The 57,671-nt window shown below is 39.4% G+C and carries 40 protein-coding genes and 1 riboswitch (1 of these 41 only partly in view); of the genes, 31 read left to right on the top strand and 9 right to left on the bottom strand.

The annotated features are described in order from the left end of the window. The 15 genes from MUN88_RS11085 to MUN88_RS11155 all read left to right on the top strand — a co-directional run. Positions 1-1,660 carry the 3' portion of a sensor histidine kinase gene (locus tag MUN88_RS11085; protein WP_244714982.1) on the top strand. It extends 62 nt beyond the left edge of the window, so 1,660 of the gene's 1,722 nt are visible here — the last part of the coding sequence; the start codon falls outside the window, past its left edge; the stop codon is at positions 1,658-1,660. Then, positions 1,657-3,066, top strand: coding sequence for a response regulator transcription factor (locus tag MUN88_RS11090; RefSeq protein WP_244714984.1), 1,410 nt, complete (start codon positions 1,657-1,659; stop codon positions 3,064-3,066). Before MUN88_RS11085 ends, MUN88_RS11090 begins: the two co-directional genes overlap by 4 nt. 276 nt (positions 3,067-3,342) lie before the next feature. Next, positions 3,343-5,037 (top strand): extracellular solute-binding protein, encoded by a 1,695-nt coding sequence (locus tag MUN88_RS11095; RefSeq protein ID WP_244724466.1) that lies wholly within the window; start codon positions 3,343-3,345, stop codon positions 5,035-5,037. A gap of 204 nt (positions 5,038-5,241) precedes the next feature. Then, positions 5,242-6,132 (top strand): ABC transporter permease, encoded by an 891-nt coding sequence (locus tag MUN88_RS11100; RefSeq protein ID WP_244714986.1) that lies wholly within the window; start codon positions 5,242-5,244, stop codon positions 6,130-6,132. Positions 6,133-6,147: 15 nt separating this feature from the next. Further along, positions 6,148-7,038 carry a carbohydrate ABC transporter permease gene (locus tag MUN88_RS11105; RefSeq protein ID WP_244714988.1) on the top strand — a complete coding sequence of 297 codons (891 nt, stop codon included), beginning with the start codon at positions 6,148-6,150 and terminating at the stop codon, positions 7,036-7,038. 13 nt (positions 7,039-7,051) lie between these two features. Then, the gene (locus tag MUN88_RS11110; protein WP_244714990.1) at positions 7,052-7,675 is read left to right on the top strand and encodes a YesL family protein; all 624 of its coding nucleotides are present in this window, start codon (positions 7,052-7,054) and stop codon (positions 7,673-7,675) included. A 331-nt stretch (positions 7,676-8,006) separates the two neighbouring features. After that, positions 8,007-9,335 carry an ABC transporter substrate-binding protein gene (locus MUN88_RS11115; protein ID WP_244714992.1) on the top strand — a complete coding sequence of 443 codons (1,329 nt, stop codon included), beginning with the start codon at positions 8,007-8,009 and terminating at the stop codon, positions 9,333-9,335. A gap of 97 nt (positions 9,336-9,432) precedes the next feature. Continuing rightward, positions 9,433-10,362: a carbohydrate ABC transporter permease gene (locus MUN88_RS11120; protein WP_369809990.1), complete on the top strand. Its 930-nt coding sequence runs from the start codon at positions 9,433-9,435 to the stop codon at positions 10,360-10,362. Then, positions 10,362-11,204 (top strand): carbohydrate ABC transporter permease, encoded by an 843-nt coding sequence (locus MUN88_RS11125; RefSeq protein WP_244714994.1) that lies wholly within the window; start codon positions 10,362-10,364, stop codon positions 11,202-11,204. Before MUN88_RS11120 ends, MUN88_RS11125 begins: the two co-directional genes overlap by 1 nt. Positions 11,205-11,235: 31 nt before the next feature. Beyond that, on the top strand, positions 11,236-13,029 hold the full coding sequence (locus MUN88_RS11130; RefSeq protein ID WP_244714996.1) for a cache domain-containing sensor histidine kinase: 1,794 nt from the start codon (positions 11,236-11,238) through the stop codon (positions 13,027-13,029). A gap of 1 nt (position 13,030) precedes the next feature. Beyond that, complete coding sequence (locus MUN88_RS11135) at positions 13,031-14,647, top strand: response regulator transcription factor (RefSeq protein WP_244714998.1); 1,617 nt, start codon at positions 13,031-13,033, stop codon at positions 14,645-14,647. 28 nt (positions 14,648-14,675) lie between these two features. Beyond that, entirely contained in the window at positions 14,676-15,569 is an 894-nt protein-coding gene (locus MUN88_RS11140) for a glycoside hydrolase family 43 protein (RefSeq protein WP_244715000.1), read from the top strand. Continuing rightward, entirely contained in the window at positions 15,562-15,903 is a 342-nt protein-coding gene (locus MUN88_RS11145) for a hypothetical protein (RefSeq protein ID WP_244715002.1), read from the top strand. The genes MUN88_RS11140 and MUN88_RS11145 overlap by 8 nt, the downstream gene beginning before the upstream one ends. After that, positions 15,890-17,560, top strand: a complete 1,671-nt coding sequence (locus MUN88_RS11150) for a glycoside hydrolase family 65 (RefSeq protein ID WP_244715004.1) — start codon at positions 15,890-15,892, stop codon at positions 17,558-17,560. Before MUN88_RS11145 ends, MUN88_RS11150 begins: the two co-directional genes overlap by 14 nt. Before the next feature lie 180 nt (positions 17,561-17,740). After that, positions 17,741-19,288, top strand: coding sequence for a Na+/H+ antiporter NhaC family protein (locus tag MUN88_RS11155; RefSeq protein ID WP_244715006.1), 1,548 nt, complete (start codon positions 17,741-17,743; stop codon positions 19,286-19,288). 763 nt (positions 19,289-20,051) lie between these two features. On the opposite strand, the gene MUN88_RS11160 is transcribed toward MUN88_RS11155, so the two are convergent. Both MUN88_RS11160 and MUN88_RS11165 read right to left on the bottom strand, forming a co-directional pair. Further along, positions 20,052-22,103: a cellulase family glycosylhydrolase gene (locus MUN88_RS11160; RefSeq protein WP_244715008.1), complete on the bottom strand. Its 2,052-nt coding sequence runs from the start codon at positions 22,101-22,103 to the stop codon at positions 20,052-20,054. A 258-nt stretch (positions 22,104-22,361) separates the two neighbouring features. Then, entirely contained in the window at positions 22,362-22,580 is a 219-nt protein-coding gene (locus MUN88_RS11165; protein ID WP_244715010.1) for a DUF2599 domain-containing protein, read from the bottom strand. Between the two features lie 333 nt (positions 22,581-22,913). Between MUN88_RS11165 and MUN88_RS11170 the strand changes: the two genes are divergently transcribed. From MUN88_RS11170 to MUN88_RS11190, 5 genes are all read left to right on the top strand, one after another. Then, positions 22,914-25,619, top strand: coding sequence for a choice-of-anchor I family protein (locus MUN88_RS11170; RefSeq protein WP_244715012.1), 2,706 nt, complete (start codon positions 22,914-22,916; stop codon positions 25,617-25,619). A gap of 427 nt (positions 25,620-26,046) precedes the next feature. Then, positions 26,047-26,910 (top strand): helix-turn-helix transcriptional regulator, encoded by an 864-nt coding sequence (locus MUN88_RS11175; RefSeq protein ID WP_244715014.1) that lies wholly within the window; start codon positions 26,047-26,049, stop codon positions 26,908-26,910. 57 nt (positions 26,911-26,967) lie between these two features. Then, on the top strand, positions 26,968-32,577 hold the full coding sequence (pelA, locus tag MUN88_RS11180; RefSeq protein WP_244715015.1) for a pectate lyase: 5,610 nt from the start codon (positions 26,968-26,970) through the stop codon (positions 32,575-32,577). Between the two features lie 16 nt (positions 32,578-32,593). Next, a riboswitch (guanidine-I (ykkC/yxkD leader) is annotated at positions 32,594-32,693 on the top strand. A 45-nt stretch (positions 32,694-32,738) separates the two neighbouring features. Then, a complete protein-coding gene (locus MUN88_RS11185) occupies positions 32,739-33,071 on the top strand; it encodes a DMT family transporter (RefSeq protein WP_244715017.1) in 333 nt (110 codons plus the stop codon). Beyond that, the gene (locus tag MUN88_RS11190; protein WP_244715019.1) at positions 33,071-33,385 is read left to right on the top strand and encodes a DMT family transporter; all 315 of its coding nucleotides are present in this window, start codon (positions 33,071-33,073) and stop codon (positions 33,383-33,385) included. The genes MUN88_RS11185 and MUN88_RS11190 overlap by 1 nt, the downstream gene beginning before the upstream one ends. A gap of 509 nt (positions 33,386-33,894) precedes the next feature. Here MUN88_RS11190 and trhA read toward each other — a convergent pair. After that, complete coding sequence (gene trhA / locus MUN88_RS11195; RefSeq protein WP_244715021.1) at positions 33,895-34,542, bottom strand: PAQR family membrane homeostasis protein TrhA; 648 nt, start codon at positions 34,540-34,542, stop codon at positions 33,895-33,897. A gap of 139 nt (positions 34,543-34,681) precedes the next feature. Between trhA and MUN88_RS11200 the strand changes: the two genes are divergently transcribed. The 4 genes from MUN88_RS11200 (at position 34,682) to MUN88_RS11215 (ending at position 38,622) form a co-directional block, all read left to right on the top strand. After that, complete coding sequence (locus MUN88_RS11200) at positions 34,682-35,332, top strand: ThuA domain-containing protein (protein ID WP_244715023.1); 651 nt, start codon at positions 34,682-34,684, stop codon at positions 35,330-35,332. 17 nt (positions 35,333-35,349) lie between these two features. Then, complete coding sequence (locus tag MUN88_RS11205; RefSeq protein ID WP_244715025.1) at positions 35,350-36,444, top strand: Gfo/Idh/MocA family protein; 1,095 nt, start codon at positions 35,350-35,352, stop codon at positions 36,442-36,444. Positions 36,445-36,505: 61 nt separating this feature from the next. Next, positions 36,506-37,474 (top strand): sugar phosphate isomerase/epimerase family protein, encoded by a 969-nt coding sequence (locus tag MUN88_RS11210; protein WP_244715027.1) that lies wholly within the window; start codon positions 36,506-36,508, stop codon positions 37,472-37,474. After that, a complete protein-coding gene (locus MUN88_RS11215) occupies positions 37,465-38,622 on the top strand; it encodes a Gfo/Idh/MocA family protein (RefSeq protein WP_244715029.1) in 1,158 nt (385 codons plus the stop codon). The genes MUN88_RS11210 and MUN88_RS11215 overlap by 10 nt, the downstream gene beginning before the upstream one ends. 122 nt (positions 38,623-38,744) lie before the next feature. On the opposite strand, the gene MUN88_RS11220 is transcribed toward MUN88_RS11215, so the two are convergent. Then, on the bottom strand, positions 38,745-39,086 hold the full coding sequence (locus tag MUN88_RS11220; protein WP_244715031.1) for a hypothetical protein: 342 nt from the start codon (positions 39,084-39,086) through the stop codon (positions 38,745-38,747). A 322-nt stretch (positions 39,087-39,408) separates the two neighbouring features. Between MUN88_RS11220 and MUN88_RS11225 the strand changes: the two genes are divergently transcribed. After that, complete coding sequence (locus MUN88_RS11225) at positions 39,409-40,338, top strand: LCP family glycopolymer transferase (protein ID WP_244715033.1); 930 nt, start codon at positions 39,409-39,411, stop codon at positions 40,336-40,338. Between the two features lie 338 nt (positions 40,339-40,676). Here MUN88_RS11225 and MUN88_RS11230 read toward each other — a convergent pair whose 3' ends face one another. The 4 genes from MUN88_RS11230 to MUN88_RS11245 all read right to left on the bottom strand — a co-directional run bounded on the left by MUN88_RS11230 (position 40,677) and on the right by MUN88_RS11245 (position 42,616). Beyond that, positions 40,677-41,216 (bottom strand): NUDIX hydrolase, encoded by a 540-nt coding sequence (locus MUN88_RS11230; protein WP_244715035.1) that lies wholly within the window; start codon positions 41,214-41,216, stop codon positions 40,677-40,679. A 10-nt stretch (positions 41,217-41,226) separates the two neighbouring features. Beyond that, on the bottom strand, positions 41,227-41,709 hold the full coding sequence (locus tag MUN88_RS11235; RefSeq protein ID WP_244715037.1) for a DUF1189 family protein: 483 nt from the start codon (positions 41,707-41,709) through the stop codon (positions 41,227-41,229). Between the two features lie 20 nt (positions 41,710-41,729). Next, positions 41,730-42,191 (bottom strand): flavin reductase family protein, encoded by a 462-nt coding sequence (locus MUN88_RS11240; protein ID WP_244715039.1) that lies wholly within the window; start codon positions 42,189-42,191, stop codon positions 41,730-41,732. Positions 42,192-42,316: 125 nt separating this feature from the next. Next, complete coding sequence (locus tag MUN88_RS11245) at positions 42,317-42,616, bottom strand: HesB/YadR/YfhF family protein (protein ID WP_244715041.1); 300 nt, start codon at positions 42,614-42,616, stop codon at positions 42,317-42,319. Positions 42,617-42,835: 219 nt separating this feature from the next. Here MUN88_RS11245 and MUN88_RS11250 point away from each other — a divergent pair, with 219 nt between their 5' ends. From MUN88_RS11250 to MUN88_RS11260, 3 genes are all read left to right on the top strand, one after another. Beyond that, positions 42,836-43,396, top strand: coding sequence for a hypothetical protein (locus tag MUN88_RS11250; RefSeq protein ID WP_244715043.1), 561 nt, complete (start codon positions 42,836-42,838; stop codon positions 43,394-43,396). A gap of 1,077 nt (positions 43,397-44,473) precedes the next feature. Further along, on the top strand, positions 44,474-50,449 hold the full coding sequence (locus MUN88_RS11255) for a lamin tail domain-containing protein (protein ID WP_244715045.1): 5,976 nt from the start codon (positions 44,474-44,476) through the stop codon (positions 50,447-50,449). A gap of 262 nt (positions 50,450-50,711) precedes the next feature. Beyond that, positions 50,712-51,395 carry a CPBP family intramembrane glutamic endopeptidase gene (locus MUN88_RS11260; RefSeq protein ID WP_244715047.1) on the top strand — a complete coding sequence of 228 codons (684 nt, stop codon included), beginning with the start codon at positions 50,712-50,714 and terminating at the stop codon, positions 51,393-51,395. Between the two features lie 44 nt (positions 51,396-51,439). Here the strand turns inward: MUN88_RS11260 and MUN88_RS11265 are convergent, their stop codons facing one another. Further along, positions 51,440-52,342, bottom strand: coding sequence for an ArsR/SmtB family transcription factor (locus MUN88_RS11265; RefSeq protein ID WP_244715049.1), 903 nt, complete (start codon positions 52,340-52,342; stop codon positions 51,440-51,442). A gap of 193 nt (positions 52,343-52,535) precedes the next feature. On the opposite strand from MUN88_RS11265, the gene MUN88_RS11270 reads away from it, so the two are divergent. The 3 genes from MUN88_RS11270 (at position 52,536) to MUN88_RS11280 (ending at position 57,305) form a co-directional block, all read left to right on the top strand. Then, positions 52,536-53,852, top strand: a complete 1,317-nt coding sequence (locus MUN88_RS11270) for a hemolysin family protein (protein ID WP_244715051.1) — start codon at positions 52,536-52,538, stop codon at positions 53,850-53,852. Next, a complete protein-coding gene (locus MUN88_RS11275; RefSeq protein WP_244715053.1) occupies positions 53,849-56,473 on the top strand; it encodes a cation-translocating P-type ATPase in 2,625 nt (874 codons plus the stop codon). Before MUN88_RS11270 ends, MUN88_RS11275 begins: the two co-directional genes overlap by 4 nt. A 112-nt stretch (positions 56,474-56,585) precedes the next feature. Beyond that, the gene (locus MUN88_RS11280; protein WP_244715055.1) at positions 56,586-57,305 is read left to right on the top strand and encodes an SDR family oxidoreductase; all 720 of its coding nucleotides are present in this window, start codon (positions 56,586-56,588) and stop codon (positions 57,303-57,305) included. Positions 57,306-57,671: the final 366 nt, after the last annotated feature.

A 57,671-nucleotide genomic window follows, 5' to 3' on the forward strand; every position in this document is an offset into this window, starting at 1 on the left:
GGTCAGTACCTTTCTGTTGCTCATGTGTACCATCATTATCTCTTATCAGTCTATGTCGAATATTTTGACCAATAAATTACATGATAGCTTCAGCAGTAATCTGAGACAAATCCGACTATCGATTGAGGACACGATCGATGATCTGAATTATGTAGCGCAGCAAATTGCCTTTTCGGAAAACATTGGCTATAAACTGGAAAACTATTTACGGTATCCTCCGTCCTACGATAGAGTCAAAGTGTATGAGGATATCAAAAACGAGATTAATGTTATTACCTTCAGTAACCCCGGGATTGGTTTGTCTTTACTTTATAACAAGCAGCAGGATCATTACCTTTTTTACAATTATGGGGTCAAGCCGGATTTCTCACTCAGTCATGACCCATTGCTGGCAGAAGGTTATAATATGCACACCTATGGCCCGCATATTAGTATGGAAAAATACAAAGATAATCATGTGTTATCGACTTCAAGGAAATTAGATGTGAATTTCTCGGACCAAATTTATATTTATTTGGAGTCGAATCTGGATTTCACCAATGATTTACTTGAAATAGGCAGTGTTATGAATAATGCTAACTACATGATGCTGGATGAAAACCAAAACATTATTTACAGTGAAAATGACTCCTTTCCTCGCAACAGTACATTTCCCAGTAACAGCAAAGGATATGGAAAACAGAATGGATTTTACTGGTTTGAGGAATCAACGAAAAAAGGCTGGAGCATTGTCGCTTTAATTCCGATCGCAGAATACAATCAGGAAATGAACCAGTGGGCGATTCTTATGCTGTATATTGCGATTCTTTTTGTACTTATCAGTTTGCTGGTGTCCTGGTTATTATGGAAGACGTTATATAAACCAATGAATCAATTCCGCCACGAAATAAAATTAATGGGAGATAATAATTTTCATTCAGAGGTAGTGAATACCAAAATACCAGAGTTCGTCGATTTAATCGATCATTTTCGGGATATGAGAGGACAAATTGTTGAATTGATCCATGAGATTGAGAAAAAAGAGCGGATGAGGGCTGATTTAGAAGTAGAAAAATTAAAACATCAGATCAATCCACATTTTTTGATGAACACATTGGACACGGCAAAATGGCTGGCGATTTCAGGCGATAAACAGGAGCTTACCAGTCTATTAACCTCCTTAAATAAATTGCTCCATTACAACATGGGGAAGCTGGGGATACTCTCCACCTTGGAAGACGAACTGGAATCAATGCAGCAATACTTAGTGTTACAGCAAATAAGATATGATTTTGAATTTGAGACGTTCCTTTTTGTAAAAGAAGAAGTATTACAAGCGCCTTTACCACGATTTATTTTGCAGCCCATTGTAGAAAATGCCTTGTATCATGGGTTAGTGGATGAAGGCACGATTTTGATTACGGTAAAAATGGAAGCATTACAGCTCGTTATTGACATTGCCGATAATGGCAAAGGAATGACATCGCAACAAGTGGAAGAGCTGTTGCATAAGCAAACCTTTAAGCAGACCAATCAAGGGATGGGAATTGGATTAAATTATGTAAAGCGTGTCCTGGCCAGGACGTATGGCCTTGATGCCAAGATCGAGATAGTAAGTCATATTGGTAAAGGGACGGTTGTGACATTACGAATACCATATTTAAAGGGGGAGAAGGCATGATTAACGTACTGATCGTCGAGGATGATAAGCTAGTGCGCAAAAGCTTTATTTCTGCTTTCAGGTGGAATAATTTTGATATGGAAGTGGTTGGGGATGCCAAGAACGGGAAAGTGGCTCTGGATTTCATTGAGCAACACGCGGTCGATTTAGTGATCACGGATTTAGCGATGCCGGTAATGTCCGGAATTGAGCTGATCCGCGTTTTGCGTCAACAGTATCCGGAAATATTTGTCGTGGTGCTTTCCTTGCATCAGGATTTTGAATATATTCAAGAAGCGATGCGATTAGGTGCGATTGATTATATAGCAAAAATTGAGCTCGATGGAACAGATATGGACAATATTCTAGTCCGAATTCAAGATAGAATTGAACAAGAATCAAACAATCGACATGGAATCAGCAAAGCGTCTACATCTCCTTTTCGCAACGGTTATCTAATCCTTTCTCATCATCTGCAGCTTGTATATGAGAGACTGGCAGATGATATTCAACAGGATCAAATGTATACCTTGCATGACGTTGCAATTGTCATCGATCAGCAGGCGATCTCACCAGAAGACATGTATCATCGTTTAGCCGCATCAATAGGAAATCTGCCACCTGTCGTGCTTATCTATCCAGAAAAATCCTCACACATACTTGATCTGACAGCAATTGATCTTCGACAGCTGCTGTTCTATGAAGTATCAGAGGAAAATCGGCTATCATTTATATCGTGTAAGCAACTGCCAGTATTCGAAGCGATAACAGATCAGGAAATGGATCAATGGAAAGAACAATTACTGTCATGGCAATGGCTGACAAATCAAGAAACGGTCCAGCAATTGCTGGATAAGTTATATCAAGCGGCCATGACAACCTCCCAATTGCAGGAGCTTTTTCATTGGTTTGTCAGTGAAAACAAGCGGCTGTACCAAGATATTTTTCCGAAAGACATTGCAGCTCCTAATTCCCTGCATGCTTGGAGTGATGTTGAAGCGTGGCTGCATCATGTTCAGCGTCAAATGTATACGACTGTATTTAGTCCGACTTATTCTGTTGAGACCAATCAATGTATTTTAAAGGCTGTTTCCATTATCGAGAAGGAACTGGCCACGCCATTAACTGCTCAAGATGTTGCATTACAGGTAAACATGAGCAGAAGTTATTTTTCCACCTGCTTTAAAGATATTGTCGGGGAGACGTTTCACGAGTATGTCCGGATTGCCAGGATTAATAAAGCGAAAGATTATTTGGTTTATACAAAAGAAAAGGTCGGCGTCATCTCCGAAAAAGTTGGATATGCAGACATTAAATATTTCAGTAAAATGTTTCGGAAATCGACGGGACAATTGCCAAGTGAATACCGCAAATGGCATAAAGTGAGACTTCAATCAGTGGGGGGGTTGCCCCCCACTGATTGCTAGCGAAACTTATCAGGAAGTTATCGCCCGTTTATCCCCCACTTAGCTTCTTATTTATCTCGCGAATCTTGATGTGGGGGTATTATGGACGGTTAGCGCCGTGATAAAAGGGAGAAGAATGTTTCTTTCTAGTGTGGGAAATGTTGTTTCTGAAGTATGGAAAGGAGATGGAACAGAACATTTCTCCCCTTTTATTCAAAACATCCCTCTCATTGAATGCGTTTTCATAAGTGATATGATGAAGCTATGATCAAAAATAAATAGAAAAGAGGGGAAATGATGTTAAAGAAGATCTTATTTTTACTATTATTTGTTATGCTGTTAGTCGCCTGTTCGAATGAAGATGCCAGTACGGATGAGACGGATGATAAGGATACGACCTCTGAAACGCCTTCTGAGCCTGCGGATCCGTTTGGAGCGTATGAAGAGACCGTTACGATCGCGATCGGTCAGGAAGTAGATCCGAGTGATACGAGTTTGCAGGATGGTGACACACCTCTAGATAATCAATACACACGACATGTAAAAGAAAATTTGAATATTGTAGTGCAGCACGCATTTACGGCATCTCCATCAAACTATGATCAGAAGGTAAGCTTAGCGATCGCCAGCAATGATTTGCCTGATGCAATGGTGGTTGGTCCCGTAGAATTAAGACAATTAGTCGAGGCTGATCAAATTGCTGATCTAACCGAAGTCTATGAAAATTATGCATCACCAGCTATCAAAGAGATTATTGACAGTTCCAGTGGCGTAGCATTAGAAAATGTTACATTTGATGGCAAGATTATGGCGATTCCTAATTCCCAGGCAAGTGCAGATGGTGTTCACAATCTTTGGATTAGAAAGGACTGGTTAGATAAGCTTGGCCTTGAGCCACCTAAAACGCTCGATGATTTGAAAGAGGTAGCAAGAGCGTTTGTGGAAGAAGATCCGGACGGCAACGGGCAAGATGACACAATTGGTTTGGCAGGTCCAGATACTTCAAATAAACTGTATGCGAACTTTTTGGAATCGACTAACAATTTATATGGCTTTGACGGCATATTTTCTGCCTTACATGCTTATCCGGGTTACTGGCTTGAAGGGGAGGACGGCAAGCCGGTTTATGGATCGACACTCCCGGAAACGAAAGAAGCATTGTCCTTTTTACGGAATATGTATAGCGAAGGTTTGATTGATCCGGAAATTGGTGTAAGAGAGGATTCCGGCGAGTCAGTGATTAGTGGAAATACGGGAATGTTTTTCGGTCCGTTCTGGATGCCATATGGTCCGCTTACCGATGCAGTGAAGAATAACCCTGATGCGAACTGGCAATCTTATGCGTTGCCGCTGGATGCGAATGGAGAATATACACCGCATTTAAGTACAACGACGACGCAATTTGTAGTCGTTCGAAAAGATTATGAGCATCCTGAAGCTGCCATGAAGATTTTAAATAACCTGTTAGCTAACGAATCTGAATTTGATCCAAGTATTGGTGGTCCTGGATTCTATCCGTTGCGTCTCGTGTATGCACCGGCAGATGAGATGGAAGTCACGACGGTTGCGCTACGAGAAGTGTTGGCAGGCACGAAGGAACCGGAAGATTTCTATGATATGCCAGCCTACAAACTGTTGAAGTCAGATGTCGATCATATTCATGAAGTTAAACTGGAGCCATACGATAACACGGATATTGAGTATTGGGATCCACAGGCGAATTTAGGACAATGGACGAGAGCATATTCTGCACTGGTTGGGACAGCACCTCTAGTGGATACAGAAATTAATGGTGTCAAAAGCTTGATCTATTCCCAGACGAAAACGATGGAGGATCGCTGGGTCAACTTGAAAAAAATTGAAGATGAAACCTTCCTGAAAATAATAATGGGTACTGAATCCTTAGATGCTTTTGATCAGTTTGTCGAAGACTGGAACAGCCAAGGTGGCGAGCAAATTACGGAAGAAGTAGCAGACGTAGTAGCTAAATAAAGTGAGTCTTTGATCAGTGGGGTTTTTGCCCCCCACTGATCATTAGCGAAACTTATCAGGGTGTTAGCGTCTGTTTACTCCCACTTAGCTTCTTTGTGATACTCGAAGCTTGAAGTGGGAGTCTTACAGACGGTTTAGCACCGTGATAAACGGGAGCAAAGGCGTCGGACTTACGGCGCCTTTTTATGAAAGGAGTACCTGTACATGAGAACGAAAGGATTTGCTAAACATTATTATTTGATGCTCTTACCTGGATTTGTCTGGTTGATCTTATTTAGCCTTGTACCCATGTTCGGGATCGTGATTGCTTTTCAGAATTATAATCCAGGACTAGGTGTGTTTGGATCAGAATTCGTCGGTCTGGAGACATTTCGTTATATGTTTCAGCTCAATGATACGATGAATGTTTTTTTCAATACGATTTATATAGCCATTATGAAGATTGTTGGCAATCTTATTGTGCCACTCGTATTTGCGTTAATGCTGAATGAAGTTCGGTATATGGGATTAAAAAGGTCGATTCAAACGATCGTATACCTACCACACTTTCTATCGTGGGTTATTTTAGGTGGGGTGCTGCTCGACATTTTTGCTTACGGTGGTCCTATTAATCAGCTGCTCGGGATGTTCGGGATCGATCCAATTTTGTTTTTTGGCAGGGCAGACCTTTTTCCATTCTTAGTTGTCGGAAGTGATGTCTGGAAGGAGTTTGGCTTCAACACGATTATTTATTTAGCAGCTTTAACCGGCATTAATCCGGCTTTATATGAAGCGGCGAGTATAGATGGTGCGTCCCGATTGCGACTGCTATGGCATGTTACATTACCGGGCATCCGTACTACTGCTGTCTTGTTAGCAGTATTGAGTCTTGGAAACGTGCTGAATGCAGGATTTGATCAAATTTTTAACTTATACAATCCGTTAGTTTATTCGAGTGGGGACATTATTGATACATGGGTGTATCGAGCCGGTTTATTGAACCTTCAGTACGAATTAGCGACAGCTGTCGGGCTATTGAAATCAGTAGCAGGCTTCATGCTAATCAGTCTTTCTTATTATCTCGCCTATCGATTTACTAACTACCGGATTTTTTAAGGAAGGAGGATGGATATGTTTAAGAGTAAGACGTTTTCTTCTAAAATGGTCGATATTGTGCTCATCATTATACTAGTGGTGATTGCTATCACATGTATATTGCCGTTATGGTATACCCTCGCATTATCATTGAGCTCGAAATCAGCGGCAGCAGCAGGGGCTGTCGGATTATGGCCGGTCGATTTTAATTTTAATTCCTATCAACAACTGTTACAGGACAGTCAATTTTTTAAATCGTTCTGGATTTCGGTTCAGCGGGTTGTATTAGGTGCGGGGTTGAACTTTATTATTGTGCCTTTAATGGCGTACCCGTTATCGAAAACAGTCAAGGATTTTAAAGGACGCAATGTGCTGATGTGGACCTTAATCTTTACGATGCTATTTAATGGTGGTTTGATTCCGCTATACCTGACCATCAAAGCTTACGGTCTGATGAACAGTATTTGGGCTCTGGTCTTGGTCGGTGGTGCGCAAACGATTGTGTTTAATATTATTTTAACGATTAACTTCTTTCGGAACCTGCCTTCGTCATTGGAGGAAGCGGCCTTGGTCGATGGTGCTGGCCCTTGGTATATCTTAACGAAGGTTTTTATTCCATTGTCTGTACCCGTTCTTGCGACGATTTCCCTGTTCAGTATTGTCTATCATTGGAATGAATTTCTCTATGGTTTGATTTTCATGACGAGAGAAGAATTTTATCCTCTGCAGACCTATATCCAACAGCTAGTGGTCTCTGTTGACCCATCGACGATGACGGAGGATCAATATAAACGCTTAAGTGAATTATCCAATCGAACATTGGATGCAGCCAAAATATTTATTGCAATGATTCCGGTTCTGCTCGTATATCCATTTCTCCAGCGTTATTTTATCCACGGTATTACGTTAGGATCGGTAAAAGAATAGGGAGGAGATATCGATGGAACGTCTTTATTATGCTAGTGTTTTTATATTGAAAATGGCCTATTTGAATGCATTGATGATCGTATTCAGTTTGATTGGCTGTGTGACATTTGGTATTTTTCCATCATTAACTGCTCTGTTTTTCATTGTAAGAAAATGGCAATTTGGTGAAAATAATATAAACACAGCGAAAACGTTTTGGAACGTTTTTAGAAAGGAATTTCTGAGAAGTAATGCTGTTGGATGGTTATTCACCCTAGTCGGTATGATACTGTATATTAATTTGTCATTAGCGAATCTGCTTGAAACATCACTCGTCCATTTCAGTTATTACCCGATTCTGATGGTGTTTATCTTGTTTTTAGCTATTTCAATACTGATTATCCCAGTTTATTTGCATTTTCAAACATCTTTGTGGGGGATGGCAAAGCTTGCGTTTCTCTTCTTGTTTATTTCACCTAAAAACACGTTGTTAATAGCAACAGCTTCCTTTCTGTTTTTGCTGGTGATGAGGATGATTCCTGGATTTATTCCTGTTGTGGGTGTCAGTGGATTTGCTTATATTATTATGTATTTTAGTCTTCGAATATTTAACCAAGTGACAGAGTTAACTGGAGATTCGTTACAAAAGAGTATGTAAAAAAAGAGGAGCACACAGCAACTAATCGTAAAAAGAAAACAGATCAGTAAGGGAAGAGAAGGTGAGGCAGGTCACCTTCTCTTTTTTTATTTATTGGTAGTTGTTGGCTGGAAATTTCGTTTCGTATTTTCTTTAACGTGCTTCAAGTTGTATTTCTTTTTCGGCATAAAAGTCCACTCCTTTGTGTTACTCCTCTCCTTTTTAGCTTGTACAAAAATAAAAAAATTATAAGAACCTAACAAATTTAATGAAAGCACTTACTTTTATTTATTTATTTGAAAAGGCTTTCATCGTAGAATGAAATTATCACATTAGAAAGGGGTTTTTAGTTATGAAGAATTGGTATTTATATTTTGTATTAGCGTTACTTGCTGTAGTAACTATTGCTTGTAGTTCAGATTCAGCAAATGAGGAAACGGAAGATACATCGAGCAATGACGGTCAGGAGCAAACAGATGAAGAAAATATTACGTTACGTGTTGCATGGTGGGGTGGGCAAGAGCGACATGACCGCACCTTACAAGTGATTGAAATGTATGAAGAACAAAACCCAAATGTAACGATTGAAGCAGAATATTCCGGTTTTGATGGCTATTTTGACAAGTTAAATACACAATTGGCCGCAGGAAATGCACCTGATGTTATCCAATTTGGTGGTAATTTAAATGATTTTGTATATCGAGATGTTATTTTACCTTTAGACGATTATGTCGGCAATCAATTGAATACAAGTCTTCACGATCAAAGTATGTTAGATTCTGCCACATTTGATGGGAAATTATATGGAGTTACTTTAGGAACGACTGCATGGGGAATTTTGGTGAATAAAACTCTTTTTGAAGAAGCCGGTGTTGCATTACCAAGTAAAGAATGGACTTGGGATGAATTTAAAGATTTAACTCCGCAATTAACGGAAAATTTGGACGGCGCATACGGTACTGGTGATTTTGGAGAAGATGGATTCGGCGTTTTCCTAGCACAGCGAGATAAATTTACTTACTTAGATGGAGAAATCGGGTTTGAAGCGCAAGATGTCAAGGATTGGTTTAACCTATGGAAAGAGCTTCGTGAAAGTGGAGGAGCTGCGATTCCTGAGGTGCAAGTTTCTGCTTCGCAGACACCTGAACAATCGCTTATTGTACAGCAAGATGTGGCGATTGAATCGATTGCAAGTAACCAATTAGGTGCATATGCCGGTGCAACAGAAGATGAATTTGAATTGTATCCATATCCTTATAATGCAGAAACAGGAAAAAATGGTGTTTCCTTAAGACCGAGTCAATATTTCGCCGCTTATAAGGATACACCTCACCCAGAAGAAGCTGCTAAATTCATGGATTTCTTTGTAAATAACATAGAGGCTACTGAGGTATTGGGAAATGATCGAGGCGCACCAGTGAATTCAGATGTTCGTAAAAATTTGATTGATCAAGCTGATGAAATGGATCAAGCAGTATATTCCTATATTGATTTGGTAAGTGAATCGTCTGATGCACCATATATTCCTAATTTACCTGGTTATAACGAAAATACCCAACTCTTTACGGAAACTGAACAAAAAATTTATTATGATCAGCAATCAGTTGATGAGGCGGCAGATTCTTATTATGAAGAAGTTATTGCGAATATAGATAAATATGTAAATGAAGCGGCGGAGTAAGTCAGATAAAGAGGCTCTATAATGAGTCTCTTTATTACCCGTATCAATCAATAAAAGATCAGTTTAGGAGGGGTGACAATTGAAAACAGCAGAAGTAATCGAATCATCTGAAATAAAAAGAAAAACGAAATTATCAAAAGATACAAAAAAACAATATGTTGCGGCATATCTTTTTTTGTTGCCGTGGCTAATAGGATTTTTAGGGTTAGTATTGGGTCCGATGATCAGTTCTTTATACTTATCTTTCACTCGATTTGATTTGCTAAATACACCCGAATGGATCGGATTCGCAAATTATCAAGAAATGTTTCAAGACGATCGTTGGCTCGCTTCTGCCAAAGTTACTTTAACATTTGTGTTTATAGCAGTTCCAACACAATTAATTGCGGCACTATTGGTTGCTGTATTGTTGAATAAAAAAATGGCTGGTGTCGGATTTTACCGTACAACTTATTATTTACCATCACTATTAGGTGGTAGTGTAGCTATTGCGATTTTATGGAAGAATTTATTTGAAATCGATGGACTGGTCAATCAAGTACTTGCCTTTTTCCATATTGAAGGTCAAGGATGGATTTCGCATCCTGATTATGCGCTTGGAACCATTATTATATTAGCGACCTGGCAATTTGGGGCATCAATGGTTATTTTCTTAGCGGGCTTAAAGCAAATACCTAAAGAATTGTATGAAGCTGCTGCGGTAGATGGTGGGACGAAGTGTCAGATTTTCTTTCGTGTGACGTTGCCATTATTATCACCAGTTATATTTTTTAATCTCATTATCGAATTAATAAAATCAATTCAAGTATTTACGTCTGCGTTTATCATTAGTGAAGGAACAGGTGGACCCATCAATTCAACACTTTTTTATACTTTGTATCTGTATCAAAAAGGGTTTACACATTTTGAAATGGGCTATGCCTCAGCAATGGCCTGGATATTGGTTTTTGTATTAGGGGTAATGACTTTAGTGATCTTCTTCTCATCCAAGTATTGGGTTCACTATGAAGACGGGGGGAAATTATAATGGATCAAAGTACAAGAAAAAGCCGAATACTTACACATACATTCATCATTCTGTTTGGACTGTTTATGCTATATCCTGTTATTTGGATGGTCTCTAGTTCATTTAAACCGGAGTCGCTCATTTTTTCTTCTCCGAGTATTTTTTCGAAAACCTGGACATTAGATAACTACTTGAACGGTTGGAATGTAGTAAGAGACGTTAACTTTGGACAGTTTTTTAAGAATTCATTTATCATCAGTTTTATTGCCGTAGTTGCCAATCTAGCGACCTGTTCAATGGCAGCATATGCTTTTGCTAGGTTGCGATTTCCATTGAAAAAACTATGGTTTGCGTGTATGCTAATGACAATTATGTTACCGGCACATGCGACATTGATACCACAGTATACGATTTTTCATCAATTAGATTGGGTCAATACTATTTTGCCACTTACGGTTCCTAAACTGTTAGCTACTGATGCCTTTTTTATCTTCTTGATGGTGCAATTTTTTAGGGGGATTCCTCGTGAATTAGATGAAAGCGCTATAATGGATGGGTGTGGTGTCTTTCAAATATATACGAGAATTATTATGCCTCTAGCTGTACCAGTTCTGATTACCACTGCTATCTTTACTTTTATTTGGACATGGGACGATTTCTTTAGTCAAATTTTATATTTAAACACTGTTGATACTTTTACCGTCCCATTAGGTTTGAGATTGTTTTTAGATTCACAAGGAGAATCAAGCTGGGGCTCAGTTTTTGCGATGTCTGTTCTTTCGTTGATCCCTATTACAACGGTGTTTTTTATATTTCAGCGATATATAGTCGATGGAATTGCAACAACAGGAATTAAAGGTTAATGGTGATAACGCAAGAAAAAGAGGTGGAAGCATGTTACGGAAATTAAAGACAATAATGGTTGTTTGTTTCGTACTTGTTCATGCATTTTTTCTTGCTGCTGTTAGCTATTCCTCTTATCGATTTTTCTTTAACTTTACGTCGGATGAGATTAGTGAAACAAAGCTGACCTTATTAAATGAAAGTGCAAATAAATTATCAGGTGTGATCAAAAACATCAGTGAAGCAGGAATGTTTATAGCAATTGATGAGAATGTCATGGAGATATTTAATGATATAGATACGGGTCCTTACAAGGCGCTAGTTGAAAGAAATGAGTTAAAGAATCTTGTTCATAATATTTCGTCCTTAAAGCAGGAAGTCTATTCAATCGATATTTATACAGATCGTTATCAAGAGTATCCATATCTTTATGATCATAAAATTCATCCAGAAGAGGATCTTGAGAAAACAGATTGGTTTGCCCCTTTTATACAGAATGTTGACAACGGCTGGGTTCCCAGACATAGTGAAAGTTTGACTAATCGAGAGGTAATTAGTTATGTTCATCGAATTATTAACCATCGAAATGATACTGTAGGTTATATTAAAGTAAATGTACTAGCAGATACTTTTCTAAACTATTTAATCAATACCGATTTATACGAAGACATTCAGGAACCGTTTATTCTGTTGAACACCGGGGGCAGAATTATTGCTGAAACACATAAGCGTCAAGAATTTCCAATTATTAATGATATAACAGTGCAGGCGGAAAATAAGATTTATCAACGGCTGATTCCTGAATACGACGGATTGACGAATCACCATCAATTGATCAAAAAAGAAAATCAGTATTATTTACTGCTTATCTCATCTCCGAATTATGAACAATGGCGTCTTGTTCAAGTTATACCTGTCGCAGATCTTTACGCGGAAACGAAATCACTTGGCTGGAAATTGCTATTGATCGGATTTGTGGCTATTATGTTGTCCATTCCCATTGTCTATAGCATTGGAAAATGGATTACAAAGCCGGTTAGTCAAATGGTCCATGGCATGAAAAAAGTCGAAAAGGGGCAATTTGATGTGCGAATGAACCAACACTTTGTGGAAGAATATGATATTTTAGCAGACAATTTTAATCGAATGACGAATGAATTATCTGATTTAATCAAGAAACTCGAACTAGAAAATAACAACCGACGTGAAGCGGAAATGCGAGCATTACAAAGTCAAATTATGCCCCACTTTTTATATAATACATTGGATATGATTAAATGGAAATCACTCGACCATGATGCGGATGATATTAGTAATATGGTAAACAAATTAAGTAAGATGTTACGAATAGGACTAAGTGGGGGAATAAAATTTATCCCATTACGAGATGAATTAGATCATGCAAAATGTTATATGGATATTCAAAGGATGAGACAATCGCAGCCAATTACTTACAAAGTAAGGGTTCCAGCATCTATGAAGGACTTATATGTACCAAAAATTATTTTGCAACCATTTATTGAAAATAGCATTAAGCATGGCTATCGTCATCTACAAACCAACACGATGAAAATTGAACTAACAGGAGAACTTTTTCCCGAGCAGCGTTGTTTAAAATTGATGATTAAAGATAACGGCAGTGGCCTCCCTGAAGATTGGGAGTTTTCAGATGCGCAAGGTATTGGCATTAAAAATGTGAGAGAGCGAATAGCGATGTATTGTGGGGAGCAATTTGATGTCAATATGTATAACGATAAGATGAGTGGTGTTGTTGTAGAGATCGTTCTACCCATTTTTTCAGAACAACCCAGCTTGCCGATGTTGTCTCAGAGGTTGGAGGGATAAAATGAAAACCATTTTAATCATTGATGACGAGCTTTCTGTACGTCAGGGTCTTAGCCGGCATGTCGACTGGCAAAAACTTCGGTTAAATGTAATTGGAACAGCAAGTGATGGTAAACAAGCCTTAGAAATGATCAATAAGGATCGTCCCGATATAGTCATAACGGATATTTATATGCCTGAAATGGACGGTTTAACGTTAATAAAACATTTATATGAGCAGTATTCTTCTATTAAAATTATCATTCATAGTGGTTATAATCATTTTGATAATGCCAGGAAAGCGATTCAATATGGAGTGAAGCATTTTTTTTTAAAGCCATCTCCTGTTTCAGAAATTGAAACGATCATGCAGGATGTATTACAAGAAATGGAAGCTGATGATAAAAAAGCTGATATTTTGAACAAGTACACAGTGCAACGACCTGTGTATCTGGCATATCGTAAAGACAGTTTCATACGACAGCTCTTATTTAATCATCATTCATTAAATGATCGTTTATCACATACTAGTAACGAGTTATTAGGTATAAGTACTAATACAGCTGCGATTGTTACGTCGATTATGATTAATCGACCACCTTACTTAACGAAAGCACATGAACGTGAATGGCAATTGATGAAATTTAGCGTTGGGAATATTTTGTCGGAAACGATGGAACGATTCAACGATCAAAGGGAATTGGTTTCGCATTTGGTGGATTATTCAGATTCAAGCTATGTATTAGTTATGTTTTTGCCAGGAAATTCTCTTTATCTAGAGCAGATAAATGATCAACTGGTTCAAAAAATGGTGGATCATGTGCTTTATTATCTGAAGGTTTCTATGATGGTTGGGGTTAGTGAAGTCAAAAGCAACATCCATCAATTAACAGATGCTTATGGTGAAAGCATGCAGGCGTTGGAAGTATCTGAATATGAAGAATGGAATCACGTATACCATTACAACGAAATGAAAAAAAGAGGCGTTCATTCTTCGGAGAGTTATCCTTTTGAAATGGTGAAGGAAATAAATGAAGCGATTACTTCAAAAGATTATGAAGTGGTTCTTGATATTTGGAATAATTTTGTGAACGATATTTCTTCAGCAACTTATTTGCCCTTTTATCTTATACAGACCATTTCTATCAATGTATTAAGTGTTCTATTGATGGAGGAGCAGTATTCGGATAATGGAGAAAGTGATTTGAATGAGGCAGTCTTATTACAAGGTGTGTATCATCATCAAACAACGAAAGCATTATTAGATTGGATGCTACTACAATTGAAGGATTGGGTAGAACGCTCCAAACAATTTATATCAAATCAAAAGACAAGTCATTTAGTAGATCAAGTAAAAGAACATGTGCATCAATATTATGATGAACTCATTACCCTGGGTGAAATAGCAGAAGAATTTCATGTGAATCGTAATTATTTATCTCAATTGTTTAAGAAAACAACCGGAGAAACGTTTGTACATTATTTGAATCAATATCGCATTAATAAAGCAAAAGAATTGTTGCGCGAAAAAAGGTATATGGTCTATGAAGTAAGTGAAATGGTGGGTTATCAAAATTCCACATATTTTAGTCAGGTTTTTAAAGCTATTGTTGGGATTAGTCCATCTGAATTTTTTTAGAGTTTTGTTTAAGAAAGGAGAAGAGAGAATGTTAAAAAATCAAGATATCCAGATTAGAGATCCCTTTATCTATGTAAACCGAGAAGAGGGTAAATATTATTTGTATGGCAGTACGGATAAAGATATTTGGGGAAAGGGAACTGGCTTTGATGTGTACATTGGAACTGATTTGGAGCATTGGGATGGACCATTTCCAGTATTTCGTCCAGATGCCTCTTTTTATTCTGATGAGAATTTTTGGGCACCAGAGGTTCATTATTATAATGGCGACTATTATTTATTCGCCACGTTTTTACTTAAAGAAAGTGGTATGCGAGGAACAGCGATATTAAAATCTAGTACACTGACAGGACCGTTTCAACCACATAGTGAAGGGATTGTTACGCCAAACAATTGGCACTCACTTGATGGAACTCTCCATATTGATCGTGAAGGGGCACCTTGGATGGTTTTCTGCCATGAATGGATACAAGTAGGAGACGGTGAGATTTGCGCGATTCGACTTAAAGCCGATCTTTCTGATGCTGTTGGGGAACCAATTACGCTTTTTGCTGCATCGGAAGCGCAATGGCCAACGTCTTTTACGCACAAACGATTTCCTTCACAGATCAATTATGTGACAGACGGACCTTATTTGTATGATGCAGAAAATGGTGAATTACTAATGTTATGGGCAAGTTTTGTAGATAGCATTTATGCGCAAGGTATATCTCGTTCTGTTTCAGGACAGTTGACTGGTCCATGGCAACACGATGATCATCCTTTGTTTACAAGTGATGGCGGTCATGGCATGTTATTTCATGACAAGTATGGGAGGTTACAATTAACCTTACATTCTCCAAACAGAACTCCGGAAGAACGACCTATCTTCATTGAGCTTGAGGAATCGTCGGGTAAATTGAGGAGGCGCGAAGATGGATAGAAAACGGATTGTGGAAAAGCACTCACCAATGTTAAATGCAATTGAGCCAAAAGCACCATTATCGATAGGCAACGGAGAATTTGGCATGGTGCTAGATTTTACAGGATTACAGAGTTTTCCGAATGCTTATGAAGTGCCATTAAGTACACAGTCTAATTGGGGATGGCATTCCACTGGAGGAAAAGATCTCTATCATATCGGAAACGTTCAAATGGAGCCGTATAATGGGGTACCTTATCCATTGTTTCCTGACGATAAAGAGGATGCATACCATTGGTTAAGGAAAAATCCACATCGTGTACAATTAGGGCAAATAGGTTTTGTTTTTTTTTGATCAAGAGGGGAATGAACGAACAATTGCTGATATCGTTCCATGTCAGCAGCATCTACATTTGTGGACAGGCAAAGTAAAAAGTGGATTTACTGTACTAGGTGAGGAAGTACAAGTCGAAACCGTATGTTCACCTGCTACAGATGCAATCGCTGTTACTGTTTCCTCTCCTTTGTTAGTGAAAGCTCAAATAGGAGTTCAAATGAGATTTCCCAATCCCAATATGAGAGATAGAGAATGGGAAAAAACGACAGATATGTCTTGGGACGTGAATGGTCATCTAACAACATTAAGATTAAAAGACAATCAAGCAATGATAGAAAGAACGTTAGATGATACGACTTATTACGTACAATGGGATTGGAATGCGGGAACATTAGAAGAGTGTAAGCCTCATTTATTTAGATTGCATCCGTCGACATCCACCCTAACTTTTACTATGCATTTTTATAAAGAGAAAAAATCGATACAAACTGTAGAAGATATCATCGAAACATCACGTAAACATTGGAAAGCTTTTTGGGAATTGGGTGCCTTTATATCATTTGAAGGCAGTTCCGATAAAAGAGCGGAAGAATTAGAGAGAAGAGTAGTTTTATCTCAGTATTTACTAGCGGTTCATAGTGGTGGATCAGTACCGCCCCAGGAAACGGGCTTCATGTACAATAGCTGGTTTGGTAAATTTCATTTGGAAATGCATTGGTGGCATGCAAGTCATTTTCCAATGTGGGGTAGAAACGAAATTTTAAAAAAGAGTTTATATTGGTATATAAAGATATTACCTAAGGCTTATCAGCTAGCGGATTATCAAGGGTTTGAAGGTGCAAGGTGGCCAAAAATGATAGGAATAGAAGGAAATCAAACACCTTCACCAATCGCTCCAGGGTTAATTTGGCAACAACCCCATCCAATTGCATTAGCTGAACTTTGTTATCAATGTGAAAAAGATCAAAAATTTTTAGAAGAATTTGAAGAAATAGTGTTTGCTACAGCAGAATTCATGGTCTCATTCCCTAACTATGATAAACAAACTGAAACTTATCAACTAGGTCCCGGCTTGATTCCAGCGCAAGAAAATCACCTGATGGAAGATACTGTTAACCCAACATATGAGTTAGAATACTGGCATTATGGGTTAGGTATAGCGATTGAATGGATGAATAGATTAGGGAGAACAATACCTGAAAAATGGCTGGAAGTTAGGAGTAAGATGGCTCTACCATCTGTGGAAAATGATGTCTATCTTGCGCATCGTGACTGTAAACATACTTTTACTGAAAAGAATCATGATCACCCTTCAATGGTAGCAGCTTATGGTATATTACCAGGTGCCTTAATTGACTGGACAGTCATGAATAATACGTTGCAAAAGGTGCAGAACGAGTGGCAATGGGACACTGCATGGGGCTGGGACTTCCCGATGTGCGCAATGACGGCAGCAAGAATGGGAAATTCTGCATTAGCGATTGATTTTTTATTAATGAATCAAGTTAAAAATACGTATTTAATCAATGGACATAATTATCAACATGATAAGCTTACTGCCTATTTGCCGGGGAATGGTGGGCTGCTTACGGCAGTAGCAATGATGGCGACAAAATGGGGATTTCCAAATGGCTGGAAGGTGGAATATGAAAATTTAAAGGGTCTCTTATCGTGAAAGTTAAAGATCATGTCGTTTTTTAACGAATTATCGCAATTTGCCACAAAAAAATAATGACACACGTTTGGAATATTGGTAAAATAAATGATATGTTTTGATGGAACAGTAATAGACTTTTGTTCTGTTACTGTTTTTTTTTGCGTTTTTGGATAGGATAGATATTGTGGAGGTTATGATATGGAAGGAACGATATTTTCGCTGATTCCGGCAATTTTGATGTTGGCATTAGTATTATTCACCAGAAGTATATTGATATCCTTAGGAACTGGGATTGTTGTCGGAGCGCTTCTTATACATGAATTTAATATATGGAAAAGTCTGCAACAAATTTGGTTTGTATTTCGTGATATTTTTTATACGAGTGATGGTTTGAATTTAAGCAGTATTTACTTATTATTATTTTTACTTTTATTAGGGATCATGACGGTGATTATGACGGCATCTGGTGGAAGTAAGGCATTCGGTGATTGGGCGATTCATAAAGTGAAAGCGCGACGAGGCGCTCAGCTTGTTCCACCAGTATTAGGTGTTATCATCTTTATCGATGACTATTTTAACAGTTTGGCGGTTGGACAAGTTTCCCGCCCTCTAACGGATCGTTATAGAATATCGAGAGCAAAGCTTGCTTATTTTATTGACTCTACTTCCGCACCGATTACGGTTGTTACACCAATTTCGAGCTGGGGTGCCTACATTATTGGTACACTCGGGTCTATTTTTGCAGCGGCAGAGGTAACCAAATTTCAGCCATTAGAGGCTTTTGTCAAAATGATTCCACTCAATATGTATGCATTCGCAGCATTGTTGCTGGTTTTATTAGTGGCACTGTTTAACATTAATATCGGATCAATGCGTGTTCATGAACAACGTGCGATCGATACCGGCCATGTTACGGACCCGTTAAAGACAACAATGGCAGCAGATGTGGAAGAGAATGCAGTAATCAATAAGAATGGCACGATTGTGCATTTGTTAGTTCCGATTATTGTATTGGTTGTCAGTACTGTCGCAATGATGCTGTTCACAGGATATCAAGCAACAGAAGGCAGAGCGACTTTATTAACGATGTTTGAAAATACCAACGTCAATCTTTCACTGTTTACTGGTGGAGTCGTGGCAGTGGTAGTATCCTTCTTGCTGTTTTTTACATTGAAAGGGAAAAAAATATCGGCGATGAAAATTATTAAAGATGGTTCGATGTCAATGATGCCGGCTATTTATATTCTTGTGTTAGCCTGGATGATTGGTTCAATTATCGAAATCATCGATACTGGTGGGTATTTGGCATCGCTCGTTGATCAAATTTCTTTTAACGTTGATTACCTTGCCTTATTATTATTTATCATTGCCGGAGTTATGGCATTAGCAACCGGAACTTCATGGGGAACATTCGGTATTATGCTTCCAATTGCAGCACAAATGGCGATTGTCTATGATGTTAATCTCGTATTACCAGCAATGGCGGCGGTTTTGGCAGGTTCTGTATTCGGGGATCATTGTTCTCCTATTTCAGATACATCCATACTTTCCTCCACAGGAGCTGGCGCGAATCATATGGACCACGTGCTCACGCAATTACCGTACGCATTTATCAGTGCATTTGCAGCAGCAATCGGTTATCTGATTTATGGTTTAACCGGCCTGACGTGGATCTCGTTGCTAATTACACTGATGATTACCATATTAATAGCCGTTCTATTTCTGTTTAGAGCGAAAAAAGTATAACAGAAATAGCTAGGGATTTTGTATAAACAATAGCCGAACCTGACACGTTTGAAAAAACTGTGTCAGGTTCGGCTTTTTTTTGTGAGAAAGTATATAAGTTGGCTTCTTATAATATGGATTATGTCAACTAGCTTGGTGGTAATATTGAAATTGTTAGTGTGCTGGTATACCGCTCCGGCCAACCACTTCGCGTCCTGCGGGGCACGGCTGAAGCTAACTTTATGAAGAAAGACACTTCACAAAGTGGATCTTCAGCACCTGCGCAATCCCGCGGGAGTCTACGTGATTGGCCTACGCTAATGTATGGGCTCTACAACTTATACAACAGCTAGAACATTGAACTGATTATAATTGAATGGTATTCGAATTCTACATATCATTAAGCCTAGCACCACTGCTTTTAATTGTTCCATACGTTGTAATACTTCCTTAAGCGTAGGAAATAGGCGGAGACTCCCGTGGGATCAGCGCGCGCTGAAGATCCACTTTGGAAAGAAAAGAATTTTCTATCCAAAGTTAGCTGAAGCCGTGCCCCACAGGACGCGGAGCCTATTTCCGGAGCTTTGCTAAGCAAATGAAATCTATCAAAATTACCACAATGTCAGACGGTTCCACTTTACATAATCCATATTATAGGTAGTTGTATATTATTTATGTTAGTTAGGACCGGGTGGGTTTTCTCGGTTTTTCTTGTGCAATTTTGAATCAAAGTATGGCTGTCTTTTATCCGTAGAAATGAGGCAAGATTCTAGATACGAGTTTTCTATCTACCAACATTTTTTCGCTTTTGCAGGGCCAATGAAATAATACCGAGAAGAAGAAGAGATAATCCTAATGTCATCAAGTTGTATTGATTAGTAGCTGTATCAGGTAATCGATTTTCTTTCAGGTTGGTTACGTCAGTTAGCATATCATCGTTTGCGTCTTCAGTTGTGTCAGTTGAAACGGACGTTGGTTGAACTGTTTCATCATTTTCAGTAGAAGCTGGCTGCTTCTCGTTCTTATCTTCCTCTTTTGCCTGATTTTCTTCCGTATTCCCCTCGGTATCGTCTACATTGGAATTGTCGGATGTATCAGGTGTTTCCGTTTCTTTATCCGTTTCATCTGTGCCTTCCTCTGTATTGTCCGTTACATCTGACTGTACAGACTGTACTTGCTCTCCATTTTTTTCAATCGTATATTCAACGGTTTCTCCACTCCAGAAGTGAAAAGTCAAATTGGTTACACCGTCATTCAACTCATTAAAAAAGTTATCTTTTAGTGTAATCGTTCCTGCTTCATAATCAGGAGAAAAGGTATATTCAAATTCTTTAAATGCCGTCCAATTTTGTGGACCAGCAATTGAGCCGTCCTCGTAATAGGCTTCCATTGTCGCTAATTTGTCACCATTAAAGTTTGTCGGAATTTCCAAAGAAGCTGTGGTACCTTCAGCGGATTGTAACTCGGCTTTTTGATAATTTCGGACCTCAATATCCCAATTGTGCCCTTCATTAAAGGTAACGGAAATGGTAGCAGCTTTGCCGAGTGAGTCATCCGAAACAAATGTGGTCAGGAACTCGCTTGTAAACGTAATGCTGTTATTGTTGATTTGATAGTCTGCTCCTTCCTGTAACAGCTGATCATTCAGATAAATGCCATCAAACTGCTTGCCATGTAAATTAAATGTAATGGTACGATCCGTTATCGTTTCCTCTGGATTAAGATAAATAAAATTGTCATCAGGTACAGCGGAACGAGTCGTCCAGCTTGTTTGGATCATATCAAAGAGAGCAGGATCCGACCATTCGAGTGATTCACGACCTAAATGCTGTCCGTTATCCCATAACATATGAACAAAGTCTTTCTGCTGGGCATAGTTTAACATATATTCGAAGAATTTTAATTTTTCCCCTTGTTGAATAACTTCAGTACTTTGATCAAATCCGAGTAAGCCATATTCGCCAATAATGACAGGGATACCGTTAGCGGTGAAGCTGTCGTGTACCCGGTCGAATACATCCTGAATTTCAGCTTTGGAATCTTCTTCAAAACGAGTGTAGCCAGCAATGTTGACGCTAAATGGCCAAAAGCCATAATAATGAACCGTCGCCATAATATTAGGATCTTCTAAATTTTGAATAAAACCGGACAAAGCATCCAATTTTTCCTGCTCTGATCCAGTGTTTATTGTAGGTAACACTAACGGGCGAACGTCATTGTTCCCACCTGAGGAACGGACAATATCGTGAAAAGTGCTGTTGAGTTCATTTAAATATTGCTGACTTTCTGTGGCGGTACCAGTAAATCGTGGTTCATTAATACTTTCGAACATAAGGTGGGTAGAATAATCTTTGAAGTGATTAGCTAATTGGGTCCAGATCGCTTCATAACGAGCAACTGTCTGGTCATGATTGGATTGCATGCCAGACTCCATCCAAATCCAGGAGTCGTGATGGACATTAATCATCACGTAGAAATCTTCTTCTAATGCCCATTGCACGGTTTGATCGACGCGATCGAGAAAGTCTTGATCGATCTGATAATCGCCATCTGTATCCATACGTTGATCAAAGGTAATCGGGATCCTGATGCTTTTAAAGCCCTCTGCAGCAATTTTTTTGATCAATGCTTGGGAAACAAAAGGATTTCCCCAGGCAGTCTCGTCACTCCCGACCGCATCATAACTATTTCCCAAGTTCCATCCCGGCTGCATGTTTTCTGCATAGCTTTCAATATCGATACTTTCTGCTGCGTTTGTCTCTCCCATCGCGGTAATAGTGCACACACTCCAGAAGAGCACAGTTAAAATAGCTGCCTTCAAAAATACATTCTTCAATAAAATTCCCTCCATAATGATTTTTTGGAAAGCGCTTTCCTGTTAACAATGTATCATACTCACAATCAAACAAACACATCAAAATAAAGAGGTTTTTTACTGTGAAAATAAGATATTTATTGAAGAAATCTGAAATAAGCTGACGAAATAGTTTCTAGTCGATGTATATATTTATTGAACAAATATAGATTATTGAATTTGAAAAGCTTAGCTTCTAAAAAGAAGACTCTGCCACTATTGATGATTAAGTGAAGTTTACTAGGGAATACAACCGGCGGCAATTGTACCAGGATAACTGATATCACGCTGTCCAAATTCTATATCCCAATCGGATTCAATAAAGAGGTCAAAGTGACACATATACTGGTCATACAATCCACTTGAACCATTTCCTATATAGTCATATATTTTAGTCAGTGCCTGCCAGCCTGTATTAGCATAATTTTTCAACAATCTGGTAGATAATTTAGGTTGCAAACTATAGGTCCAAAAGCCACTTCTCCAGTGAGCCTTATGCGAATTGAAATAGCTGGAGGCTGCTGTTACAGAAAGACTGTATCCTCTTAATTTGATCAATTCATTATTCTTATCTGATAATTTTTAGTTCTTTAGGATCGGGTTGTTTTATGTCCAATTTTCATACTGCTTTGCATTTAGCTTCCGTTTTCAGTGAATACAGCCATAGCCAAGCTGCTTCAACAGAACTCCGCAGTATTCTTAATAAATTTACAAAAAATTCATATAAACCACATAGTAGATTAAAGGTGAAAATGTAGAATATAAGCTGAATATGTAAAAAGGAGTGGAAAGATGAAGAAAACATCGGTCTTATTATTTGCAGCTATATTACTTATTATCAGTCCTGTCATAACTAGTGCCGCCTCAGACATTACTTACCATACAGAAAGTGATGAATCACTAGCGGTGGAATTACTCGGCCGTTACTCCAGTGGTGCGGAGATTGATGACGGTGGTACCGAAATTGTCGCCTATGATCCACATACAGCAAAAGCCTACTCTGTAAATGGTTCGAAGAAAACGTTAGATATTATCGATCTGTCGGTATTAGCGGAAGGAGAGAAAGAAATTCCGTTAGATAAGCAAATTAAGCTAAGTGATTTTGGCGTTGATGCCGGAGATTTAACAAGTGTGGCGATTGATCCGGAAAGCAGGTTTATTGCGGTTGCTGTGCCGGCAGAAAATAAAGTAGAGAATGGCAATGTTGTAATAATGTCTACAGAAGGTGATGTATTAACGACGGTCGAAGTGGGGGCGTTACCAGATATGGTGAGCATTACACCGGATGGCAATCATATTTTAGTAGCGAATGAAGCGGAACCAGGTGAGGATTACACGGTTAATCCCGAAGGTTCTGTCACGATTATAGATGTCAGTGAAGGTGTGACGCAAGGTGCAACATTACAGACAAAGACAGCTTTCTTCACTGATAAAATCGTAGAAAAAGGTGTTCGAAAAGTACATCCAGATAGTACCTATGCACAAGATCTAGAGCCAGAGTATATTGTTGTTGATGAAGCGAGTAAATATGCGTATGTCGTCCTGCAAGAAGACAATGCGATGGCAAAACTGGATATCGAAACAGGTGAATTTGTAACCGTTGAAAGTTTAGGTTATAAAGACTTTTCTGCTGGAGATAACAAACTGGATGCATCGGATAAAGATGACAAAATCAATATTCGTAATTGGCCAGTTTTATCCATGTACCAGCCGGATGGTATGGATTTAATCGAGATGAACGGTAAGACATATATTCTGACTGCTAATGAAGGGGATGCTCAGGATTGGGATGGATTCTCCGAGGAAGCACGTGTAGAAGATCTCGTGGGAGACGATGCCTACCAATTAAATGCGGACCTTTATCAAGGGTATTCACAGGAAGAACTAGACCAAATGGTGGAAGAAGGATTGTTTAAAAAAGAACAGCTTGGAAGACTAGGTACTTCTACTTCACATCCTGTTAATGAAGAAGGAAAATACGAGGCCATTTATGGATATGGCGCGCGTTCTTTCTCTGTCTGGGATGCAGAAACGTTAGAATTAGTGTATGACAGTGGTTCTGATTTTGAAGAAAAAATTGCAGCATTTATGCCAGAATATTTCCATAGTAACAATGACGAAGATTCCTTTGAGTCGAGAAGTGATGATAAGGGTGTCGAGCCTGAATCAGTCATTACCGGTGAAGTAGCTGGTACCACATATGCTTTTGTTGGCTTAGAGCGTCAAGGTGGCATCATGGTATATGATATGACGAATCCTGCATCACCAAGCTTTGACAGCTATTTTTCTTCTCGAACTTTCCAAGGACTTGATGCTGGAGTCGATACGGCAAGTGGCGATGTAACGCCAGAAGGCTTAACGTTTATTAAAGCAGAAGACAGCCCGACGAATGAACCTATTTTATTAGCAGCACATGAAGTAAGTGGAACAATTGCTGTATATGAACTAGGCGTGTCCTCTGATTCAGGTCTTCAAGAGTTAACGATTAACAACGGTGAATTAACGCCAGCATTTTCACCAGGTCAATATGAGTATCAAGTAGAAGTAGGACACGATGTAGATGACATTCAAATCGCAGCAAGAACGAGTTCTGCCGATGCCCATGTTCTGGTTAATGGGATGGATCCATCAGAATCTGTAGCATTAGAAGACGGTATGAATGCGATTAATGTAGATGTCGTAGCAGAAGATGGTTCCGCCTCTACTTATCTGATTGTCGTCAATAAATTGTTGGCACATAAAACCGAAGAGCTGAGAAAAGATGGCGACAGCTGGAAGCTAGAAACAGATATCCAAACATTAGACGATAAGGCCACACTCGAACTGATCGTTCCGGATTCAGAAGGTATAACAGATTCGATTACGTTCTCTGCAGAACAGATCCAGCAGCTCAAAGAAAAGAACATTACCGTAATGGTGAAAAAATCTGATGTACAACTGACTTTTGATATGCTCTCTTTCTCTACCGGGGAAACATTAACATTATTGATTGATAAAATGGACAAGGCTGATTATGAACAAGGTGATCAATCTCTAACAGATATATTTGATTTGAGCTTCCAGCAATCTGGACAAGCCATTTCCGAGTTTGTTAATCCTGTTCATCTGTCCTTTGCATTAGCAGAAAAAAAGGAAGACTCCGCTTTATATTATTGGAATGCGACAGAAGCAAAATGGTCATTAGTGGAAGGGGAACCGACTTTTCACGATGGATGGCTCACAGTTGCGACGGATCATTTTAGTATCTATTCTGTCTTTAATGCTTCTGATTTAGTGGAAGAGTCAGCAGATCCAGTCGATCCAGATGAAAATGGCACGGACACGGATGAGGAAGAACCAACAACGCCACCATCTACAGATAATGATAACGATACTACGGAAAATGAATTACCAGATACAGCTACAAATATGTACACGTTGATGGTTCTTGGAGGTATTTTGCTTTTGGTTGGGATGGTTATTGTTGTTGTGAAGAAGAATCCTAAATTTGCACAATAGACAAAGAAAAAGCCGTCATATGTGATGGCTTTTTCTTTAACTTACTTCAAGGATAGTTACGGTATAATCAAATACTGTTTTAGTGAAAAGGATAGGTAAGGATAAATGGAGGGGAAGCAAAATGATTTCTCTAAATAAAGAAGAGGTAAATCCAAAGAGTTCAGAAATTATTAATCTGATAAAGCTATAACTCAATTGGTGGTTTACTTGCATTTGGGAAGATAGATTTGCAAGGTTTTCTGTTATTCTAACTTTTATTGCTTTGATCGATTTGAATACAACTATTTATCTAGGACGAAAATAATGGTTGAGAAAAAATAGCAATTCAGGAATATTTTTAGACCAATAATTCGTTATTCAAAAGGTGGTAATATATGCTATAATTCAAATTGAAAACGTTTTCTTTCATTTAATCGGAGGTGACCGAGTGATTGTAGAACAATTAGCAGCCGCTAAGCCATTTGTGGATGTACCAGCGTTTTCTATTCAACACAAAATAGATAATCATACAATCAAAGAATTTCATTCACATCAAGGATTTGAAATGGTTTGGGTCAAAGGAGGGGAAGCGCAGTTTATATTCGAGGAGAAAGTATTTCATCTGAAAAAAGGACATGTACTTTGCTTTAAAAGCAGTGAGCTTCATAAAGTACGATTACCTGATGACCAAGGATATGAACGGGTAGTTATCATGTTTACAGATGATTTGTTTCCGGAGACACAGCCAATTTATCAGGAATTTAAAGAGTTACTGGATCAACAGCCTACACCACATTTTTATCTTCAAATTGACACGCAAGGCTACGAAAGTTTTTCTCATATTATTCGAAAATTGCTGCAGGAAGAAATGGCACCAGAGAAATGGCAGCAAAAACACGCATTGAATTTATACGTCACGGAATTATTACTTTTTTTAAGCCGGCGATTACATGCAGAAACAAATGAGACCAATCAACAACATCTTACCAATCCAATACAAACACAGGAAAAAATTTTAAGAGAAATTAATCTGATTTGGAATACAACCTGGCAACTGGAAGATTTAGCGGAAAGACTTCATTTTAATAAGTATTATTTGTGCCACTTTTTCAAAAAAGAGTTTGGCATGACGATTCAGCAATATGTGCTGCAAAGAAGAATGTATGAAGCGAAAAAGCTGTTAGTCGAAACCAATATGTCTGTTGCAGACATTGCTGTACAAATTGGGTTTTCTACAGCATCTAACTTTATTAGATGTTTTAAGAAATATCAACAAGTCACACCAAAACAGTTTCGTAACCAAGAACACTAGAAAGGAGGAAATTGGGAAAAAGAGTGTGACGGAAAATTTGAGGAGGGAGACGAGAAAATGAACGTGAAACGAATAGGTCATATAGCACTTATTTTTATGTTATTGATTACAACGGTTTTTTCTTCAATGCCAGCAACAATTGTCAAAGCTGATGACAATATTAACAACGTTGTTATCTATGAAGATGATTTCAACCAGCAAACAACAGAAGATGCACCAGAAGGGCTTGAAATAGGGGGATCTGGTGGTACGGTTACCGTAGCAGAGACCCCTGATGCAGAGAATAAGAGTGTTCATTTAAATGACACGAGTGAAAGTGATTTTGTTTCTGTTTCGAAATCATTTGAAGATCTAACGAATCAGGTGACGGTAGAAATGAAATTTATGCAGCCAGAATATACGAGCTCGACGAAAATTATGCGATTGAAAGGCGATAACACAGCCGTTATTTTGGAAACAAAAAACAACCAGATTGGCTATCGTTATGGCGATGATACCTATGAAAATCTGGCTGAAGCGGAACCGGGGAAATGGTATGCCATCAAGGTTGCAGTCGATTTAGCAAATAAAACAGCTGATGTATTTATAGATGGAGAGGCTGTGCTGGAAGATGCCGAGCTTAATAGTGATACAACTGTCATTAACTATTTCGAAACCTTTACACCAGGCAGTAAAGCGTTAGGGCACTATGTTGATGATTTGAAAATTTCTCATAAGGAACAAGTAGAAGAAGTACCAGAAGCAGATGTTTCTCATCTGTTCGATTTTAACAGTGATAAAACAGGTGAAGCCCCAGCAGACGTTTCTGTATCCGATGGTGGTGGGGCCGTAACTGTCGCGGACGTTCCTTCTGCAGAGAATAAAAGTGTGTTTCTGGATGATACCAGTGAAGAGACCAATGTGATTTTAAGTAAAAGCTTTGAAGATCTAGCTGGAGTAGTCACGGTAGAAGCAAACTTTATGCAGCCAAGTTATACAAGCTCAACAAAAGTGATGCGAATGAAAGGTGACGGAACACCAGTTATTATTGAAACGAAGAATAATAATATAACGTACCGCACTGGTGATAATTATCAACCGTTAGTAGAATTGCAGGAAAATACTTGGTATAAAGTGAAAGTGGAAATAAATTTAGACGAGCAAAAGGCAAGTGTCTATATTAATGATGAATTAAAGCTTGAAAATGCGGAGTTAAATGAACAGGCTTCTGTCGTGAATTTTGTAGAAAGCTTTACACCAAATAGTGGAACAGATGGTCATTATATCGATGACTTGAGCATTTCTGGTTTTTATCCGACCGATCCGGAAGAGCCAACAGATCCTGAGGACCCGACCGATCCGGAAACACCAGATGAAAATGGTGCAGGAGACATTTATGAAGCAGAAGATGCGGAGCTAAGTGATGCGATTGTCGATAATCAACACGTCGGCTTTACTGGCGATGGATTTGTTGATTACAAACCAAATGCACCAGGAGGCTGGATTGAATGGGTGGTTGATGTACCTGTCGATGGTGAATATCGTTTAGATTTCCGTTATGCACACGGTGGAACTGATCAGCGTCCAGCAGATATTAGTGTCGATGGAGAAGTAGTAACAGAAGAATTAGAGTTTGCTCCTTCTGGCGGTTGGACTACCTGGAAAAATACTTCGACAAAAGTTCAACTAAAAGCCGGTGAAAATGTCATTCGCGCAACTGGAGCGGGAGCGAGTGGTGGAGCAAACATTGACCATATGCAAGTGTTAATGGAAGTGGATCAGACGTATGAAGCGGAAGATGCGGTGCTAGATACGGAGAAAGTAATTATTGACAACAAGCATGTTGGGTTTACAGGAACTGGTTTTATCGACTTCAACCCGAATGCACCTGGCAGCTGGGTCGAATGGACAGTTGATGTACCAGTTGCAGGAGAATATAACTTGGATTTCCGTTATGCACACGGTGGGACCGATCAGCGTCCATCACAAATTAAAGTAAATGGTGAAGTAGTCGAAGAAGAATTAGAGTTTGCTCCTTCCGGTGGCTGGACCACTTGGATAAACACTTCGACTAAAGTCGAGCTTAAGGGCGGTGAGAATGTCATTCGCGCAACTGGAGTGGGAGCGAGTGGTGGAGCTAATATCGACCATTTACGAGTCCACAATAAGAATGACAGTGGTAACGAAGGGCCAATTGAGGTAGAAGATTCAGAAGCAGAGGAAGTAGTTGGCGGCGTTCTGTTGAAGAAGTTGAATCAGTTAGGAATTGCAGTAGATCAGCTTCCAGGTGATGAGGAAGCGATTACTAGAATCGAATTTTTTGCACTTGTTAATCAAGCATTAGGTTATGTTCAGGAAGACAAGTTCAAAAATTTAACGAGTGAAGAATCTGTTTGGGGTGTTTCAACAAATGAATGGTACGCTTATGTACTCGAATCTGCCAAAGCTTTAGGTTATGCTGATCAATTGGTAGCCAATGACACGATCCAACCGGACAAGGAAATTACCGAACAAGAAGCCAATCAGGTGATAGCTAATATTCAGGATAAAGCGGCGGATGCTGGATCTGATCAAGCATTAACATGGGGTGATGCGAGAACACTTGCTACATCACTTCAATCAGAAAATGAAGATACAACGGTTGATATTGCTGGTGCCCATGCGATTTCCGGTAACGTGTTAGCTGTTACGCTAAATGGTCAGTTTGAAGATTTCACTTACTCTGATTTAGAAGTAGTCGTTCCTTCAAGAAAATGGGAACTTTTAGCACCAGGGTTTGAAAATCTTCGAATTGATAAAGCAGCAAAAGTAACCAATCAATTTGGCCAAACCGTTATTTTGATGCACAGTCAGGACGAATGGAATGAATATGGGGAATATCCACAAGAATTTGAAGAAACAAGATTTTCAGGCGATTTAGATACTGCAATCGAAGAAGCAGATAATTTACTGACATGGCAAATGGAGCATGGCGGATGGACGAAAAACTGGCCACATATTTATACAAGACCATGGGATGGAGAAGAATCCAGATCTGAATGGGTAGAGGATGGTCAGGAACTTGGAACGATAGACAATGATGCAACCATTTCTGAGATTCTGTACATTGCACAGGTCTATCAGGAAACAAAGGATCCACGCTATAAAGATAGTGTAGAAAAAGGTCTTGAGTTTTTATTTGATTTGCAATATGACACAGGTGGATTTGCACAAGTCTATCCACGTAGAGGTAATTACTCGGATTATGTCACGTTTAATGATGAAGCGATGGTCAATGTGTTAGAGATGCTGGACCTTGTAGCACAGAAAAAATATCCATTTGATTCTGATTTAGTCAGTGAGGAATATGTCATTAAATCGAAGGAATCAATCAATTCTGCAGTCGACTACATTTTGGAAGCCCAGATTGAAGTAGATGGCAAACTGACTGCATGGTGTGCACAGCATGATCCAGTTACTTATGAGGCAAGAGGAGCACGCGCTTATGAGCATCCATCAATTTCCGGTAGTGAATCTGTCGGTGTTATTCGTTATCTGATGTCCAGACCACAAACAGAAGAGATTAATCAGGCAGTGGAAGCAGCATTAGAATGGCTGGATGAAGTGAAACTCGAAGATACACGATACATTAGTGGCGATCCTAATAACGAATATTTTGTAGAAGATGAAAACTCAACGGCTTGGTATCGTTTTTATGAAATCGGCACAAATGAACCGATATTCTCTGGCCGTGATGGTGTCATCAAACACGATATTATGGAAATCGAAGCAGAGCGTCGTAATGGCTATTCATGGGGTGGACATTGGGGTACGCAATTGTTAGAAACAACACAACAGACAGGTAACTATGAGGACAAGGTTTTTGTCCAAGTAAGTGGAACTGAATCAGCTACTGCTGATGGCAGAACATTGGTACAGGATCAAGTGAAAACGGTAGAAGGTCAAACAAAACAAATTGGCGAAATTGACAGTGATCTTATCGTAGCAAAAGATGGATCAGGTGATTACGAAACTGTACAGGCAGCAATCGATGCCGTACCTGCTAACAATAGTAATCCGGTTACCATTTTTGTGAAAGATGGTACGTATAAGGAAGTTGTAACGATTCCAGACAACAAACCATTCATTACATTGTTAGGTGAAAGTGAAGAGAACACGGTCATTACCTATGATAATTATGCAGGCCGTGACAATGGTGTTGGTGGAACAATGGGTACAAGTGGAAGTGCGAGTGTTTATTTAAGAGCGAACGATTTAATTGTCAAAAATATGACGTTAGAAAATTCATTTGACGAGAGTATCAATGTAGAAGGTAATCAGGCAGTTGCTGTGTATGCCAGTGGTGAACGTCAATATTTTAAAAATGTCCGGTTTATTGGTAATCAGGACACGTTATATACACGTGATGGTACACAATACTACACCAATGTCTATATCGAAGGAGACGTAGATTTTATCTTTGGTGCAGCAAGTGTTGTCATTGAGGATTCCACTATTCATTCCTTGGATAGAGGATCTGATTCCAATAATGGTTATGTAACAGCTGCAAGTACACTGCTTGATGATGAATACGGCATGTTGATTAAGGATAGCTCGTTCACGAGTGACGCACCTGATGGAACAGTCTATTTAGGAAGACCTTGGCCAGCAGGCGGAAATCCACAAGCCCGAGGCAGTGTGGTCATCATGGAAAGTGAATTAGGTGCCCACATTAAAGAAGAAGGTTGGACTTCAATGAGTGGACTTCAACCGGAAGATGCGCGACTTTATGAATATAAAAATGAAGGCCCCGGAGCAGTCATTAATGATTCACGTCGTCAACTGACAGATGATGAAGCAGAGAAGTGGACCATCCAAAATGTTCTTAAAGGCTGGGATCCATCCACAGTCGATTCGGATGACGGCGGCGATGGAGACGGCAACGGAGATGGAGACGGCAACGGAGATGGAGACGGCAACGGAGATGGAGATGGCAATGGAGATGGAGATGGCAATGGAGATGGAGATGGCAACGGAGATGGAGACGGCAACGGAGATGGAGACGGCAACGGAGATGGAGACGGCAACGGAGATGGAGATGGAGATGGCAACGGAGATGGAGATGACAACAATGACCAAGCCGATAAAAAAATGACCGTCCATTTAAATGAAAAAGCAGAAGTAGAGGCTGGCATGACAATTAACATTGCTGCTTCAGCTACATCGGTGAAATTGCCAGATGATTTACCAGAAGGAACAAAGGTTATGATTCAAAAAGCAGATACTGAAGATGTCGGTGATTTAGAAATAGCTGGTGATGTGTTTACATTTGACTTTACGTTCCCAGAAGGTGCAGAAGATTATAGTGGAGAATTTGAATTATCGATGGGCTATGATGAAGCATCGTATGAAGCGGATCAAGTTGCCGTTTATTATTTTAATGAATCAAACGGTAACTGGGAGAAAATTGATGGTACTGTGAAAGATGGTCAGGTATCTGCAACGGTTAACCATTTCTCAACGTATGGTGTGCTGGCTGAAGTTGAGGCTAGTAATGATGATGCCGGCAATGACAACGAAGATGATGGAATATTGCCTGATACAGCTACAAATATATTCAACTGGCTGTTATCGAGTGCCATGCTGTTAGTAATCGGCATGACAATTTTGATCATGGCTAGACAAAGAAAGAACAACATGATAAAATGATAAATAATTGTATATGGTGAATGTTTTCTAGGGTTCCGCTACGTGCAGTTGGTCTGGTCCGAGAGAAAACTCACAGTATAACTACTGTGCCACGGAAGGATAAAAGCCTGGGAGAATTAATTTTCTCCCAGGCTTTTTATGGATTAAAGGAGGCGATACACATGTGGAAAGAGTGGTCTAAAATTATAATAGCAGGACTGTTTGAAGTGGGCTGGGTTATTGGTATCACACATGCAGGTACTGTTTTGGAATGGATAGCGACGATCATAGCAATTGTGATTAGTTTTTATTTTCTGATAAACGCTGGAAACGACATCCCGGTTGGTACTGCCTATGCCGTATTCGTCGGGATGGGAACTGCAGGAACCGTCGTGTTAGATGTCATCATATTTGGAGCATCGATGTCATGGGTCAAAGGGCTTCTGTTATTACTTCTGTTAGCAGGTATAGCAGGATTGAAATTAGTTTCAGATAAAAAGGAGGTAAGTGACTGATGGCTTGGGTTACTTTAATAGCAGCAGGACTTTTGGAAATGATCGCGGTAATTGGATTGAATCAGTGGCATAAAACGAAATCAAAGCTAAGCTTTTTCGCGATGATTTTCTGCTTCATCAGTAGCTTTTTCTTCCTTTACCTAGCATTAAAAACGATACCGATGGGTGTAGGTTATGCCGTCTGGACTGGTATTGGTGCAGCCGGAGGGGCTTTGGTAGGAATGATATGGTATAAAGAATCTGCCAATTTCAAACGAATCTTTTTCCTTGTACTCATTATTGTTGCGGTTATTGGGTTGAAATTAGTTGGTTAACCTTCTATGGAAAGTGTGATAAGTGATGAAGTATGGATGGAGAAAACATGTAAAAGAGCTCTATTTACCCAAATATATTTCCGATGTGAGAAAAACATCACCAGAGAATCGGAAGACGATTATTGAGATTTAAAGTTACTGAAGTGTAATATGTCAGGTAGTAGCATAATTGGATAAGGTATGATAACGCTCAGATGAAAAATTCTGAGCGTTTTTTGGGATACAGGAAGGAGCTGGATGTACAAGAAGCAGAAGCATAATCCCCCGTATTTGTCTCGTTTCCCGAAAAAGGAGCCAAAAGTAGAAGGAGAGTCCCAAAGATTTGTCTCGTTTCCCGAAAAGGAGCCAAAAGTAGAAGGAGAGCCCTCAGGATTTATCTCGTTTCCTTCTCTCATAACGAAACAAACGATCGAAACATATCTACGATTTAATACGAATAAAAAAGGATGCGAAACCTTGAACCAGGCTTTGTATCCTTTTCATCAATTCATGTGTGATAAACCAATCATTTATTCAACCGGCAATACATACAATAGTACAGCGAAAAAATGCATAATCGTCCCTGCTAGCACGAATAAGTGCCAGAGGGCGTGATGGTATTTAAAACCGCGCCATACATAAAAGACGGCACCAACTGTATAGAGTACACCACCCAGGACAAGTAACCGTACACCATTAGGGGCGAGCGTTTCGACGAGCGGGTTCCATGTGAATACGATGAGCCAGCCCATGATGACGTACAGAATCGTGGAGAAGAAAAGAAACTTTTTAACGAAGAAGGCTTTAAAAATCGTACCGCCAATCGCTAGCCCCCAGATGATTCCAAATAATGTCCAGCCTTCCCAGCCGCGAACGATAACAAATAAAAAAGGTGTATACGTACCAGCAATAAAAAAATAGATGGACGAATGATCTAATATTTCAAACACATCTTTTGCTTTTCCTTTTGGTAAGCTGTGTAACAGTGTTGACGATGTATAGAGCAATACCATGGTAACACCGAATAAGGTGAAGCTGACGATATGCCATGGTGAGCCGTGTAAAGAAGAAAAGACGATTAAGATCACCAGGCCGGCGATACTTAGTGCCATTCCGATACCGTGGGTAACTGAGTTGGCAATTTCTTCTTTTTGTGAAAATTCATGTGTGGAGCCCATTTGGACACGTTCCTTCCGTATAATTTCAAGTATATTCTTATTATCATTTTTTTATTTTATAAATGCAAACGAATCACTTTGTTTTACCGTTGAACTTAGTTATAATGAAAGCGTAAACATACAATAGGGAGGTTACAGGATGAAACAGGCGTTAATTTTTCAAGGTGGTTGGCAAGGGCATGAGCCAGAAGATGTAGCTCATATTTTAGCAGGGTTATTAGAAAAAGAAGATTATCAGGTGAAAATCACCGATACGTTACAAACATTGGCAGAAGATGATTTAACCCAATATGATCTGATTGTTCCGAATTGGACACAGGGAACGATTGAACAAGAGCAGCTTCAACCATTATTAAAAGCGGTGGAGCAAGGAACAGGACTAGCAGGACTTCATGGTGGGATGGGGGATTCCTTCCGAATGGAAGTCGATTATCAATTTATGGTTGGTGGCCAGTGGGTAGCGCATCCCGGCAATGATGGGGTGGAATATGATGTACATATTGTCGATGCCGATCATCCGCTAACCGAAGGAATGAAGAATTTTAAAGTCGTTTCTGAACAGTATTACATGCATGTTGACCCAGCTGTTCATGTACATGCAACGACGAGATTTCCGGTGGCAGAAGGACCTTACCAAACCAATGGTGAAGTAGATATGCCTGTCGTCTGGACGAAAAAATGGGGAAAAGGAAAAGTCTATTATTGTGGATTAGGCCATGTGGCAGAAATCGTAAACATGCCAGAAGTATTGCAGTTGATGAGAAACGGTTTTATTTGGGCCAGTAGATAGAGGAGGCGGAGGAAATCATGAAAGTAGGTATTATTGGTTGTGGAAATATTAGTAAGATTTATTTAGAAAATGCGACACGATTTGCTAATTATTCGATTGAAGCGGTAGCAGATCTTGTGTTGGAAAGAGCACAAGAACGTGCGGAACAATATCATATTCCGAAAGCGTATACAACTGAACAGCTGTTAGATGATCCTGAAATTGATTTCGTTATAAATTTAACCATACCAGCTGTCCATGCTGAAATTGCAATCCGGGCTTTAGAGAAGGGCAAGCATGTATATGGCGAAAAGCCGCTAGCAGTCTCATTAGAAGACGGTCAACGCATGATCGAAACAGCGAAGGAAAAGGGACTGATGATTGGCAATGCGCCGGATACTTTTCTTGGAGCAGGTATTCAGACATCAAGAAAATTGATTGATGACGGATGGATTGGCCGTCCGCTTTCTGCAACAGCGTTTATGATGATAGCAGGACATGAAAGATGGCATCCGGATCCTGCATTTTATTATCAAGAAGGTGGGGGACCGATGTTTGACATGGGACCATACTACTTACATGCTCTTGTCAACTTATTAGGTCCTGTTGCCCGTGTCACCGGTTCAGCGCAGATGGGCTATACAGAAAGAACGATTACGAGTCAGCCTAAATTTGGCGAAGCAATAAAAGTAGAGACACCAACGCAGATTAATAGTGTATTAGATTTTGAAAAAGGCCCCGTAGCTTCCATGATCATGAGCTTTGATACCCATGCCCACCAGTTACCGCATATTGAAATATATGGTACAGAAGGTACATTATCGGTACCAGATCCGAATACGTTTGGTGGTCCGGTTTATCTAAGAAGACATGATCATAAGGAGTGGCAGGAGATCCCGTTATCACACGGCTTTTCCGATAATAGCAGAGGCTTAGGAGTAGCCGAAATGGTCGATGCCATTCAAGCTGGCAAATCAGCCAGAGCAAATGGTGAACTGTCCTATCATGTGTTAGAAATTATGCATGGTATACTCGGCTCTTCTTCAGAAGGCAAACATCATGTGCTGTCAAGCAGCTGTGAACAGCCAGATGCACTACCAATAGGATTTGATGAGAAACATTTTCTTCGTTAACACCGGTAACAACTTGATTCACAACATAAATAATCAAAATAAATCAATGAGGTGATGTATTGTGAAATTAGGCGTATTTGCGGTTTTATTTGGAGACAAATCATTGGAAGAAGCATTGGATAAGGTCCAGGCAGCAGGATTGGGTACAGTAGAAATAGGTGCAGGAGGCTATCCAGGTAATGCGCACTGTAACCCTGAGATTCTTCTGCAGGATGAACAAAAATTACAAGGATTCCAACAAGCATTTGAACAGCGGGGGATATCGATTAGTGCCCTAAGCTGTCACGGTAATCCCCTGCACCCAAATCAAGATATAGCATTACAGCATCATCATCAATTTGAACAAACGGTTTTATTAGCAGAAAAAATTGGCGTCGATACAGTAGTAACCTTTTCTGGATGTCCTGGTGAATCAGAATATTCCCGAAATCCGGTATGGGTAACAGCAGCCTGGCCAGACGATCATCCTGAAGTATTAACATGGCAATGGGAAGAAAAGGTGATTCCATACTGGAAAGAGCAACAAGCCTTCTTGCAGGCACATGGTGTGAGAGTGGCGATTGAGCCACACCCTGGTTTTGTTGTCTATAATAATGAAACAGCTTTGAAGTTGCGTGCATCTTGTGGCGAGCAAATTGGCGTGAATTTCGATCCAAGCCATTTATATTGGCAACAAATGGACCCGGTAATCAGTATTAAAGAATTAGGTAAGCATAATGCCCTGTTTCATTTTCATGCAAAAGACACTGCCATTGATCCAGAAAATACAGCAGCTAACGGTGTATTGGATACGAAGCCATATAGTGATGAACTAAATCGTTCCTGGATTTTCCGGACAATCGGCTACGGACATGGCGAACAGGAATGGAAGCGAATCATTAGTGCACTGCAGCTTATCGGTTATCAAGGTGCAGTCAGTATCGAACATGAAGACAGCCTAATGTCAGTTGATGAAGGCTTTCAGAAAGCAGTTGATTTATTACAGGATTGCTTAATCAAAGAAAAGGTAGGTGAAATGTGGTGGGCGTAAAACCGAAGATCAGGATAGGGATGATTGGTTATCAATTTATGGGGAAAGCACATAGCCACGCGTATCGTGATTTGCCTTTTTATTTTGATAATCCGTTAGAACCAGAATTAACAGTGATTGCAGGTCGTAATGAAGAAGCAGTGAAAGAAGCTCAGCAAAAAATGGGCTGGTTAAGCTATGAGACTGACTGGCATCGTGTATTAGCGCGCGATGATGTGGACGTGATCGATATCGTAACACCGAATCATGCGCACGCAGAAATCGCTATTGCTGCTGCTGAAGCAGGGAAGCATATTATTACGGAAAAACCGTTAGCGTTAACCGTTGAGGAATCAGAACGAATGCTGGAAGCGGTGCAAAAGAACAACGTGAAACATATGATTTGTCATAATTATCGTTTCGTTCCAGCAGTTCAAATGGCTAAGCAACTGATTGAGCAAGGTCGGATCGGTCGAATCTTTCATTTCCGGGCCAATTATCTACAGGATTTCATTATCGATCCCAACTTTCCACTGGTTTGGCGTCTGAAGAAAGAAGTATCAGGTTCCGGTGCATTAGGCGATATCGGAGCGCACAGTATTGACTTAGCTCGTTTTCTTGTAGGTGAGCTGAAGGAAGTAACCGCCATGATGGAAACATTTGTGAAAGAACGCCCCATTGGTGAAATGACAGGCGGCTTAAGTGCGAAAGGGGATACCTCTGAAATGGGGGAAGTTACTGTGGATGACGCGGTAGCGATCCTTGCCAGATTTGAAAATGGAACGTTCGGTACCTTCGAGGCGACTCGCTTTGCTGGTGGTAATCGCAACAAGAACAAATTCGAAATTAACGGCGAAAAAGGTTCGATTCGCTGGGATATGGAGAATATGAATAATCTGGAAGTTTACTTAGCGGATGATGAAACTGGTGTGCAAGGTTTCCGGCTGATTAACTGTACCGAAGAAGTCCATCCATATGCCGGCGCCTACTGGCCAGCAGGTCATATTATTGGCTATGAACATACCTTTATTCATTTAATGGATGAATTTTTAAGAGGTATTCATGAAAACCGTCAAACTGCGCCAAACTTTGAAGACGGTGTCAAAAACCAACGAATCTTAGCTGCAGTAGAACAATCTGCACAGGAGAAGCGTTGGGTAAGCTTATAACGATAAAAAAGTATTCCTCGGTGCTGATGGGGAATACTTTTTTTCTGTATAAAAGTTAAGAAACTGTAATCAAAAAAACGTGTGGGACATAGGCGTATATTCTGCCAACCTCCTAAGCGAATTTAATATTCCAATTGACGCAGGTACAAGAGAATTTCTTCATCATTGAATGTTGTTAAACTGTATTTGCGGATTTTGCTGTCAATTTCCTTTTGTTGTTTACTTCCCTTGCTAAAGCTATTAATAAGTAAATGAAAAAGTGCTTCCCATAGTGCTCCTGTGCCACGTGATCCAAAATGATAACCCATTTGTTCGTTTTTCGTCAGTGGTAGCTGCGTATTTTCTTCGAATTCTTTTTTGAAGTCTTTTTGAATGATAATATAATCTTCTTTGCTCGTTAATGCGGAAAGAAAATCTTCCGCGTTACAGGCTATGAAACATTTATCCCTCGGTTTTTGTTCCAACGAATTCACTTCCTCTCAAGAAATGATGTGCGTTTTCCTTTTATCTCCTTCTATCAAATTATTACGAAAAAAATAAATGAGAAGTTTCAATTTTTGAATTGTTGAATGGATGGAAAGCTTGCACGGAAAAATGATACCAGTAAACTAAGGGTATCATCGCTGTTCCCTTTTGTGGAAACTGATTAAAAAACAGCCCATTTATTTTTCGTGTGTTGTATCTTCTAAATATATTAAAAATTGCTAAAATATTCTATTAATATTAATCTATTTTACTCATATCTATGTTATAATGTGGAAGTGAAAGTAAGAATATAGAGATAGGATGTTGAGGGTGGAGACTAGATCGAATCGAAAAAAAATCAACAAAAAATGGTGGATATGGACGCCAGTTATTATTGTCGTTGTTTTGATTGCGGTTGTGGGAGGATATGCGTTATCAATTGTTAATAATGTGGAAGAGACATTTAATACGAAAATGCATGATCCGGTGGAATCTATTGATCAGGAGAAAGTGAAACAAAAGATGAACGCATCTGAGCCGTTAAATATTTTATTGTTAGGTGTTGACGAAAGAGGAAATGATGTTGGTAGATCTGATGCATTAATGGTATTAAATTTAAAGCCTGAAACAGAGGAAATGCAATTAATCAGTATTCCCCGGGATACAAGAACATTAATTGTCGGCAGGGGCGAACAAGATAAAATTAATCATGCCTATGCATTTGGTGGCCCCGATATGTCGATTCAGACAGTTCAGCATTTTCTTGATATAGAAATTGACTATTTTGTTCGGGTAAATATGGAAGGATTAAAAGAGTTAGTAGATGAACTGGGTACGATAACAGTTGATAATGAAATAGAATGGTCAGATGGTACTTATCAATTTACCAAAGGCCCTGTCGAAATGGATGGTGCGAAGACATTAGCTTATGTAAGAATGAGAAAGCAAGATCCAGCAGGCGATTTTGGCCGGACAGAACGACAGCGAAAAGTGATTGAGGCGATCATTAATGATGGCGCTAATGTGGCAAATGTTACGAAGATTAACGAACTAATAAACATCATGGGTAATAACATGTCCACAAGCATTGATTTCAATGCGGTGAAGTCACTACTGGGCGGTTATACAAATACAAGAAAGAATGTAAACAGTTATCAAATGCAAGGGTCCGGAACGAAGATTGATGGAATATATTATTATATCGTACCAGAAGAAGAAGTGTCGAAGGTACAAGCAATGATTAACAGCTAATACTGGTGAGTATTAGCTGTTTTACGTTCTAATCAAAGGAAGTATATGAGTAATTTCATGAAGGCGAATAATAGAAGTTAAGGTCGGAAAAATAGGTTCTTATAATATAGATTATGTCAACTAGCTAAGTGGTAATTTTGAAATGATTCAAGTGCAAGGATACCGCTCCGGCCAACCACTTCGCGTCCTGCGGGGTATATTTCCGGAGCTTTGCTACGTAGGTAAAACATGTCAAAATGACCACATTGTCATACCGCTCCACTTTACATAATCTTTATTATAATTAGGATCGACGAGTTTAGACCCGGTTTTTTTCTGAATTTATCATCATTGTCTTTCTAATTCCGCACCATGCTCAAATATCGCGCCCAGCAGGCGAGTCCTGCTCCGTGGCGGAAATACCCGTTTTCGACCAGCTTATAGAATTGACCAATTGGTACTTTTTCCAGTTCAATCTCTTCTAATTCTTCCAATTCCTGTTCCGCTACTCGTACTGAATCAGTAGCTAAAAACAAATGGATTTTTTCTGTTGTTGAGCCAGCTGATGGGTAAAAGTAATCCAATGCAATCCAATGATTAGTTTGATAACCTGTTTCCTCTAACAATTCCCTTTTTGCTGCCAATAATGAATCTTCTTCCTCCTCGATCATGCCAGCCGGAAATTCAAGTTCTATTGATTGAAGTGGATGACGGTATTGCTTCAGCATGAGGACATGATCATCTTCAGTTATCGCAAGAATACAGACACCATCACGAAATTGAACATAAGAGAATTGCTGTGTTTCTTGATTAGCAAGCATTACTTCATCAATAGTAATTTTAAACCGATCTACCTGAGTGGTTGTGCTTTGATTAATCTTCCAATCATTATTGGCCAAGACAGTTCCCTCATTTCTTTCTTTTTGGATATTTCAGAATCATCTGAACGACAATAACATACAAAAATAGTGCACATAAGAGAAAAGCGATCGTCGGCTCTTGTGAAATAAAGTACAACACTTGATAACTAAGCAGTGGCCATAATAATGCGAAAGCCGTCATTTTCCACAATTGTTGATACGCTAATTTCCGTTGTAGTATCGATCGTAATAACAACGAGCCTAGTGCGAGTATCGAAATACTGGTAACTACTAAAAACATCATGAAGAATGGATAAAATACGATGATTTGAAGCAGATACTGGCTATAGGAAACTTGTGAATATCCCTGTTCATAGCCTGCTATCATGATCATGACGTTTGGTAAAAAGACAATAAAAAATAATAAGAAAAGATAAACGAGCGTATCTCTCATGCTGATGCGATTCAGCCAGAACAACGCATCTTTTTTGGGTAAGATTGCACTTTTTCGTAATATTGATAAGATTCCCATTGTTTTCACTCGTTACCTTTCTAGTCCTCTGCGATTCGCTGATAACCACTGTTATAATAGAGAATTGGTTTTCCGTCATCAACCTTAATATCATCTACTTCTGCAATAAGCAATAAATGATCACCCGCTTCGACATTGTTTACAACGCTACATGCCAATGATGTGAGCGCATTGTTGATAACAGGGATACCATCGAGTGTCGTGAAATCATAGAAAGATTGATTAAGCTGCTTAGCAAAAATCATTGAGACGTCCTGTTGTTCCTCACGAAGTATACTCACACCTATACGTTTGATTTTATCGGCGTTTTTATAAAAGTTAGTTTTATGATCTAAAGAAATGGTAATTAATTGCGGATCCAAGGAAACCGACATAAATGCATTAACGGTCATACCATGTACATCATCATCAAATTCTGATGTGACAACGGTAATCCCTGTAGCAAATTTACTCATTGCTTTACGGAATTCTTGTTTTCCCATCGAAATACCTCCTTGTCTGACTAGCTATCTGAGAATATGTGATGTCTTTCATATTTTAACATAGATTCTCAGTTTAGCGGCTTAGGAAGTTTGCTAAAATAAAAAAAGTGAGGAGGCATCCCTCCTCACTTTTCCTCTTCGTACTCGTATTTTACTTCTTGTAAATCATCATCAAATTCAACGTGTAATTGATATCCTTTGAAATACCAGGCATCTGTATCTTCGATGAAAAAAGTGATATTATCTATTTCTGTCGTCACCAAAGGTTCTTCGATTGGTTCATTTAACGCGAATGCAAGAGAGAATCCTTCGTGTATTGGACTATAACCACCATATTTGGCTTGGAACTTAACGGTGTTGCCTTCTTTTACTTCTACTTCATCTTTAAACCACTGTAATGCTTTTTCAGATACTTTAATGTCCATATTGATCCACTCCTTTGTCACTGACTCATTTTACACTCTTCCCTTTATGTAGTAGGTTTACACACAGATAAAATATTTCCTGGGAAATTGTCGAAATAATAATAGATTGCAAACTATGTCGGGTGATTGACAGTTTCACATTGAAGTGATTTTTGTTATACTAATGAAAGCAAAACATAAGACCGTGTAGCGGGGATGAATTTAAGGGTGGTGTGAAAGATGACAGTCCAATATACAAATTTTCGTGGTGATGAGTACTTTTTACACATGAAGAAAACAAGTGAAGGTAATCTAAGTTATTACTTTAAAAAAGACGATCCGAATACTTCCGTTGACAGTATTCCTGAAGGATACGAAATATATGAACACCCAAATGGCCGTGTCTTTCTAACGAAGAAGAAAGAACAAACCATTACTGATCAAGAAGTGAAAATTATTGAAGCAAGTATAGACAATTACAGCCCAATCAAAGATTGTAAGCTCGATCCTAAAGGGGACAGTGTCTTTGTTTACACGTATGAAAATCCAGTACCATTCAATGAGAACCCATTAATTGTGGAGGCATTGTCTGATCCGAAATACAAAACGTATGTCGAGCAATTATGCTTTACCATCATTGATAAAGAAACAAGAGAATTTATGGTGGAACGAAAATCCTATACAGGCGATAAGGGCCAACATTGGCTTTACTTAGAAGCTTCTACTGACTTAGAATATTTAACTGAGAAGTATATGCAACATTTAGGTCAGGACAGTTATTTTGACTTGGATTCATTCTAATAAAGAGATGTAGACAAAAGTATCCTGATTAAAGGAAAAGCCGAACATAAACACGAAATGTCCTCGGACAACATTCGCGTTATGTTCGGCTTTTTTCTTAAGGAAAGAAATTATGTCATTACCTCGTTAATGTCGAATCACCAAAATTTGCTCTTAAGAGTGAGAAAATATAAGTGCAGGATCTTATAATATGGATTATGTCTAGCCTAGAGCTCATTTTGACATGTTGTTAGTAGTATTATAATGCTCCGTGCAACCACTTCGCGTCCTGCGGGAGTCTACGTGGTTGGTCTGCGCTCATGTATAGCTCCACAATTAATGCGACAGGTAGGATATGGAGCACTATCTGCTTCATTTGATGATATACAATGCCTAGCACGACTGCTTTTAGCTGTTCTATACGTTGTAGCACTTCATTTAAGCGTAAGAAATATGCGGAGACTCCTCATGCGTCAGCGCGAGCTGAAGATCCACTTTGTCTGTGCCTGTGTCTGCAAGTATCGCTTTGAAGTGAGCTTCCTCGGCACAAGGCAGCAAAGAAGTTGTTCAAGTAGTAGCCTAGCTGAAGCCGTGCCTCACAGGACGCGGAGCCTATTTCCGGAGCTTTGCTAAGCAGATGAAATCTATCAATATTACCACAAAGTCAGACAGTTCCACTTGACATAATCCATATTATAGGTACCTATATATTTTTAAGTTCGTTTGGACCGGGCGGGTTTATGCTCGGTTTTTATTATGTTGTAAAAAGATACCGTGATATAACTATGCAAATACTTATCAAATGGACAGCTAATAATCACTCCGGCAAGATACTGCATTTCGGTCCAAGTCCCCTTTCTCATTACAAGGAAAGCAGGTATATATGAACAAATAGCAAGAGATACTATATAAAGTATTTTTTTATATAGCGAAATGCAAAGTGGAATCATATGGCGATATAGTTAAATATGGGAATTTCCACAAATTTCGCTATTTTCCTTGGATAAACTTAACATAAGTTTACAAAAATTTTGAGATTGATTAATATTCATCTCCTATAGTTAATAGTGAACAAATAAAAGGAGGGAATAGTGAATAATGGGTAGAGGTCTTACAAGAAAGGTGTCTATTATACTTATATTCTTTTTAATATTCACCAATGTTTCCAGTTACATACCGATCGCGAAGGCGAGTACTGATCAAGTCAAGGTGGACAGTAAAGCGGAGCAGGTATTGAAAAAGCCAGCAGAAACAACGTCGCAAAAAGAGGCAAAAGAGGAGCAAGAGAATAACGAAACTCTGACAGCAGATACAGAAGAATCAGCAACAGATGAAAATGAACCAGCAACAGATAACAAAGAAGAGGAAACATCAAAAGAGGAAAACTCCGCTACTAGTGACGAAAACACTAATCCAAAAGCTTCCGATGACAATGATATAACCGAGGAAAAAGAAGAATCTACCACAGAACCCACAGAAAAAGAGGAAAAAGCTGCACAAAAAGAAAATTCCGAAAAATCCAATCAAGATGAAACGGATAGCAAATCGAAAAATAAGGAAGAAAGGGAAGACCAGACCACTAAAGACGACAAGGCTAACAAAGCGCCAGCCGATGCAATTGATTTTCAAACACTTCCTGAACTATTAATCACAGAATTAATGCCAAATAATAGTGGAACAGATCAATTTGAATATTTTGAGGTGTACAATAATAGTGATCAAGCCGTGATGCTCGATTATTATACGATTGCACTACAGTATACGAATGATGATACACCTGATAGTCCGTTTACCTTTCCGAATGTGAGTATATCACCCGGTCAAACGCTTGTATTTTGGAATAACAATAATAATTTGACCATTGAACAGTTTAATGAACACTATCAAGCAGATTTAACGACCAATGATATCGTGATGTATGAAGGAACTAATCTTTACAATAGCGGCCAACGAGGAGTTGCATTAAAAGACGGAGAGGAAGTTATGGTATCTGTCAGCTATTTAGCAGAGGATATAGCTTCCGGTAAAGTCGTAAATTATCAATATTCACCGGAGTCGACTGAAATGCTGAAGTATCAGAAGGCACAAGCGCCGACACCTGGAACGATAGAATCTGCTCAGGTACCGGAACAAAGCGTGACCGTTGCGGAACATCAAGCTCCTGTTATCGAGCATACTCCTGTATCTGAGGCGGAACAGGGGCATGCACTGACTATCGAAGCGAGTATATCTGATGATAAGGATAAGCGCAATGCAACATTATATTATCGAATGAAGGATGAGACGGAATTTCAACCAATCAGTTTAGAAGCTGCGGAAGGTAATCGCTATTTAGCTACTATTGAAGCTGAAAAGGTGACAGAAGGTGTCTTAGAATACTATATTTCTGCCACGGATTCTAATCACAGAGTGAGGGTACCGGAAGAGAATGGACAAACTTTTCAGCTTATGGTGGAATCGACAGAAGAAACAGAAGAAGATTTTCAACATTATCCTCCACTGTTAATTACGGAGATCTCTCCAAATACTGCTGGCGGAGGGACTGATTATTTTGAATATTTCGAGCTCTATAACAATACTGATTCGACGTTATCATTAAATCAGTATGCGCAAATTTATTATTATACCGATTCAGGAGAAGAAGTATCCTTCCAAGTACCTTCTGTAGAAATTGAATCACAGGAAACACTCGTCTTTTGGTATAACAATGGAAATCATACATTGGACGATTTTAATCAGCAGTTTGCTACGAAACTATCGGAACAACAGCTAATTGAAGTGACCGATGATAATTTCCCCGGTTTTTCTAACGGTGGAGAACGTGCTTTGATTATACGGGATGTTGATAATGAACAGGTGATTTATGCCGATTATTTAGGTGAGGATAACGATAATAATGGCGGTGTCATCCAATACAAATATCCGTATCAAGGTACTGAGATGGTGAAGTGGGAATCATTAGCAAAAGCAACGCCAGGTACAGTAATGAAGGAACAAGTACCTGCCAATGTAGTAGAAATGACAGATGAAGGAGCGGACACGAACGCACCAGAAATTTCGCATGAACCAGTCTCATCAGCTGAGGCATTTTCTTCGGTGAAGATAGAAGCAAATATCTCAGATGACAAGGCGATTCCGAATGCGACATTGTATGTCAAAAATAAAACAACGGCTTATAAAAGTTTTGCAATGGAATCAAGTGCAGCAGCACCAAATCAATATACAGCAACCATTCCAGGGGAGCTGGTGGAAGGTGATGTGACCTATTATATTGCGGCTTCAGATGGCACCAACCAAGAAACGACAGACGAATTTACGATTGCCGTACAGCAGCCAGAGGTAGATACGGAATCCTTACCTCCTTTGCTCGTAACAGAAGTTGTTCCGGATTCCACTAATGTCGGCTCTGCTGATGGCTATGAGTATATAGAAGTCTACAATAATACGAATCAAGCTATTCCGTTTGAACATTATAAAATGCAGTACCGATATGGGACAGACCCTGAAAGTGATATAATCTGGCCGTCTATTCCAGATGATCTTGTCATTCCAGCAGGGGAAATACTTGTCTTTTGGATCATTAATGGCCAGAACAATGACAAAACAGTAGCAGATTTTAATGCGAATTATGGATCTCAATTAGAAGAAGACAAGAATATCGTACGAATTGAATCGGCAGGTATGGCCAATGGCAGCATGAGAGGGTTAATTGTTGCTTCGAATGTTGGCACGGAGCATGCCGTTGCCTATTATAACGATGAGGAAACAAAAGATGACACAACGCAGAATAAGGGAATTGTTTATAAGTTTCCAACAGATGGTTCAAACCAAATGGAAAAAGTAAGTTCCACCGAAAAAGAAGCAACACCAGGTGTGGTAGAAGCCTATCAAATTCCGTCTCAACCTGTTTCAGTAGAAATAGATCAAACAGAACCGCAAATAAAGGACATTACCTATATGGATTCTGTGACACAAACGAATGATTTGGATATTAAAGCAGAGGTGTCCGATCAAGAGGAGCTTAAAACCGTTGCCGTTTATTATCGAACAAATCATGACGAAACATTTCACAAAGCATTATTAGAAGAAGGAGAAGAACAAGCTATATTTACGCACCGCATCTATGCCCCAGAAATGGTCGGTAATGAAACGGTCGAATATTATTTCGAAGCATCAGACGGAACGAATCTTGTCAAAACAGATGTCAAAACGGTGACGATCGAAAATGATTTGGACACACGGCCAGTCCGATTAAATGTAAAAGAGAAACAGATTTTATCAGATACATTTGTGTTAAAAGGTACTTCGACGGCTGACCAACCAGAGAACGTACGAATGAAGATTGATGGTAATCAAGTAGAAAAGGATTTTCAGGCTGTGGAACATACTGCCTATTTTGCTTTTGAAGTAAGCGGCGTAAATACGTATTTCCAGAACGGTGTCACTATCGGGGATCAAGTCGTTTCTATTTTTGATGATTGGATTGCGCAGTGGGAAACAATTACTGTTCCAATAGACCCTTCTTATTTTGAAGTTGGTGACAATACGATTACGATCAGAGCTGGTAATAAAGCAAGCCCTTGGGAAGGTGATCCAGGTGAAAATCGTGACGACTACAATTTGCGTAATGTTCGCTTAGTCCTGGCAGATGGTACCGTGTTGACAGACGCAAGTCATCAGGATCCAGAGCAAGTATTAGATATGGGGGATGACGGAACAGAGCGGATTGCAGAAGATTTTACGTTTACTGTTTCCAAAGAAAATGCTCAATCTTTTGCCCATGAATGGGATACTACAAAAGTAGCAGATGGTGAACATCAGATAGAGGTTGCGGATTCCAATGACTCGTTAACGACCAAAGTGCTTGTGGATAATACTGCTCCAATGATCGAAACGACAATCGAAAATAATGAAAGCTACAAAGGTGAGTTCACGATTGACGCCATGATAACGGATGAAGTAGCGGGTGTTGAAACGATCAAGACGATGCTCGACGGAGATGAAATCGAGTTACCACATGAAGCAGCTACTGGTACATTAACACCAGGAAAGCATGTGTTATCTGTCACAGCAACAGATAAGGCCGGAAACACAACAGAACGTGAGCTTACCTTTTTTACGGAGGATGAAAATCCAAACGATCCGACCGATGAATCATCGATAACAGATGGCGATCCTAAGCTGAAGGTTCGTGTCGAAGATCCAACTGCTGATAAAGTAGATGTCGGTTTCTATCAAGGATATCAGTATACACCAGCAGATACAGACAATGTTACGTCTTATTTAGGTGCTTCACCGACAGAACCACCGAATACGAATGATACAGCAGATGCTAAACGTTTAAGTTCAGCAGATATCACATCTGTATCAGAAAAAGATGGCGATTATTTAGTGACGAATGATACAACAAAATTTCCTTACCATCGCTTTGATGTCACGCTTGATGAGACTATTGATGATAATGATACCGTTGAATTAGCTTGGACGGGACATTCATTAGAAGGTAGAAAAGTATCGATGTATGCCTGGAATATCGAGGCAGCACAGTGGGATTTGATCGACTATAAAATTGCTGGAGATACAGATTTTGATTTGAAAGGGACGGTCAAGGTTTCATCTTACAGTGAGAATCATCAAATTCAAGTTATGATTCAAGATGAAATTCCTTCAAGTAATGAAGATTATGACTATACGTTTGCCTGGTTGTCTGACACGCAGTATTACTCAGAGAGCTATCCTCATATTTATGATCGTCAAACTGATTGGATTGTCGAGAAACAAGAGGAAATGAAAATTGAATATGTGTTTCATAGTGGTGATTTAGTAGATGAAGCAGATAAAGAAGAACAGTGGCTGAACGCTGATGGATCAATGAGAAAATTAGATGATGCCAACATTCCTTACGGTGTCCTGGCAGGCAATCATGATGTGCTGCAAAAGACGGAAGATTATACAGAGTATTACAAATACTTTGGTGAAGACCGTTTTGCAGATGAATCCTATTATGGTGGTTCTTATTTAAACAACCGTGGACATTATGACCTTATCTCAACTGGTGGAAATGATTATATTATGGTCTATCTTGGCTGGGGAATCGATGACGATGGAATTGCCTGGATCAATCAAGTATTAAGTGAGCACCCCGGCCGGACAGCGATCTTAACGTTCCATGAATACTTGCAAGCAACGGGATCAAGACACCCATTAGGGGAAAAATTATATCAGGAAGTAGTATTGCCAAATGAGAATGTAGTAGCGGTTCTATCGGGACATTACCACGAAGCACAAACGTTAGTCGATGATATTGATGATGACGGAGATGGTGAGACAGATCGTCAAGTTTATCAGATACTAGCTGATTATCAGGCAGGTCCTGAAGGCGGACAAGGATACATGCGATTATTGCATTTTGATACAGATAATAATAGGGTGTTAGTTAATACGTATTCCCCTTATCTTGATGACTATAATTATTACGATACCGACGAATATCCAAATAAAGATGAATTTGTGATCAATATGGACTTGGAAGCAAAAGAGAAACAAGTGGCGACCGATTATTTTGCTGTGAATGTGTATACCGACAACGAAATTGATACGGTTGAGAATGTCGAAAGTGGTCAAACAGCGGAGGTGACTTGGACTGGACTAACAGAAGGGGAACGATATTTCTGGTATGTCAACCTGATGGATGACTACACAGGTACCACTCGTTCTTCGATATTTAGTTTTGTAAAAGGAGAGGATACCGACGGTGAGGTTGATCCGGAGCCAGATCAGGATAAAGATCATGAAACTGATCCAGGTTCAAAATCTGAGGCAGACCAAGAATCAGGTTCAGATACAAAACCAACACCTGTGCCAGATGACGATAATGATAATCAACCAACTGAAAAACAAACAGCTGACAAGGATAAAACAAGTGTAAATAATGATTCGGATTATCATGATAGTGCCGGTAATAATTTGCCGGAAACTGCAACTAATATCTTTAAATATTTATTGTTCAGTATGATTATACTTAGCATAGGTATGGTATTATTGCTAATAAGAGATGAAAAAGTTAAAGCATGATGATACGAGCTCAGGTGGAGAAAACCATTTGAGCTCTTTTTTCATAAGGATAGAATAATTTTTCGTTGATGTATAAAATATGAACCACTCAGTTGATAGAAAACGCCGATTATCATGATCATATTTCGCAAAAAGAAATGGTGCCCTCAAAGTGTGGGACAAAGAAATAGAAGGATAACGATTGAATTAATGTGAACGCTAACGGAAGAGGAATGGTATATTGGTTGCATGTGTCAACATATTATGATGAGAAGGTGAATGAATGGTTAAGTCATTAGTAACATGGTTGTTAGTTATTGTAATAGGATTTTTATTCTTTGTAATATCGCAAGTACCATTTCAAATGGGGTTAGTTGGCGGTTATAAAGGATTTAATCTTGCTATAATAGGTTTTGTCCAGGTCGGTTTAGTGATACCACTTCTATACTTTGGATTAAGGAAGTTAAAGCTTAATTTTCGAAACATAGGTTTCACAGCAACTAACTGGCGAAAAGATGTGTGGTTAGGAACATGTGTAGCAATTGCCTGGATATTGATCCAGTTTCTTTGGATATTTCCGAATACTGGGGGTGCTTCAAGACCTGATATTGACAATATTTTAACCATGATCGATCATCAATGGATCAATGTATTATGGTATGTTCCGCTAGGAGTTTTGGGAGGCGGGATTACGGAAGAGTTATATAATCGAGGCTTTTTTATTGGAGGATTGGCTAAAATATTCGGATCGTCTAAATTGGTTATTTCCATAGCAGCATTTGGATCTATCATCTTTTTCGCGATAGGACATTTACCTAGTAGTATGGTGGAATGGATAGATATTGTAATTCCAAGTACTGCTTATACACTTATATATATTTACACTAAACGCTTAACAGCTGCTATAATAGCACATAGTCTTTGGAACGTGATGGTAGTCGTGATAATAATGATAGTATATGGATAAAAAAAGAAACCAAATGCTTGATTTGGCTTCTTATTGTCATACTATTAGATGTAATACAATTTAAAGTTAATATCCTGATCATGGTTACCGAATTCGCGGCCAAATAATGTGACACCGCCGATGTTTTCGGCATCTTCTTTTACTTCTACACGAAACTTCCAGCCCTCTGAAGACGTATCTAAATCATGAATGGTGATATCAGACATTGGTTCCCCATCCATATACGTACCGTGTGACGTAATTCGGATTGTTTTTAACAAGCCGTATTGATTGAGATTATGAGGCCACCAGTCCGGATTGTATTTTCCTCTGGTATCGGCGAAATCTCCAGGGCTTTGCCATGTACCTAATTCCATATCATTCAGCGTGAAAGTAATATCAGATGGCCAAACCTCATTGGAAAATGGAAATTCAGATGATATTTCAAAGCTGATGTCCATTTGTTGCAACTGATCTTCTTCATTCAAATAATTAGGTGTTTTATACTCGAGAAAACCTTGTGTAAACCACAGGATGCGTGCATCCATCCGTTGTGGATCCATGAAAAATTTCGTTTGGTCAACAGGTCCGATAAAATCCTTCGTCGTTGCTAAGCCACATGTTGGAACAACGTGATAGTCTGTGTAGTGACCGACCGGAATTGCTGTCTCGTATGTAGCAAAGGAATGATAAATCTTTTTTGGGAAATTGATTTCAATATGGTCCACTTTTAGAATCGAAATTCGCTGCAGACCAGATTTGCCTGGAATTTTTTCTGTTCGAATAATACCAGCGCGTTCTAATTTCTCAATATGCTTTGTGACAATCGGACTACTGATCCCCAATGCACTGGAGAGATCTTTAATATTCATTTTGTTCTTAGACAATAACTGGATAATTTCCAGTCTGACTTGACTCGCTAATGCTTCATATACGGGTAAGGATGATTGATCTATTTCTAATTGCATAAGTATCACCAACTACTTTCTACGTACTAAATTACAATATGTTAATTATCACACATTATGCGTTATATTTCTATCATAATATATTATGTCATATTTTGTAATGGTTTTCACGTCTTTCTCAAAAAATTCTTGTCTTATTCCTGTTTATTTTGGGTATAACAAAGGTAGGTATTCAAAAAAACGAGGTGGTCATTTGCTATTTTCTTTCATTATTCTGGTTGTACTAATACTCATCAATGCATTTTTTGCCGCATCTGAAATTTCGTTAGTGGCATTAAATGATAATAAAATAAAAAAGCGGGCAGAGCAAGGCGATAAAAAATCGATAAAACTTCAAGCGTTATTAGCAGAGCCTGGCCGTTTTCTAGCTACGATTCAAATTGGTATTACATTGGCAGGTTTTATGGCCAGTGCCTTCGCAGCAGACCGATTCGCAGGTCCATTAGCAGAATGGCTGGTCGATATCGGTGTTCCTGTAACATTATCCTTACTTCAATCGATCGCTGTGGTGACTATTACCATTCTTTTATCCTACTTTACACTCGTAATCGGGGAGTTAGTACCGAAACAGTTGGCACTGCAAAAGGCAGAAGCGATTGCCTATAAAACTGTCACACCACTTTCAGTATTATTTAAAATCAGCTTTCCTTTTGTCAAAATCCTGAATGTTTCAACCAATCTGATCGTGAAGATGTTTGGTGTTGATCCGAATGCGAAACAAGATGAAGCAAACGAAGAAGAAATTCGGATGTTAGTCGATATCGGTGGGGAAAAAGGGACTATTGAAAACGATGAAAAGAGAATGATTCATAATATCTTTGAATTCAACGATAAAACCGTTTCGGATGTGATGACCCATCGAACTGATATTTCGGCGATCAATAAAAAGGACAGTACAGAAGAAATATTAATGATTATTAACGAAAAACGATATACACGTTTCCCTGTTTATGAAGGAGATATAGATCATATTATCGGGATATTACATATCAAGGAAATGTTTACTTTTCTTCAATCAAAAGAGGAATCGTGGCATCATCTGTTGCGCAAACCTTATTATGTAATGGAATCACAGCCAATCGATACTGCTTTTCGAGACATGAGAAAGCATAACATCCATATTGCGATCGTCGTCGATGAATATGGTGGTATTGATGGATTAGTTACCATTGAGGATATGGTCGAAGAAATTGTCGGGGAAATATTAAGCGAACATCACCTGCCTGGTGAGGATGAATCAAGCAGCTTGAAGAAAGTGAATGAGCATCAATATGAAGTAGAAGGAACAACGAACCTCTATTTATTAGAAGATGCTTTTCATCTGGAGTTACCATCTGAAGAATTTGAAACCATCAATGGATTTATGGTGCATCAGCTTGGTTATATTCCTAAATTGCACGAGCGACCAACTGTTACGTACAAAAATGTAACCTTTAAAACAGAAGAGATGTCCGATTATCGAATTGAGAAAGTATTGATTACATTAGATGCAGGAGGGGAAAAAACGTGAGTACGTATCAAAAATCCAAGCAAGAGGTGTTGGAAAAATGGGAGGTTGAGCCTTCCAAAGGTTTATCAGACAATGAAGCCAGTAATCGGCTGGAGCAGGAAGGGTACAATGAAATTGCAGATAAAGAAAAAGTTCCGACATGGAAGCTCTTTTTAGAAACATTTAAAGATGCAATGGTGGTCGTTCTTCTCATCGCTGCGATCGTTCAGCTGTTATTAGGAGAAATTATTGAATCCATCATCATCTTTGTCGTCATTTTATTGAACTCTGTCATTAGTGTAGTGCAAACGAAAAAAGCGGAAAGTTCATTAGAAGCGTTACGGGATATGTCAGCACCAGAAGCGAAGGTCATACGTGATGGCACGAACCAGACGATCATGGCACGCGAGCTTGCACCTGGAGATATTGTGTTGTTGGAAGCTGGTGATTATATTCCAGCAGATGGTCGCTTAATCGAAGCGGAATCGTTAAAGATCAATGAAGGCATGCTGACAGGAGAATCTAATGCAGTTGATAAAATCACTGATCCAATTACAGAAGAAGTATCAATTGGTGATCAGACAAATATGGTGTTCTCCAGTTCACTCGTCGTCAATGGCCGTGGTACCTTTGTTGTAACAGCGACAGGTGAGAAGGCGGAAATCGGTAAGATTGCTGAAATGATCGAAACTGCCGAAGCCAAAGAAACGCCGTTACAACGAAAGCTGGATGACTTTAGTAAAAAACTTGGTATTGTGATTTTATTACTCTGCGTATTAATTTTTGCTGTTCAAGTCGGTCGATTATTTTTTAGTGATGCTGACGTAGATATGACGCAAGCTGTCCTTGATGCCTTGATGTTCTCGGTGGCAATAGCGGTTGCGGCAATTCCAGAAGCATTGCAATCGATTGTCACGATTGTATTATCGGTAGGTACCAACAAAATGGCCAAACATCATGCGATTATTCGCCGTTTGCCAGCAGTTGAAACCTTAGGCTCAACCAGTGTGATCTGTACAGACAAAACCGGTACATTGACGAAAAATCAAATGACCGTTACCGAAGCCTATCTTCCGGGAGTGAAAGACGCGTTTGATGGGGAAAAATGGACGAAAGCAGAGCAATTGCTGATTCAAACCGCGGCGTTGTGTAACGATTCTTATATTAATGAAGATAATAACGAGATTGGTGATCCAACAGAAATTTCGCTGATCCGTCTCGCAAATGAACAAAATGAACCATACAAAGCATTGCGGGAAAATCATGGCCGTGAAGCGGAGTTACCATTTGATTCTGATCGGAAAATGATGTCAACGGTCCATACGATCAACGGAGAGCGACTTATGCTGATTAAGGGTGGACCAGATGTGATGCTCGACCGTGCCAGCCATCTGCTCGCAGGTGATGAAGAACAGTCTCTAACAAATGAGTGGAAAACGAAGCTCGAGGAACAGAATGAGAACTATTCCAGACAAGCATTACGTGTGTTAGCCTTTGGTTACAAGAAACTTGAGGAAGGTCAATCGATTTCGCTTGACGATGAACAAGATTTTACCTTAATCGGCTTTACTGCCATGATGGATCCGCCTCGTGACGCTGTTTACGGCTCGATTGAAGAAGCGAAAAAAGCAGGGATTAAGCCTGTTATGATTACTGGCGATCATAAGACAACAGCAGAGGCAATCGGTAGAGATATCGGATTAATGGGAGAAGACGATTTTGCTGTTACGGGTAAAGAGCTTGATAAGATGTCAGAGCAAGAATTAAATGAGAAATTAGAGCACATTTCTGTCTATGCACGGGTTTCACCAGAGAACAAAATCCGGATTGTGAAAGCTTGGCAGCACAAAAATCAGATTACAGCCATGACAGGGGACGGGGTAAATGATGCACCCGCTTTAAAACAAGCTGATATTGGAATTGGAATGGGCAGTGGAACCGATGTGGCAAAAGATGCAGCAGCGATGATTTTAACCGATGATAACTTCGTGTCGATAGTGAAAGCAGTCAGTGTCGGACGGACTGTATTTGATAACATTAAGAAGTCGATTGCTTACCTTTTTGCCGGAAATTTGGGTGCTATCATCGCAATACTGTTCGCGGTTATCATGAATTTGGCAAACCCTTTTACTGCCTTACAATTACTTTTTATTAACCTTGTCAATGATTCGTTACCAGCCATTGCACTAGGGATGGAAAAATCAGAACCGAATGTGATGAAACGAAAACCAAGAAAAATTGATGAGGGTATATTTGCAGGAGGCACGATGCGCTCTGTAATCATTCGCGGCTTGTTAATCGGTGTGGCAGTTATTATCTCCCACTATATCGGTCTGCAGCACTCTGAAGAAATGGGTGTGGCGATGGCCTTTACAACACTTATTTTATCGCGTACGCTGCAAACCTTCCCGGCCAGATCCAACGTGCAGACGGCATTTGGTGCTGGATTTTTTGAAAATAAATATGTACTCGGTGCCGTACTGGTTGGATTTGTTTTATATTCGATTACGATTATGCCGTTCGCTAGAGGCGTGTTTCATATTCCAGAAAGCTTCGGCTGGAGTGAAATGGCCATTGCTACAGGCCTAGCAGTAGCGAGTGTGCTGTTAATGGAAGTAGTCAAGATGTTCCGAAATAAATAAGCACGGGAAGAAACAGACACCATGTTAATGTGTCTGTTTCTTTCGTCCCACAACCTTGCAAATTATGTTAAAATAAATGTAAAGGTTTTCATTTTTGAGGAGTGGTGAATCGATGAAAGTGTTAGTGACCGGCGCGAATAGAGGTTTAGGATTGGCGTTAGTACAACAGGGACTCGCTCAAGGACATATTATGTTTGCTGCTGTCCGTTCGGTAGCGGAACAACATATTAAGGAATTACAACAACTAAAAGCTATCTTCGAAGGACAGTTGCGCATTATTCATATGGATGTCACGAATGAAAAATCAGTCAAACAGGCTGCTGATGCGGTTAAATGGACGGATCAGTATTTGGATGTGGTCATTAATAATGCCGCTGTATTGAATGAACGTGAATCCACGATCGAAGAATTGGATATCCATGCCTGTTCACAAGCGTTCGATGTGAATACGCTCGGACCATTGCGTGTAGTTAAACATTTTTTTCCATTATTGAAAGTGGGTATAGAAGAGCGAGTATCCGACACACAGGCTATTCTGAATATCAGCTCAGAAGCAGGAAGTATAACGAATACCGGACCTCTCGATTATCCGTACGGGATGAGTAAAGCTGCATTAAATATGCTGACAGTAAAATTAAAGCGTTATTTACAACAGGATGACATTGCAGTGATTTCCATTCACCCTGGCTGGATGCAAACCGATATGGGTGGAAATCAAGCACCTAAAGACCCGAATGAAACGGCGGAAAATCTATATACCCTGTTGAAAAAAGGTAAGAATAACGAATCTTTCTCCTTTGTAGACGACACTGGAAAACAGATGTCGCTTTAATAATAAAACTTTTTTGTGAGATACTAACACCTCAACGTACTTGTTGTGGTGTTTTTTTATTTTAGGAAAATTTCCTTTCAAAATAGGGCTCCTATAATACAGATTATGTCTAGCTAAGTGGTAATTTTGAATTGATTCAAGTGCTGGGAATACCGCTCCGGCCAACCACTTCGCGTCCTGCGGGGCACGGCTGAAGCTAACTTTGTAAAGAAAAGCACTTCACAAAGTGGATCTTCAGCACCTGCACAATCCCGCGGGAGTCTACGTGGTTGGCCTGCGCTAATGCTAGGCTCTACAACTGATGTAAGAGGTAGCATTTTGAGCGCTATCATACTTGATTAAATCATGTATAATGCTTAGCACAAC

This window comes from Gracilibacillus caseinilyticus, assembly GCF_022919115.1.
GTDB lineage: Bacteria > Bacillota > Bacilli > Bacillales > Amphibacillaceae > Gracilibacillus > Gracilibacillus caseinilyticus.

What these genes read in the sequence shown, in the direction of transcription:
- MUN88_RS11185 (WP_244715017.1), top strand. Translation starts at nt 32,739, where the DNA reads ATGTGGAAAGAGTGGTCTAAAATTATAATAGCAGGACTGTTTGAAGTG.
- MUN88_RS11155 (WP_244715006.1), top strand. Translation starts at nt 17,741, where the DNA reads ATGGAAGGAACGATATTTTCGCTGATTCCGGCAATTTTGATGTTGGCA.
- MUN88_RS11280 (WP_244715055.1), top strand. Translation starts at nt 56,586, where the DNA reads ATGAAAGTGTTAGTGACCGGCGCGAATAGAGGTTTAGGATTGGCGTTA.
- MUN88_RS11170 (WP_244715012.1), top strand. Translation starts at nt 22,914, where the DNA reads ATGAAGAAAACATCGGTCTTATTATTTGCAGCTATATTACTTATTATC.
- pelA (WP_244715015.1), top strand. Translation starts at nt 26,968, where the DNA reads ATGAACGTGAAACGAATAGGTCATATAGCACTTATTTTTATGTTATTG.
- MUN88_RS11260 (WP_244715047.1), top strand. Translation starts at nt 50,712, where the DNA reads ATGGTTAAGTCATTAGTAACATGGTTGTTAGTTATTGTAATAGGATTT.
- MUN88_RS11145 (WP_244715002.1), top strand. Translation starts at nt 15,562, where the DNA reads ATGGATAGAAAACGGATTGTGGAAAAGCACTCACCAATGTTAAATGCA.
- MUN88_RS11100 (WP_244714986.1), top strand. Translation starts at nt 5,242, where the DNA reads ATGAGAACGAAAGGATTTGCTAAACATTATTATTTGATGCTCTTACCT.
- MUN88_RS11110 (WP_244714990.1), top strand. Translation starts at nt 7,052, where the DNA reads ATGGAACGTCTTTATTATGCTAGTGTTTTTATATTGAAAATGGCCTAT.
- MUN88_RS11090 (WP_244714984.1), top strand. Translation starts at nt 1,657, where the DNA reads ATGATTAACGTACTGATCGTCGAGGATGATAAGCTAGTGCGCAAAAGC.
- MUN88_RS11235 (WP_244715037.1), bottom strand. Translation starts at nt 41,709, where the DNA reads ATGGGAATCTTATCAATATTACGAAAAAGTGCAATCTTACCCAAAAAA.
- MUN88_RS11105 (WP_244714988.1), top strand. Translation starts at nt 6,148, where the DNA reads ATGTTTAAGAGTAAGACGTTTTCTTCTAAAATGGTCGATATTGTGCTC.
- MUN88_RS11250 (WP_244715043.1), top strand. Translation starts at nt 42,836, where the DNA reads ATGACAGTCCAATATACAAATTTTCGTGGTGATGAGTACTTTTTACAC.
- MUN88_RS11255 (WP_244715045.1), top strand. Translation starts at nt 44,474, where the DNA reads ATGGGTAGAGGTCTTACAAGAAAGGTGTCTATTATACTTATATTCTTT.
- MUN88_RS11240 (WP_244715039.1), bottom strand. Translation starts at nt 42,191, where the DNA reads ATGGGAAAACAAGAATTCCGTAAAGCAATGAGTAAATTTGCTACAGGG.
- MUN88_RS11130 (WP_244714996.1), top strand. Translation starts at nt 11,236, where the DNA reads ATGTTACGGAAATTAAAGACAATAATGGTTGTTTGTTTCGTACTTGTT.
- MUN88_RS11135 (WP_244714998.1), top strand. Translation starts at nt 13,031, where the DNA reads ATGAAAACCATTTTAATCATTGATGACGAGCTTTCTGTACGTCAGGGT.
- MUN88_RS11205 (WP_244715025.1), top strand. Translation starts at nt 35,350, where the DNA reads ATGAAAGTAGGTATTATTGGTTGTGGAAATATTAGTAAGATTTATTTA.
- MUN88_RS11115 (WP_244714992.1), top strand. Translation starts at nt 8,007, where the DNA reads ATGAAGAATTGGTATTTATATTTTGTATTAGCGTTACTTGCTGTAGTA.
- MUN88_RS11190 (WP_244715019.1), top strand. Translation starts at nt 33,071, where the DNA reads ATGGCTTGGGTTACTTTAATAGCAGCAGGACTTTTGGAAATGATCGCG.
- MUN88_RS11265 (WP_244715049.1), bottom strand. Translation starts at nt 52,342, where the DNA reads ATGCAATTAGAAATAGATCAATCATCCTTACCCGTATATGAAGCATTA.
- MUN88_RS11140 (WP_244715000.1), top strand. Translation starts at nt 14,676, where the DNA reads ATGTTAAAAAATCAAGATATCCAGATTAGAGATCCCTTTATCTATGTA.
- MUN88_RS11125 (WP_244714994.1), top strand. Translation starts at nt 10,362, where the DNA reads ATGGATCAAAGTACAAGAAAAAGCCGAATACTTACACATACATTCATC.
- trhA (WP_244715021.1), bottom strand. Translation starts at nt 34,542, where the DNA reads ATGGGCTCCACACATGAATTTTCACAAAAAGAAGAAATTGCCAACTCA.
- MUN88_RS11200 (WP_244715023.1), top strand. Translation starts at nt 34,682, where the DNA reads ATGAAACAGGCGTTAATTTTTCAAGGTGGTTGGCAAGGGCATGAGCCA.
- MUN88_RS11095 (WP_244724466.1), top strand. Translation starts at nt 3,343, where the DNA reads ATGTTAAAGAAGATCTTATTTTTACTATTATTTGTTATGCTGTTAGTC.
- MUN88_RS11225 (WP_244715033.1), top strand. Translation starts at nt 39,409, where the DNA reads ATGTTGAGGGTGGAGACTAGATCGAATCGAAAAAAAATCAACAAAAAA.
- MUN88_RS11245 (WP_244715041.1), bottom strand. Translation starts at nt 42,616, where the DNA reads ATGGACATTAAAGTATCTGAAAAAGCATTACAGTGGTTTAAAGATGAA.